Here is a 55920-nt window from a genome sequence, read left to right on the forward strand (position 1 = left end):
GCGCGTACGTCGGTACGGGACGGGCGGCGGCCGGCCAGCCGCAGGGGCAGCGCGACGTTCTGGGCGGCCGTCAGCGAAGGGACCAGGTTGAACGACTGGAAGACGAAGCCGATCCGGTCCCGGCGCAGCAGGGTCAGCCGTCGCTCACTCAGACCGGTCAGCTCCGTACCGCCCACCTCGACGGTCCCGGACGTCGGCCGGTCGAGTCCGGCCGCGCAGTGCAGGAGCGTCGATTTGCCGGAGCCGGACGGTCCCATGACGGCGGTGAAGGTGCCGGGGCGGACGGCGAGGTCGACGCCACGGAGGGCGTCGACGTCTCCGTGGACGCGTCGCACGGAGCGGAGCCGCACGGCGTCGGCGGCATCGGTGGAGTCGGTCGCAGGGGCGGAAGTCATGATTTCGATCGAACCGTGTCAGGGCTCGCCGGACACGACCACCAGAACCCGTCTCCGGGGTAGGGCCAGGCATACCCCGGAGCCCGGCCCTGCCTACCCTGACCTCATGGAACCGGTGATCGACCAGGCATTCGCGGCAGCGCTCTACTCGGACGGCGACGCCGGCCTCGACACCGGTGCCTCCCTTCTCGCCGCCGACCCGACGGCGGATGCGGAACTGTTCCGGCGCGGCGAGGAGTTCGTCCGGCGCGCCTGGGAGCGAGGCTGGCAGCCCGCCGACGTCGTGCGGATCGTCCGCCGCGAACTCGACGAGACGCGGGCCGGGCTCGCCGCCGACCTGATCACCACGGAGACCGGACGGTACGAGCAGCTGCCGTCCCGCTGGCGGTCGCAGCTCGCCGAGCTTCCCGCGCCGCCGCCCCGGAACCGGCCCGACCGGTTCACGTACGCCTCCGCCCTGCTCGGTCTCTACCGGCTGCTGCTCCGGCTCCCCGCGATCGAGCCGGTCGGCCCGCCGCCCGGCGCCCCCGGCCTGCGGCTCCGTCTGCCGCCTGCGCACGACGAACCCCGCATGCTGACCCGGATCCGCGCCCTGCTCGCGAAGGCGGAGGCGACCGGGTTCCCGGAGGAGGCGGAGGCCCTGACCACCAAGGCGCAGGAGCTGATGGCTCGGCACTCCATCGACGAGGCCCTTCTCGCCGCCCGTACGCACAGCAAGGAGGCGCCGGGCGCCTGCCGGATCGGGGTCGATGCCCCGTACGAGACGGCGAAGGCGATCCTGCTCGACGCCGTCGCCTCGGCCAACCGCTGCCGCGCGGTGTGGAACAGCGACCTCGGCTTCTCGACGGTCGTCGGCTTCGAACCGGACCTGGAGGCCGTGGAACTGCTCCACACCTCCCTGTTGGTCCAGGGCACGGCGGCGATGGCGAAGGCCGAGGCGGGACAGCGGGCCGGCGGACGCAAGCGGACCAAGACGTTCCGTCAGTCCTTCTTGATGGCGTACGTCCAGCGGCTGGGCGCTCGGCTCGCGGCCGACACCGCCCGGGTGACCGCGGCCTCGGTCTCGGAGGAGGGGGCTGCCGCCGGCGATCTGCTCCCGGTCCTCGCGGCGCGGGACGTGGCGGTCACGGACGCCGCGGACCGGATGTTCCCGGAGACGACGAGCACCCGGGTGCGCGGAGTGTCGGACGGCGAGGGCTGGGCGCACGGTACGGCTGCCGCCGACCGGGCCCGGATGGGCGAGCGGAGGCCGGGCATCGACGGTCCCGGTAGCGGAAACGCGCGAACGTGACACGTCGTAGCCGGGTGCCCCGTCCGTGACCGGGGGCGGCGCACCTGCCCCTGGGTGACGTCCGGAAGGGCAGATGACCGAAAAGTTCCGATGATGGGCATTCCGGCTAGGCTCGGGGCATGAGCTGGCTCCGGGCGCTGAAGGAGACCGCCCGCTCGGGGTTGAAGATCGAGCGGCGGCGCCTCGAACCGCTCATCGCGATCCGCGGCGCGGCCGGGCTCGCCCTGGTCATCGGGGTCGGCCTCGCCTTCTTCGGGCCGGTGGTCGCCGCCAGTTCCGCGTTCGGCGCGTTCCAGGCGGCCATCGCCACGTTCCAGCGCAGCTGGCGCCCCAGGCCGGTCCTCGCCCTGGTCTCCGGCGTGAGTCTCGCCGTATCGACGTTCCTCGGTTATCTCACCGGTTCCCATGTCCTGCTGTTCATGGCCCTGCTGGTGCTCTGGACGTTCGTGGCCGGGCTGGCCTGGGCGGCGGGGCCGACGGCCGGCATCATCGCGTCGTCCAACGTCGCGATCATGCTGGTCACTATCACCCTCCCCACCTCCGTCGCCGAGGCCGCCCTGCACGGCACGGTGATCGCGTTCGGCGGTGTGGTCCAGGCGACGCTGATCGTCCTCTTCCCGGTACGCAGATGGGGCGCCCAGCGCGACGCCCTCGCCGACGCGCTGGCGGCCGAGGCCGACTACGCCCGCAGGCTGCGCCACGACCCGGTGGCCGAGTTCGACCCGGTCCCGTTGATGACGGCCCGCAGCGCCGCCGCCGTCACCCCGCGCCAGGCCCGTCGCCGCCCGGCCGAACTGCGCGGCTCCCGCGGCGTGGCCGAACGGATCAGACCGGTGCTCGCCTCACTCGCCGACCCGGGGATGGGCGTCCCGGACGAAGGTCCCGAACGGGACCGGGTACGCGAACTCCTGGCCGCCGCCGGATCCGTACTGGACGCGGCGGCCCGCGCGATCCGCCACGGCGACCCGGTGCGGCTCGCCGCCCCCGCCGTCGCGACCCTGAAGACCCCTGACACGAGCGAGCTTCTGGGCGGCCCGGCCCGCCGGGCCGCCGACCGTCTCGGCGTGCTGCTCGCCGATGTCATCGAGACCGCCGAGGGCGAGGGCACGAAGGAGGAGCAGGCCGAGGCCGCCGAGACCGCCGGTGTGATCGCCCCGCACCGCCGCCGACCCACCCTGCTGCGACTGGTCCCCGTCGTCCTGGGGTCGATGCGTGCCGAGATCCGCCCCGGCTCGCCGATCCTCCGGCACGCCGTCCGGGTCGCCGTCGTCGTCGCCGTCGGCTATCTCCTCGGCGTCGCGCTGCCGTTCGGGCACGGCTACTGGGCGCCGATGGCCGCCGTCATGGTGATGCGGCCCGAGTTCTCCCAGACGTACGCACGTTCCGTGGCCCGGTTCGGCGGCACCGTCGTCGGGGTCTTCCTCGCCACGGTCATCGTCCAGGCCGCCCATCCCGGCGTGGGTCTCTCCGCCGTCCTCGCCGTCGTCTGCGCCCTGCTGATGTACCTGCTGATGCGCACCGGCTACGCGGTCGCCCAGGCCTGCATCTCCGCGTACGTCGTCTTCCTGCTCGGCATGGCCGGCGACGACTGGTCGCAGACCGTACTCGAACGCGTCGTCCTCACCCTCGTCGGCGGGCTGCTCGCGATGGCCTCGTACGCCGTCTACCCGGCCTGGGAGACCCCACGGCTCCGCAACCGGCTGGGCGACTGGCTGGCCTGCGACGGGCGGTACGCCGCCTCCGTCGTCGACCAGTACGCGGACCCGGTGGAACGGGGCCGCGACGACGTCCGGGCCGCGCTCCTCGCCACCCGCATGGCCCGCATCGCCTGGCAGGAGGCGGTCGCGACCGCCCAGCACGAACCGGTGCGCAACCGTGGTCTGTCCCGCGCCGCCGCCGATGCCACCCAGCACGTGCTCGCCCAGTTCAGTCGCGCCGCCATGTTGATGGAGGCTCACCTTCCGGAGGGCGGCGCCACACCCGTACCCGCCGCCGCGCAGTTCGCCGACGCGCTGCGCCGCGCCACCGAGAGGGGCGCGAAGGACGTGCGGGAGCGCCGCGTACCGCGCTGGGGCGCGGTCCGTGAGGCGCTCGCACAGTGGGACGAGGAGGACCGCCTGCGCGGGCAGGCGGCCGACCCGGTCGTGCGGAACGGGGCCGGTCTGCTGCTGGAAACCCTGGAGGAGTTCTCCCGGGGCCTGGACGGCTCCACGGCCGGCTCGGCCGGAGCCGGCAGTGCCGGACGGAACTGAGCGACGGACCGTCCGGCACTGCCCCGTACGCAGTCCTGCTTCGGGGCTCGGCCCTGTCCCGGTGACGGGCACTCAGGGGGTGGGCAGGCCCGGCAGCCCCGACGGCAGCGCACCCGGATCGGTCTTGGCCAGGGTGTCCTTGCCGCCGGCGTCCCACGACACGGTGATCGTCTTGCCGTTGTTGGACTCGATGGATCCCATGGTGCGGTCGGTGTCGCCGTCGGTGCACTTCAGCGCCAGCATCACCTTGCCCATGTCCTTCACCTCGCCCGAGCAGACATGGGCGTCCGCGACGAGCGCCGCCTTCCCGGATGCGACGGACAGGGCGACGGCCTTGCCGTCGGTCATCCCGGCCCAGGTGCCCTCCAGCGCCGAGGCATCGGCCGCGGAACCGCTGTCGCCACTGTCCCCGGAGTCGCTGCCACCACCGGTCGTCGACGACTGCTCGTCGGTGGCGCCCTTGCCCGAATCGCTCTTCCCGCTGTCACTGCCGCAACCGGTCAGAGTGACTGCGGCGACCAGACCCGCGACGACGACGGCGCCTGTGCGTACAAGATTCTGCACGTGAATTTCCCCCTTGTTGACGAAAGACCGCGCAAAACTACCAGGGAGCGGGGAGCGGCTCACGGGGCAGCCCATGGGGCGACTTTCGGGCAACTGCGCTGCGCGGGAGCCAAATAGACGATCCGTTCGTCTATCTCCTGTGAGGGCGGGCAGGCGGGGGAAGGTAAAGCTGTAATCAAAGGACCACCCCGCGTGCACGTGCATCTGCTCATGCATTGGCATATGAACACAGCTATGATCCGAGACAGTTGACACTTGCACCTTGCAACTCGGGGAGCGTCCTGTGCACCACGTGTACAACGGCATGGCGGCCACAGAGCTTCGCGGAGTCGTCTGGCAGAAGAGCAGGCACAGCAACTCCCAAGGATCTTGCGTGGAGTTCGCAAAACTGCCCGACGGGGATGTGGCGATGCGGAATTCACGCCATCCCGACGGGCCCGCCCTGGTCTATACGCCGGCCGAGATAGAGGCGTTGCTGCTCGGCGTGAAGGACGGGGAGTTCGACCACCTGATAGCGGGACACTGACCGTCGCACCCGCGCGATCGGTCCTGCGCCTCGCGCACGAGCCCGTGACTCGTAGGCGTCATGCGTCGCCGGACAGCCGGAACAGCGCCCAGACCACCTTGCCGCGCGGTGCCGGCACCCCCGCCGACAGGTTCTCCGCGCCCGGCGCGGGGGACAGGTGCCAGCCCCAGCTGTCGCTGAACGACTCCACCAGGAACAGTCCCCGGCCCGACTCCGCGGAGTCCGCGGCCTCGGCGGCGACAGGGCTCTCCTCGCTGGGGTCGCGCACCGCGCACACCAGTCGCGAGGTCCAGCGCATCAAGTGCAGCCGTACGGGCGGGTCCTGGGGGTCTCTCGGGGCGTCCGCCGGCAGCGCGTGCCGCAAGGCATTGGTGACGAGTTCGGAGACGACGAGCGCGACATCGTCGAAGCGGTCGCTCAGTTCCCACCGGTTCAGCGTCGCCCTGGTGAACTGCCTGGCCCCGCCCACGGCTTCGTACCGGGCGGGAAGGGTGCAGGTGGCTGATCCGGAGACGGCTGAGGGATCGATGGGGGGAAGCCCCTGCCGTAACGGCTCGAGCATCGTCGATCCATTCGTCCCCATGCGAAGCACTCCCGGGATTCGCGGCTGTAGCGGTACTGCGGTGGTACAGCGGCACAACACGAACGAGCACGCAGGTGCGCGGGGTCCATGGTTCCGAATGCGCTGGGCAGATGCAAGGGCAGATGCACGTGCACGCGCCTGACCTGTCCGATCCCGTGCCGGTTCTTGCTCATTTCTTCCTACGGGCAGTTTCATGGCTTTCTGGAAGTCTTCTCATTTCCGTAATCGAATGAGTACGGGCTGAAGCGTTTTGATGGCAGAATCCGGCTCTTGGGGTTCAGGGGGAGCCCCGATGCCCAGGAAGCGATGGGGAGGGTTGGACCAGTGGCGGCAGGCGAGTCGAGTGGATCTGTGGTGCGGCGCATCCTGCTGGGCTCACAGCTCAGGCGGCTGCGCGACTCACGCGGCATCACCCGCGAGGCGGCCGGCTACTCCATCCGGGCTTCCGAATCGAAGATCAGCCGCATGGAGTTGGGACGGGTGAGCTTCAAGGCCAGGGACGTCGAGGACCTGCTCACGCTCTACGGCGTCACGGACGAGGCGGAGCGCGACTCCCTGCTCGGCCTCGCGCGCGAGGCCAATGTGGCGGGCTGGTGGCACAGTTACGGAGATGTGCTGCCGGGCTGGTTCCAGACCTACATCGGTCTGGAGGGGGCGGCCTCGCTCATCCGGATCTACGAAGTCCAGTTCGTCCACGGCCTGTTGCAGACCGAGGCCTACGCCCATGCCGTCGTCTCCCGCGGCATGCGCGGCGGCCCCGCCGCCGAGATCGACCGCCGGGTCGCGCTCCGGCTGGAGCGGCAGAAGGTCCTCGTCTCCGAACGGGCGCCGCGCTTCCACGCCGTACTGGACGAGGCCGCGCTGCGCCGCCCGTACGGCGAACGCGAAGTGATGCGGGCGCAATTGCGGCATCTGATCGAAATGTCGGAGCAGCCGAACATCACGCTCCAGGTGATGCCCTTCAGTTTTGGCGGGCATGCGGGCGAGAGCGGCTCCTTTACGATGCTGAGTTTCCCGGAATCCGATCTGTCGGACATTGTCTATTTGGAGCAGCTGACAAGTGCGCTCTATCTGGACAAGCGCGAGGAAGTCGCTCAGTACGAAAAAGCTATGGCGCGGCTCCATCAGGACAGTCCGGGTCCCGAAGAGAGCCGTGATCTGCTCCGCGGCCTCCTCCAACTGACCTGATACATCAGTACGATGACGTCTCAACAGGAGTCTGCACCTGCAGTAAGGGATCGCATGTCCTTCTTCAATGAGCTGGCCAACCAGTACATCGACGGTGAGTGGCGGACCGGTTCCGGCTCCTGGGACATCATCGATTTCAATCCGTACAACGGCGAAAAGCTCGCCGCGATCACCGTCGCCACCGCACAGGAGGTCGACGAGGCCTATCGCGCCGCCGAGCGCGCCCAGCGGATCTGGGCCGACACCAATCCGTACGAACGCCGCCTCGTCCTCGAACGCGCCCTGCGCATCACCGATGAACTCACCGAGGACATCATCGGCGCGATCGTCGACGAGCTGGGCGGCACCCGGCTCAAGGCGGAGTACGAGATCCGCTGCGCCAAGGACTTCCTGCGCGAGGCGATCCAGCAGGCGCTGCGCCCCGAGGGCCGGATCCTGCCGTCTCCGGTGGCCGGCAAGGAGAACCGCGTCTACCGCCTGCCGGTCGGCGTCATAGGGGTGATCAGCCCCTTCAACTTCCCCTTCCTGGTGGCGATGAAGTCGGTCGCCCCGGCCCTGGCGCTGGGCAACGCGGTCGTCATCAAGCCCAACCAGAACGCTCCGGTGGTCGGCGGCGGACTGATCGCCAAGATCTTCGAGGAGGCCGGGCTGCCCGCCGGGCTGCTCAACGTCCTGGTCACCGACATCGCCGAGATCGGCGACGCGCTCATAGCGCACCCCGTACCCAAGGTGATCTCCTTCGCCGGCTCGGACCGGGTCGGCCGTCATGTCGGCGCGACCGCCGGCGGACTCTTCAAGCGTGCCGTCCTCGAACTCAGCGGCAACAGCGCTCTGGTGGTGCTGGACGACGCGGACATCGACTACGCGGTCGACGCGGCGGTCTTCAGCCGCTTCGTCTACCAGGGGCAGGTCTGCATGGCCGCCAACCGCATCCTGGTGGACCGCTCGGTCGCGCCGGAGTTCACCGAGAAGTTCATCGCCAAGGTGGCCGCGCTCAGGACCGGCGACCCGCGGGACCCGGCCACCCAGATCGGCCCCGTCATCAACACCTTCCAGGCCGACGCGCTGACCGCCCTGGTCGACCAGGCGATCGCGGAAGGCGCCACGGCGCTCGTGCGGGGCCGTACCCACGGCAACCTCGTCGAGCCCACCGTCCTCGCCGGGCTGCCGGACGACTCCCCGCTGCTGGCCCAGGAGATCTTCGGCCCGGTGGCGCTGCTGATGACGTTCGACGGCGAGGAGGACGCCGTACGGATCGCCAACGACTCCCCGTACGGGCTGAGCGGCGCCGTGCACACGGCCGACGCCGAACGCGGGGTGCGGTTCGCGAAGCGCATCGTCACCGGGATGTTCCACGTGAACGACTCCACCATCCAGGACGACCCGCTGGTGGCCTTCGGTGGCGAGAAGTTCTCCGGAACCGGGCGGCTGAACGGCGATGCCACCGTGGAGGCGTTCACCACCCAGAAGTGGATCTCGATCCAGCACGGCCGGACCGAATTCTCGCTCTGATGCCCGCCTGTTGAGGACCGAAGCTGTCCGCAAGGGTCCGTAGCTTGGTCGGTGTCAGGAAGGCACCGGGCGCAAGCCCGAACGGTTCCGGAAGGCGGACACCATGGTCACTCACGTTCCCGCAGAGGCCCGCGGCGACGAGCGCGGCGCGCTCCTCTCCTTCGTCGAGGCACAGCGCGGCGCGATCCGGCGCTCGCTGATCGGGCTGACCGAGGAGCAGGCGGCGAGCCGGCCCAGCGCCAGTGGACTCTCCCTCTCCGGGCTGCTCAAGCATGTCGCCGAGACCGAGCTGAACTGGTTGTGTCTCGCCCAGCAGCGCCCCAATGAGAAGGCCCGCACCGAGGAGACGTGGGCGGACAGCTTCCGGCTGGTCGGGGACGAGACCGTCCCGCAGATGCTGGAGTTCTGGGCGAAGGTGGCGGCGGAGACCGAGGAGTTCATCCACTCGGTGGAGAGCATGAACGACACGTTCCCGCTGCCCGAGGCGCCCTGGTTCCCGGCGGACGAGAAGTGCTCGATGCGCTGGCTGCTGGTCCATCTCGTCGAGGAGATCGCCCGGCACGCCGGGCATGCCGACATCATCCGGGAGTCCCTGGACGGCCGTACCGCGTTCGAGCTGGTCGCGCAGGAGGCGGGCTACCCTAGTCAAAGTTGAATAGGAAGGGTGAGTGGATGTCCGCGATCCGGCTGCTGGTCCTCGGAGCCGTGCGGCAGCACGGCCGGGCGCACGGCTATCAGGTCCGCAACGACCTGGAGTACTGGGGCGCCCACGAGTGGTCCAACGCCAAGCCGGGCTCGATCTATCACGCCCTGAAGCAGATGGCGAAGCAAGGGCTGCTGGTCGCCCATGAGACCGCTCCGAGCATTGCGGGCGGCCCGCCCCGCACCGAGTACGAGATCACCGAGCGGGGCACGGAGGAGTACCTCGCGCTGCTGCGTGCGGCGCTGACCGCGTACGACCAGAAGATGGACGTGCTGTCGGCAGGCATCGGCTTCATCGTCGACCTGGAGCGGTCGGAGGCGGTCACGCTGCTGAAGGAGCGGGTGGCGGGGCTGGCGGCCTGGCGGGCCTCGGTCACCGAGTACTACACGCCGGAGGACGGGCCCGAGTCGCTGGGCCACATCGGCGAGATCATGAACATGTGGGTCCACTCGGCGGACGCCGGGGCCGAGTGGACGCGAGGGCTGATCGCGCGGATCGAGGGAGGCGCGTACACCTTCTCGGGGGAGGGCGATCCGTTCGTCGGCGTACTCACCGAGGGCGAGGAGAACCCGTACGCGACCGGTGTCCAGGATCCCGGGGACAACGACTAATCAAGTTTGACGAATGAGAGAGCTGCAGTTATCTTCTCCGTCTAGTCAAGTTTGACTAGGTGCGTGACGACGGCGAGAGGGTGTGGCGATTTGACCGACGCGATCGTTCTCGAAGATGTGCACAAGAGGTACGGGGGCAAGCGCGCCCTGGACGGCCTCGATCTCAGCGTCGGCCGGGGCACGGTGCATGCCGTGCTCGGCCCCAACGGCGCCGGCAAGACCACGGCCGTACGCATCCTGTCGACGCTGCTGCGGCACGACGGGGGCCGGGCCGAGGTGGCGGGGTTCGACGTACGGAGCCGGGCCGGCGAGGTCCGGCGACGGATCGGGCTGCTCGGGCAGAACGCGGCGGTCGACGAGGAGCTCGGCGGCCGGCAGAACCTGGAGATGTTCGGCCGGCTGCACCACCTGGGCGCACGCCGTGCGGGCGTACGGGCCGACGAGCTGCTGGCCCGCTTCGGGCTCGCGGACACCGGCCGCAAGGCGGTCAGGGAGTACAGCGGCGGTATGCGACGGCGGCTCGATCTGGCCGCCTCACTGATCACCGACCCCGAGGTGCTCTTCCTGGACGAGCCGACGACCGGACTCGACCCGCGCGGGCGGGCCGAGGTGTGGGCGGCGGTGCGTTCACTGGTCGGCGGCGGCACGACCGTACTGCTGACCACGCAGTATCTGGAGGAGGCCGATCAGCTTGCGGACCGGATCTCGGTGATCGACGCCGGGCGGGTGGCCGCGGCGGGCACGGCCGATGAGCTGAAGGCGCTGGTGGGCGGGGACCGGATCGATGTCGTCGTCCGCGACGCGGCACAACTGGGCGCCGCGGCGGGGCTGCTGACCGGCGGAGTGGTCGTGGATGCGGACCGGCGGCTGATCGGGGCGCCCGCGGGGGACCGGATGGCGACGCTGACCCGGACCGTACGGGCCCTGGAGGAGGCAGGCATCGAGGCGGAGGACATCGCGGTGCGCCGCCCGACCCTGGACGAGGTGTTCCTGTCCCTCACCGACAGGAAGGCGGACGACGCGGAGGTGGCGGCATGAGTGTCGTCGGTACCGGAACGGCTGGTACGAGCGCGGTGGGCGCGACGACGATCGGCTGGGCCGTGGCCGATTCATGGACGATGACCCGGCGCGAACTCGCGCACTGGGCCCGGCAGCCGGTGCAGATCGTCGTCGGCCTGGTCTTCCCCGTGATGCTGCTGCTGATGTTCAACTACCTGGTCGGCGGCGGGCAGGGCATCGACGGCGACAACACCGAGTTCCTGGTGCCAGGCATGCTCGCGCTGACCATGGCGTTCGGTCTGGAGTCGACCATGCTCGCGGTCACCCAGGACCTCACCAAGGGAGTCATCGACCGGTTCCGTTCCATGCCGATGGTGTCCGGTTCGGTGCTGGTCGGCCGGAGCGTGGCGGACATGCTCCAGTCGGTGGCCGCGCTCGCCGTGATGATCGGGGTCGGGTACGCGGTCGGCTGGCGCCGGCACGACGGGGTGGCCGCGGCGCTGGGGGCGGTCGGGCTGCTTCTGCTGCTGCGGTTCGCGATGCTGTGGATCGGCATCCAGCTGGCGATGGTGGCCGGGAAGCCGGAGATGGTGCAGGCGGTGCAGATCCTGGTCTGGCCGGTCGGCTTTCTCTCCAACGTCTTCGCCACACCGGAGTCGATGCCGGGCTGGCTGGGTGCGGTCGTCGAATGGAACCCGATGTCGGCGACGGCCACGGCGGTGCGCGACCTGTTCGGCAACCCGGGCGGGGCGGGGGGATCCTGGGCGGCGGAGCATGCCGGACTGCTCGCGGTGGTCTGGCCGGTGGCCCTGATCGCCGTCTTCTTTCCGCTTGCGGTGCGGCGGTTCGCCCGGCTGAGCCACTGACCCGAATCCGATCCCGACCCGGCCGCCCCCGCCGCCGGCTTGCTCCCCGGTCAGTGATGGAAGGCCGTCGCGGCCTTTCGGTCATGACTCAACGGGTGCCGCTGGCTGCGCAGTTCGGGCAGCAGCAGGCGGAGGTCCTCCAGGAGCAGTTCCGCGAGGTCCGAGGAGAAGCCGTTGCGGCACACCACCCGGAGCACCGACAGATCCTGCCGGTTGGCGGGGAAGGTGTACGCGGGCACCAGCCAGCCGTGCTCGCGCAGCCGCCGCGACACGTCGAAGACGTCGTACGCCTGCACCTCGGGGGCGGTCGTCAGGGCGAAGACGGGCAACTCCTCACCCCTGGTGAGGAGGTGGAAGTCGCCCAGCTCCTCGATCTGGGTGGCGAGCCCGCTCGCCACATCGCGGGACGCCTGCTGAACGGCGCGGTAGCCGTCCCGGCCCAGCCGCAGGAAGGTGTAGTACTGCGCCACCACCTGCGCACCGGGCCGGGAGAAGTTCAGTGCGAAGGTCGGCATGTCGCCGCCCAGGTAGTTGACCCGGAAGACGAGCTCCTCGGGGAGATCCGAGGGCGAGCGCCACAGGATCCAGCCGACGCCCGGGTAGACCAGTCCGTATTTGTGCCCGGAGGTGTTGATGGACGACACCCGGGGAAGCCGGAAGTCCCACACCAGGTCCTCGTCCAGGAACGGTGCCACCATCCCTCCGGACGCGCCGTCGACATGGACGGGGATGTTGAGGCCGGTGTGCTCCTGGAGATTGTCCAGGGCTGCGCAGAGGTCGGCGATGGGCTCGTACGAGCCGTCGAAGGTGGAGCCGAGGATCCCGACCACGCCGATGGTGTTCTCGTCGCAGAGCTCTGCGGCGGCCTGCGGGTCGAGATGGAATCGGCCGCCCTCCATCGGGACCTGCCGGGCCTCGACCTCCCAGAAATTGCAGAACTTCTCCCAGCAGACCTGCACATTGATGCCCATGACCAGATTGGGCTTGGCGGTCGCCGGGTAGCGGTCGGCGTTCCTGGTCGCCCAGCGGCGTTTGAGCGCCAGGCCGGCGAGCATGCAGGCCTCGCTGGAGCCGGTGGTCGAACAGCCCACCGTCGTCGCGGGGTCGGGGGCGTTCCACAGGTCGGCGAGCATCGCCACACAGCGGCGTTCCAGCTCGGCGGTACGCGGGTACTCGTCCTTGTCGATCATGTTCTTGTCCCGGCACTCGCCCATCAGCACCCCGGCCTCGGGCTCCATCCAGGTGGTGACGAAGGTGGCGAGATTGAGCCGGGAGTTTCCGTCGAGCATCAGCTCGTCATGGACCAGGCCGTACGCGGTCGAGGGCGGCAGCGGTCCGTCGGGCAGCCGGTGCCGCGGCGGCGCGGACGTCATCCCGACCGTCGGATCCGCCTCCCCGAAGAACGGGTTCAAGGCGCGCCTGCGCCGCTCTTTGGACGGTTCCTTGTCGCGATTCGAACCTTTGTGGAGAGGCATCGGCGGACAGCCCTTCTCAGGTGACGGTGGCCTGCTCGGGTCAGCTCCCGGCCGCGAGGCCGGACTTGATGGCGCGGGTGAACTTCACGACCCGCTCGGCCTGCACCCGGGCCGCGGTCAGGGTCTGCTCACCGACCGGGATGTCGCCCTGCCCGGCGACGTGCGAGGTGCCGTAGGGATTGCCGTCGACGAACTTCGTCGGGTCCGTGTAACCGGGGGCGACGAGGATGCCGCCGAAGTGATGGATCGAGTTGTAGAGCGCCAGCAGCGTGGTCTCCTGACCGCCGTGCGGGGTGCTGGTGGAGGTGAAGCCGCTGTAGACCTTGTCCGCGAGATGACCCGCCTGCCAGAGGGCGCCCAGCCGGTCCAGGAACTCCTTGAGCTGGGCGGCGACATTGCCGAACCGGGTCGGCGACCCGAAGATCACGGCATCCGCCCAGACCACGTCGTCCTTCGAGGCCTCGGCGATGCCCGCGGTCGCCTTCGCGTTGGCGGCCCAGGCCGGGTTGGAGTCGATGGCCGCCTGCGACGCGAGCTCGACCGTCTTGCGCAGCCGTACTTCCGCGCCTGCCTTCCCGGCGTACTCCGCGATGGCCTCCGCGATGGTCGCGACGGTGCCGGTGGCGGAGTAGTAGATGACGGCGACGTTGACAGGCGTGGGCATGGCGGGAACCTCCGACGGGCAGACCTGGACATGGTCATACGGATGGGACGATACGGACAACTACCGCAACCGGCGCGTCGGACAGGCGTGGTGCGGGTCCGGTTCACCTCAGTGGTGTGCCGTCCCCGTGGAGCTGCATCTGCGGCCGCCCGGTCACCAGGAGCCAGCCCGGCAGCGAGGCGACGCACAGCAGCGGCAGTACGGCCGCGTCGCCGGCCAGCGCCGCCGCCGTGAACAGGCTCAACCAGCCCTGCCGGGTGACCGCCAGCAGAACCCCCAGCACCGCGCACGCCACCGCCGGCGCCGGCGGCACCGCGTCGACCGTGGCATGGGCGCACATCCCGAGCGCGACGCCGATGAACACCGCAGGGAAGATCCGGCCGCCCCGGAAGCCACAGGTCGCGGCGGTCACCAGGGCGACCGCCTTCACCACCGCCATGACGGCGAACTGCCCGGCCGACCACCCGTTCGGATCGGCGCTGAGCGCCTTCACCTCGTCCAGCCCCTTGAAGAGCGTGAGATGCCCGCCGAGCGCGCCGAGCAGGCCGAGCACCAGGCCGCCGCAGGTCAGCATCAGGACCGGATGACGCAGGGCGTGGAACGCGCGGTGCACGTACGGGAACGCGTACACCGCCGCGAGTCCGAGCAGCGCCGCGGCCGACGTGATCACGACCGAGGAGAGCAGATCGCCCCAGTCCGGGCCGGAGTACGGCGGCAGCGACAGGTCGAAGCTGGGGTGGGCCAGCAGCGTCATGGTGAGCGCCCCCGCGGCACCCGCCGCGAGCGGGCCGAAGAGCCGGTCCCAGAGCGCGCCCGGCGCGCCCCCGCCGGCCGCGAGCGACTCGGAGAGGATCAGGGCCGCTGCGACCGGGGTGCCGAAGAGCGCGCCGATGGTGCCGGCCGAGGCGAGTGCGATCCACAGGGCGGCCGGAGTCCGTGGGGCGATCCGGCGGCCCAGCCAGAAGGTGAGCGCGATATTGGCGGCGGTGATCGGGTTCTCGGGCCCGAGGCTGACCCCGCCGGCCAGCGCCAGGACCGTCACGACCAGCAGCCCGGGGATGACGTCCGGCGGCATGGGCGGATCGACCAGCCCGGTGGTGGCCGGGTCGGGTCCCGCGTGACCGTGCACGGTACGGATGACCAGGCCGATCGCGAGGCCGGTGGCAGTGAGCATCACGATCATCCACAGCGAGGAGTACCTGCCGATGGAGAGCGCCTGGGGAAGCGTCTCCCAGAGCACGTCCTGGAGCTGCTCCGCGAGGAGACTGATTCTGAGCAGGATGAGCGCCGAGGCCACGCCCACGACCAGGGCGGGCGCGAGGAGGAGCAGCAGTCTGTGTGCGGGGGCGGACTCGGCGAGCGCGGGGGAGTCGGAGACCATCGGCTCACCTTAGCGACGCAAAAGCCGCATAATGCGCCAATCGGATCCAAGCGTGAGGGCAATTCGGGCTTGCACCTCACGTCACGTCAGGGCTCAGGCTCGGACACGTACCGACGTACAGAGCGAAGAGAAGAAGGGGGGCGGGAACCGTGGATCACTCCGTGGGACAGGTAGCCGGTTTCGCCGGAGTCACGGTGCGCACACTGCACCACTACGACGGCATCGGACTGCTCTCGCCCAGCGGGCGCAGCCACGCGGGCCACCGGCGCTACGACGACGGTGACCTCGACCGGCTGCAACAGATCCTGTTCTACCGGGAGCTCGGCTTCCCGCTCGAAGAGATCGCGGTGCTGCTCGACGACCCGGACGCGGATCCGCAGGACCACCTGCGCCGCCAGCACGCTCTGCTGTCCGGCCGGATCGCCGAGCTCCAGAAGATGGCCGCCGCCGTCGAAACAGCCATGGAGGCACGGAAGATGGGCATCAATCTCACGCCCGAGGAGAAGTTCGAGGTCTTCGGGGCCAAGGACCCGGAGGAGCACGCGGAGGAGGCCGAGCGCCGCTGGGGCGGAACGGCCACGTACGCGGAGTCGCAGCGCCGGGTGGCCCGCTACACCAAGGACGACTGGAAGCGGATGCAGGCCGAGGTCGCCGCATGGGGCGAGGCCTACAGCGCCGTGATGGAGGCGGGCGAGCCGGCCGGGTCTGAGGCCGCGATGGAGCGGGCCGAGGCGCACCGGCTCCACATCTCCACATGGTTCTACGAATGCACCTACGAGATCCACCGCGGGCTCGGCGAGATGTACGTGTGCGACCCGCAGTTCCGCGCGTACTACGAATCGATGCGGCCCGGCCTGGCCGAGCACCTTCGGGACGCGATCGACGCCAACGCGCAGCGCCGGGCGTAACTCCTCGTACGGGGGCCGAAGGCGCCTCGGCCCCCGTCGGGCGGTCAGGTCTTGCTGATCACGGCCGCCGTGCCGTACGCACAGACCTCCGTGCCCACATCGGCCGCCTCCGTCACATCGAACCGCATCATCAGCACCGCATTGGCGCCGCGGGCCATGGCCTGCTCGACGAGCCGCTCCATGGCCTGGTTACGGGTGGCGACGAGGGTCTTGGTCAATCCCTTCAGCTCGCCGCCGATCATCGACTTCAGTCCGGCGCCGATCTGGCTGCCGAGGTGACGGGAGCGCACCGTCAGGCCGAACACCTCGCCGATCACCTGGGTCACCTGGTAGCCGGGGACGTCATTGGTGGTGACGATCAGAACCTCGGACTGCGTCTGACCGCCGCCGTAATCTTCAATGCCCATCGTGTGGCACCTCCTGGGGACAGCTTTGTCCCGGTTCACCCCCTGTGCATCCTCGCGTGGGCCACTGGAACCCGGAGGCGCCTTGTGGCGTTGATAGCTTTGGGCGGCCACGCAGCCACCATCGACCGATCCTGGAGCCCGGACCCTTGAATACGCTTGCGCTCGGACCGAGCTGGCTGGACCCGGACCATCTCATCGGGCAGTTCGGGCTGCTCGGTGTGCTGGTCATCGTCTTCGCCGAGTCCGGGCTGCTGATCGGTTTCTTCCTGCCCGGTGACTCGCTGCTGTTCACCACGGGCCTGCTGGTGACGACGGACAAACTGCACACCCCGCTGTGGCTGGTCTGCGTCCTCGTGGCGCTGGCGGCGATCATCGGCGACCAGGTGGGCTATCTCTTCGGCCGCAAGGTCGGCCCGTCACTCTTCAAGCGGCCGGACTCCCGCCTCTTCAAGCAGGAGAACGTCGAGAAGGCCCACGAATTCTTCGAGAAGTACGGTCCGAAGTCGCTGATCCTGGCCCGCTTCGTGCCCGTCGTGCGTACGTTCACGCCGATCATCGCCGGTGTGAGCCGGATGAACTACCGCTCGTTCATCACGTTCAACATCATCGGCGGCGTGCTCTGGGGTGCCGGCGTCACACTGCTCGGTGCCGGACTCGGCCAGATCGAGTTCGTCCGCAAGAACATCGAGGCGATGCTCGTCCTGATCGTGCTGATCTCGGTGGTGCCGATCGCGATCGAGTTCCTGCGCGCCCGCAGCAAGGCGAAGAAGGAAGCGGCCACGCAGGGCGAGGGCCGGGACCCGATCGCCGGAGGCGGCAACCCGGCCCCGGGCCAGCGCGGCCGCCACGCCAAGCGCTGACCCGCCTCCGTACCGGCAGAGGCGTCAGAAGCCGCGCGTCCGCTTGGCCGCGCGGCGGTTCGCCCCGCCGACCGCTCCCGGCACCCGCATGAACAGCCGGGAGATCTCGCTCCCCAGATTCACCCCGATCGCGATGGCCAGTGCCGTCGCCACCGCGGTCGACAGCGAGGCGAGCCCCCGGTCCAGCTCGTTCTGCGCGACGCCAAGCAGACCGAAGTACGTGGCCGAACCAGGCAGCAATGGACCGATCGCCGCCGTGATGAACGGCAACGACGAGGTGTACCGGTACCGCGAGAACAGCTGCCCGAAGAGTCCCACCAGACCCGCCGCCACCGCCGTCGCCGCCACCGGCGAGATACCGGCGGTCCGGGCCATCGCCCCGTAGATCACCCAGGCCACACCGCCGTTGAGGGTCACCGCGAGCACCGTGGACCGTTCCTGCTGGAGCAGGATCGCGAAGGCGAAGCAGAGCGCCATCGACGCCAGGATCTGCACCACCGGCCGGTCGTGGGCCACGAACCGCGCCTCCGGATTGAGCTGGGCGCCCAGCTGCACCCCCAGATAAAGGATCAGCAGCACACCGGTGACGATGGCGATGAAGAAGTACATGACTTCGAGGAGCCGGGCCGCCGCGGTGATGTAGTAGCCGGTCAGACCGTCCTGGACGCCCGCCACCAGAGCCCGCCCGGGCAGCAGCGCGAACAGCCCACCGGTGATGACGGCGGACGGCCGGATGCCCGTCGAGTGGGTCAGGGTCAGTGCGACCCCTATCGCGGCCGGAGGCATCGCCGCCACCACGAACTGGTAGAACTCCGGCATCCCGCGCCCCGCGAACAGCCAGGCGAGCCGGTCGCCGAGCATCGCGCCGGCCGCCGCCACCACGAAGACCAGCGCGTTGCCGCCGACCAGCACCGACGCCGCACCGGCCAGCCCGCCGCCGGCCAGCGTCAGCACCCAGCCGGGGTACGGATGCCGGTTGCGCCGGATCTCGGCGAGCCGCCGGTACGCCTCCTCCAGGGAGACCTCGACGTCCTCGGTGGTGATGTCGTCGACGAGCCGGAAGACGGCCGCCAGCCGGGTGTAGTCGGTGCCGCGGCGGCGTACGGTGCGGCTCGCCGTCACCGGATCGTCGACCAGTGACGGCTGGTGCGAGATCGACAGCAGGGTGAAGGTGACCGTCGGCTCGCAGCGGTCGAGACCGTAACTGCGGGTCACCGCGAACATCGCGGCCTCGACGTCCTCCGCGCCCTCGCCGCCCGCGAGCAGCAACTCCCCGATACGCAACGTCAGGTCGAGCACGCGTGGTACCGCCGGCCCCGCTTCGTCCGGCCTCTGCGCCGGCTCCGGCGCCGGCCGCTCGGCGACGGGCATCCGCAGCATCGTGCGCATCCGGTCCTGCCAGGGGGCCTCCTTGGTCAGCTGGACCATCGGAATGCCGTGCGCCGGGGTAAAGGCGGGTGGCGCCTGCTTGGCGCCGTGGGTGCGCGGCGGGGCGAACGCGGAACCGATCGTGTCCGAGCCGCTGCCCGAACCCGAACCCGAACCCGATCCGGAGCCGGAAGCGGAACCGGCACCGGGGGGCTCGGGTGTCAGACCGGTCGGAATGGCGAACTCCGAGGTGGGATGGTCGTCCTCCGACGGACTCGGGGACTTCCCCACCCCCTCCGGCGGGACGAAGGCGCTGCGCGCCTCGTCGGACTGGGGCTTCTGGTCCTCGGGACCGCCCTGTTCCGCCACCACTCGACCTCGCTCCTTCTTGGCTGCGCGTCTTCGGTTGCGCTTGTGCCCAGTATGGCCACGGACATGGGCGCAGACGCGAAACGGGCGGCACACCTGTGAAAGGTGTGCCGCCCGTTCCTTACGCGGAACCGTGATCGGACCTTGCGCGGGACCCTACGGACCGTGCGCAGTACCGCATACGGAATCGGCGTCGAGCCGGTCCGACGGCTGCGGGGACCGCAGGCGTCAGTGCGCGCCGCCCTGCGCCTCGAGGCGCTTGTAGGAGGCCTCGATCTCGGCCTCCGCCTCGGCGCGGCCGACCCAGTCGGCGCCCTCGACGGACTTGCCGGGCTCCAGGTCCTTGTAGACCTCGAAGAAGTGCTGGATCTCCAGGCGGTCGAACTCCGACACGTGGTGGATGTCGCGCAGGTGCTCCACCCGGGGGTCGGAGGCCGGGACGCACAGCAGCTTGTCGTCGCCGCCGGCCTCGTCCGTCATGCGGAACATGCCGATGGCGCGGCACTTGATGAGGCAGCCGGGGAAGGTCGGCTCGTCCAGGATGACCAGCGCGTCCAGCGGGTCACCGTCCTCGCCGAGGGTGTTCTCGACGAAGCCGTAGTCCGCCGGGTAGCTGGTCGAGGTGAAGAGTCGACGGTCCAGGCGGATCCGACCGGTCTCGTGGTCCACCTCGTACTTGTTCCGCGAACCCTTCGGGATCTCGATGGTGACGTCGAACTCCACGGGTGGCTCCTCCATGATCAACACATACGACTGGTGATTAAGTGTCCCCCACGGAGATGTGTGCTCGCGAAAGGGGCTGGTCAACGGTGGCCGAGCCGGTGAAAAGACCGTCGATCAATCCGTTGAAAGCGTTCCGCGGGCCGACCGGAGCGGCCCGCCCGAACAGGTTGCACGGACTGAGTAACTGGCAGTTCACGGCAGGCTCCGCCGTCCTCGGCCTGGCGCTCGCAGCCGGCGCCGTCCTCGCCGCCGGCCCCTGGGACTCGGGTCAGCGTAAGGCCGAGCAGGAGTGGGCGGCCGCCAGGAGCCGTACAGGTGGTGCACATCACGAGGCCACCGCACCGTCCGGACCGGCCCCGGCCCCCAGTGCCCCGGCGGTCCTCACGGGTCTGAACACCGGGGTCGACAAGTCCGCCCCGGACGCCCCGGACACCCCGGACGGAGCAACGGCCGACCTCCGGGACACCCTCACCCCGTTGCTGAACGCCTCCGCGCTCGGCACGGTCCGTACCGCCGTCGTCATCGACACCGGCACCGGCAAGCGGCTGTACGGGAAGGGCGCCGACACAGCCATGACGCCCGCCTCCACCGTCAAGATCGCCACCACCGTCGCCGCGCTCTCCGCCCTCGGCCCCGGACACCGCATCGCCACGACGGTCCAGGCGTCACCGGACTCCCGCAGCCTCACCCTCGTGGGCGGCGGAGACCCCACGCTCGACAAGGCCGCGCTGCGCGAGCTGGCCGCCGACACCGTGCACGCGCTGCGCGACCGCGGCATCGACACCGTCCGGCTCGCGTACGACACGTCCCGGTACTCCGGACCCGCGCTGCACCCGATCGGCCCCAACGAGAACATCGCCCCGGTCAGCGCCCTGATGGTGGACGAGGGGCGGCTGGACGGTACGGACAGCGGGCCCGCCCCGCGCAGTGGCGACCCGGCCGGTGACGCCGCCCGCGCCTTCGCCGGACTGCTGAACGACGCGGACATCGGCACCGGCTCCGGCCCGGTGTCCGGCCGCCCGGCCGCAAAATCCCGGCCCGTCGCCGAGCACCTCTCCGCCCCGCTGTCCGCCCTCGTCGAACGTGCCCTGACCAACAGCGACAACGACATCGCCGAGGCGCTGGCCCGGCAGACCGCCCTGGCCGCAGGTGAACCCGCCGACTTCGACGGCGCCCGACGGGCCGTCACCGCGCAGCTGAAGAAGCTGCATCTGCCGCTGAACGGCGCAAAGTTCGCCGACGGCAGCGGACTGAACCGGCAGGACAAGGTCACCGCCGGGCTGCTCGCCGGGCTGCTGGCCCGCGCCGCCGACCCGGACCACCCCGAACTGCGCCCCGTCCTCACCGGCCTCCCGGTGGCAGGCTTCAGCGGCACCCTCAGCAAGCGGTACACCGAGACATCACGCGGCACCGGCCTGATCCGCGCCAAGACCGGCACCCTCACCGGGGTGAACACCCTCGCCGGGACCGTCGTCGACGGGCAGGGGCGACTGCTCGCCTTCGCCTTCCTGGCATCCGGTACGACCTCGCCGTCCGAGGCCCAGTCCTCGCTCGACGCCCTTGCCGCGAGCCTCGCCGCCCGCACCCGGTGAGCCGGTCAAGAGCTCACCGCGGAGCGACCCGAGCACGTACGGTTGACGCATGACGAGCATCGGTGGTGCCGAGATGGTCGACTGGAATCTGGCGGTTGCGACCGCGACCCGGCTTGTACGGCCGGGCCCCGACATCAGCCGCGAGGAGGCCCGCGAAGTCGTCGCGGAGCTCCGCCGGCATGCCAAGTCCGCGGAGGAACACGTCCGCTCCTTCACGCGGATGATCCCCGAGGGGACCGAACCGGAGGACACCCCGGTCCTGGTCGTCGACCGGGCGGGCTGGATCAGGGCGAACGTCGCGGGCTTCCGCGAACTGCTCCGCCCCCTCCTGGAGAAGATGCAGGACCGGCGCGGCAACAGCCCGGGCGGCGCCGTGCTCGGCGCGGTCGGCGGCAAGGTCACCGGTGTCGAACTGGGCATGCTGCTGTCGTTCCTGGCCTCCCGGGTGCTCGGTCAGTACGAGACCTTCGCCCCGGCCGGCCGCGACCTCCCGGCCTCGGCCAACGGCGGTGGCAGGCTGCTGCTCGTCGCCCCGAACATCGTCCACGTCGAGCGTGAACTGGAGGTCGACCCGCACGACTTCCGGCTCTGGGTCGCACTCCACGAGGAGACCCACCGCACCCAGTTCACCGGTGTGCCGTGGCTCCGCGACCACCTGCAGGGTGAGATCCAGTCATTCCTCGACGAGACCGACGTCGACCCGATGACCGTGCTGGAGCGGCTCCGCGAGGCCGCCCAGTCGCTCGCCGGCGGCCGGCCCGAGGGCGAGGACGGCGAGGACGGCGGCCGCAGCCTCGTGGAGATCGTCCAGACTCCTGCACAGCGCGAGATCCTCGGCCGGCTCACCGCCGTGATGTCCCTGCTCGAAGGGCACGCCGACTATGTGATGGACGGCGTCGGCCCCGAGGTCGTGTCCTCCGTCGGCGAGATCCGGGAGAAGTTCCAGCAGCGCCGGGCGCGCGGCGCCTCGCGGCTCGACCAGGCGCTCCGCAAGCTCCTCGGCCTCGACGCCAAACTGCGCCAGTACCGGGACGGCGAACGGTTCGTACGCGCCGTGGTCGACGAGGTCGGCATGGACGGCTTCAACCGGGTCTGGACGTCCCCGAACACCCTTCCCACCAAGGCCGAGATCGCCGCTCCGGCCGACTGGATCGCGAGGGTGCACCGTAAGGCAGAGTCGTGATCATGAGGCGGCCGACGGGGGAAGACGACGGAAGTACGCGCCGGTAATCACCCATCCGAGGGACCGTAGGGGCATGGAAAGGCGTGCAATGCTCGATGGACGGCCCGGCTCTGTCACCATCGACGCACTCTGAGTGACGGCACTCGTCCGTGCCGACGCTCCGAAGCACCCCCCAAAAACTTCACGAAGGGCACCGGACATGGGTCCCCATCCTGCGGTCGCGGCGATACGCCTGGCGGTCCGCCGCGTACTCCACGACGTACTCAACGAATTCGCCGAACGCACCGATCACAACGAACACATCGCACATACCGAGCGCGCCTCGCGCCCCGAGTTCGCCGAAGCCGGCACGGGCAGGTGCGGCGCCGCCCTTCCCGACCGTCCCGCGCTCCCCGAACGGCCCGACACCCCGCTGGTGCTGGTCGCCTGTTCCGGTGGCGCCGACTCCATGGCGCTCGCCTCCGCCCTCGCCTTCGAGGCCCGCAAGCTGGCCGTCCGGGCCGGCGGCATCACCGTCGACCACAACCTCCAGGACGGGTCCGACGTCCGCGCCGCCGAGGTCGTCGCCCGGCTCAGGGACATGCACCTCGACCCGGTCGAGGCCGTCGCCGTGCACGTCGGCAGCGAGGGCGGTCCCGAGGCCGCCGCCCGTGACGCCCGCTACGCCGCCCTGGACGCGGCGGCCGAGCGGCACGGCGCCGCCGCGGTGCTGCTCGGCCACACCCGCGACGACCAGGCGGAGACGGTCCTGCTCGGCCTCGCCCGCGGCTCCGGTATCCGCTCGCTCTCCGGCATGGCCGCCGCATCGGGCCCGGCCGGCCGCTACCGCCGCCCCTTCCTCCAGCTCGACCGGCAGACCGCCCGCAAGGCCTGCCTCGTCCAGTCCCTGCCCGTCTGGGACGACCCGCACAACATCGACCCCGCCTACACCCGCTCCCGGCTGCGTCACGAGGGCCTGCCCGCCCTGGAGAAGGCCCTCGGCAAAGGCGTCGTCGGGGCCCTGGCCCGTACCGCGCAGCTCTCCCGCGACGACGCCGACGCCCTGGACACCTGGGCCGCCGAGGCCGACTCCGCCGTACGCGACGACGCCGGGCAGCTGGAGTGCGCCAAGCTGTACGCGCTGCCGCCCGCCGTCCGCCGTCGGGTGCTGCGCCGTGCGGCCGTGGAGGCGGGTGCTCCGGCCGGCTCGCTGTTCGCCCGGCACATCGAAGAAGTCGACCGGTTGATCACCGGCTGGCGCGGCCAGCAGGCCATCAACCTCCCCGGCCGAGTCGAAGCCCGGCGCCAGGGTGGCAGACTGGTGATTCGGCAGAGCTGACGCACAAGCGGCTGACATGCAGGCGAGCGGCCGCGCAGGTTCGGGACACCACCCCGGACCGGGCAGGCAGAGAAAGAGACGCGGGTGAACGAGAAGGACATGGGCACCGACCTTCAGGCGGTGCTCCTCACCAAGGAAGAGATCGACGCGAAGCTCGTCGAGCTGGCCGCGAAGATCGACGCGGAGTACGCGGGCAAGGACCTGCTCATCGTCGGCGTCCTCAAGGGCGCGGTGATGGTGATGGCCGATCTGGCGCGCGCACTGTCCACCCCCGTCACCATGGACTGGATGGCTGTCTCGTCGTACGGCGCGGGCACCCAGTCGTCCGGTGTCGTCCGGATCCTCAAGGACCTGGACACCGACATCAAGGGCAAGCACGTCCTGATCGTCGAGGACATCATCGACTCGGGCCTGACGCTGTCCTGGCTGATGTCGAACCTGGGCTCGCGTGAGCCCGCCAGCCTGGAGATCTGCACCCTGCTGCGCAAGCCGGACGCCGCGAAGGTCGCGCTCGACTGCAAGTGGGTCGGCTTCGACATCCCCAACGAGTTCGTCGTCGGTTACGGCCTGGACTACGCGGAGAAGTACCGCAACCTGCCCTTCGTCGGGACGCTCGCCCCGCACGTCTACGGCGGCTGACCGGCCGCTACCCCTCCCTCGCGGGTCCGCATCCGACGCGGGCCGGCTGCCGGGGAACCCTTGACCGCCGCGCGGCGTTGAAGCCTTCGAAGGCACGTTTGACAGACGTCCCCGGCGGTCACGGGTGACAATGCTGGGGTACCGTCCGAAGAACAGTCTTTTCTCACAGCAGCATTCAGCAGCATTTACCTACGGGCAGGAGGGACGGGGCGACTTCGCTCCGTATGGATGGACGTGAAGCGATACTTCCGTGGGCCGGTCATGTGGATCGTGCTGGCCGTCCTCGCCGTGGTCGTGTTGATGCAGGTCGTCGGCTCGTCTGGCGGCTACAAGACGGTGGACACCGGCAAGGTGATCCAGGCGATCAGCAAGGACCAGGTGGAGCAGGCCAAGCTGACCACCGGTGACGAACAGATCCTCAAGATTGAGCTGAAGGACGGCCAGAAACTCTCGGGCGAGTCCGGCAGCAAGTTCCAGGCGAGCTACATCGGTGACCAGGGTGTCCAGCTTGCCGACACGCTGCAGAAGAAGTTCGAGAGCGGTGACATCGAGAAGGGTTACACCGTCTCGCCGTCGAAGCAGTCGCCGTTCATCTCGATCCTTCTCTCGCTGCTGCCCTTCGTCCTGATCGTGGTCGTCTTCCTGTTCCTGATGAATCAGATGCAGGGTGGCGGCTCCAAGGTCATGCAGTTCGGCAAGTCCAAGGCCAAGCTGATCACCAAGGACACCCCGAAGACGACGTTCGCCGATGTGGCGGGGTCCGACGAGGCGGTCGAGGAACTCCACGAGATCAAGGAGTTCCTCCAGGAGCCGGCGAAGTTCCAGGCCGTCGGGGCCAAGATCCCCAAGGGCGTCCTGCTGTACGGGCCTCCCGGTACGGGCAAGACGCTGCTCGCACGCGCCGTCGCGGGCGAGGCGGGCGTCCCGTTCTACTCGATCTCCGGTTCCGACTTCGTCGAGATGTTCGTCGGTGTCGGCGCCTCCCGGGTCCGTGACCTGTTCGAGCAGGCCAAGGCGAACGCCCCGGCGATCGTCTTCGTCGACGAGATCGACGCCGTCGGGCGGCACCGCGGTGCGGGTCTCGGCGGTGGTCACGACGAGCGCGAGCAGACCCTGAACCAGCTGCTCGTCGAGATGGACGGATTCGACGTGAAGGGCGGCGTGATCCTGATCGCCGCCACGAACCGGCCGGACATCCTCGACCCGGCGCTGCTGCGTCCGGGCCGCTTCGACCGGCAGATCGCGGTCGACCGGCCGGACATGCAGGGCCGTCTCGAGATCCTCAAGGTGCACCAGAAGGGCAAGCCGGTCGCCCCGGACGTCGATCTCGGCGCCGTGGCCCGTCGTACGCCCGGCTTCACCGGTGCCGACCTGTCGAACGTGCTGAACGAAGCTGCGCTCCTCACGGCGCGCAGCAACCTGAAGCTGATCGACAACGAGATGCTGGACGAGGCGATCGACCGCGTCGTGGCCGGCCCGCAGAAGCGGACCCGGATCATGTCCGACAAGGAGAAGAAGATCACCGCGTACCACGAGGGCGGACACGCCCTGGTCGCGGCGGCTTCGCCGAACTCGGACCCGGTGCACAAGATCACGATCCTCTCCCGCGGCCGCGCCCTCGGTTACACGATGGTGCTGCCCGAGGAGGACAAGTACTCCACGACGCGCAACGAGATGCTCGACCAGCTCGCCTACATGCTGGGCGGGCGCGCGGCCGAGGAGCTGGTCTTCCACGACCCGACCACCGGCGCTGCGAACGACATCGAGAAGGCCAGTGCCACGGCCCGCGCGATGGTCACGCAGTACGGCATGACGGAGCGGCTCGGCGCGATCAAGTTCGGCGGCGACAACACCGAGCCCTTCCTGGGCCGGGAGATGGGCCACCAGCGCGACTACTCGGAAGAGGTCGCGGCGCTCGTCGACGAAGAGGTCAAGAAGCTCATCGAGACCGCGCACAACGAGGCCTGGGAGATCCTCGTCGAGAACCGCGACGTTCTCGACAACCTGGTCCTCCAGCTGCTGGAGAAGGAGACCCTCGGCAAGGAGCAGATCGCCGAGATCTTCGCCGGAATCGTGAAGCGTCCGGCCCGTCCGGCGTGGACCGGCTCCGCACGGCGTACGCCGTCGACGCGGCCTCCGGTGCTCTCGCCGAAGGAACTCGCTCTCACCAACGGTGTCACCACGGCCAACGGCTCGGCGCCGACGGACACCGCCCCGGCCGCCGAGGCGGTCCCGGAGGAGCGTCCGGAGAGCTAGTACGGACCCGGTGTGGCCCCCGTCACGGGGGTCCACCGACCCGGAATGGATGCCGTGCCCCCCAGGTTTTAGCCTGTGGGGCACGGCTTTTTGGTATGCCCGCGTGATGCGCGCAGGTGACAGCTGAAGGAACGAGGCACAGATGACCGACCCGGTGACGCTGGACGGCCAGGGTTCGATCGGTGAGTTCGACGAGAAGCGGGCCGAGGCCGCGGTGCGCGAGCTTCTCGTCGCTGTCGGGGAGGACCCGGACCGGGAGGGTCTGCGGGAGACGCCGGGACGGGTGGCCCGGGCGTACAAGGAGATATTCGCAGGCCTGCACCAGGCGCCCGAGGACGTCCTGACGACCACGTTCGACCTCGGCCACGACGAGATGGTGCTGGTGAAGGACATCGAGGTGTTCTCGACCTGTGAGCACCACCTGGTGCCGTTCCGGGGCGTCGCGCACGTCGGGTACATCCCGGCGACCACCGGAAAGATCACCGGCCTGTCGAAGCTGGCCCGGCTCGTCGACGTCTACGCCCGGCGCCCGCAGGTCCAGGAGCGGCTCACCACGCAGATCGCCGACTCGCTGATGAGGATTCTGGAGCCGCGCGGAGCCATCGTCGTGGTCGAGTGCGAGCACATGTGCATGTCGATGCGTGGGATCCGCAAGCCGGGCGCGAAGACGCTGACGTCGGCGGTACGCGGCCAGCTCCGTGACCCCGCGACGCGCGCGGAGGCGATGAGCCTGATCATGGCGCGCTGAGGGCGGTCGCGGTGCCGGTGCCGCCGTGGGTGGTGCCGGTGTCCCGGACGGGCACTGCGCGTCAGGCGGAAGCGGCGCTCTTGTCGTCGTCCTTGTCGTCCGGGAGCTTGCAGACACGTTCCAGGAACAGGGCGGCGGCAATCACCCCGATGCCGGCCAGCACCGCGAAGCCGGCGTAGATCGCCTGGTCGCGGCGGGCAGGCACATCGAGCGAGCCGAGCAGGAAGACCCCCACGCCGCCGTACAGGCCGGCGACCAGCGAGACGACCAGGGCGCTGGCCTGGCCGAACACCACGGCGCGGGCCGCCATCAGCGGCTCGACGCCCTTCGCGCCCGGGCGGCGCTCACGCTGGGCGCGCAGCCGGGAGCGGATGGAGAGCGCTGTCGCGAGCAGGATGACGGCGATCACCGCGAGCACGACGGGCGCGGCGAGAGGCACGCTCGGCAGCGTGTCGAGCGAGTCCCAGAGGCGGGCACCGCCCCAGGACAGCACGCCTGCCGCGACGAAGATTCCGGCCAGTACCCCGAGCCGTAGTTGCCTCACCGCGAGAGCCGCCCTTCGCCGCCGGTCGACCGACCGTCGGTCTCTGTGTCCATGCGTCTGTTCTGTGCCGTTGCCGGCCTGCCCTGAGCCTAACGACTACTCGGGCAGGCGGAGTTCCAGATCGGGCCGGGGACGTATGCCCTCGTGTCCGACACCGTTGAGCAGGTCGGCGACCGGGCCGCGGCCGGGCAGCTGGGCCTCGGGGTCGATGTCGTGCCACGGGGCGAGGACGAAGGCGCGCTCATGGGCCCGGGGGTGGGGGAGGGTGAGGACCGGGTCGTCGGAGACGACGTCCGCGTACGCCACGATGTCCACGTCGATGGTGCGCGCGCCCCAGCGCTCCTCACGGACGCGCTCGAAGGCCTCCTCGATGGCCTGGCCGCGCTCCAGGAGGGAGGACGGGGGAAGCGTCGTCTTCACGACGATCACCGCGTTGAAGTACAGCGGCTGGGAGCCGGGGGCGACGCCCCAGGGCTCCGTCTCGTACACCGGGGAGACTGCCTTGACCCGGAGACCGGGGGTGTCCTCCAGCGCGTCGATGGCGCCCTGCAGGGTCTCCAGCCGGTTGCCGAGGTTGGAGCCGAGGGAGAGCACGGCGCGTTTGGGGTTCGAAAGGGTGATGTCCGCGGCGTCCACCTGCTCGACCACGGAGGCGGGGACCGGCTGTACGGTCGGGTCGCTCTGCCCCTCGGTAGAAAATGCAGTCATGCTCGGCTCCGGGTGATGGTGATGGTCACATCGTCGAAGGGAACGGTGATCGGCGCATCCGGCTTGTGCACGACGACCTCCACCTCCTCGACACCTTCGTGCCCCAGGCACTTCTGGGCGATGCGTTCCGCGAGTGTTTCGATCAGATCGACCGGGTCTCCCTGCACGATTTCGACGACTTCCTCCGCGACCACGCCGTAGTGCACGGTCTTCGTCAGGTCGTCGGCGGCTGCCGCGGGGCGGGTGTCGAGGCTGAGAACCAGGTCCACGATGAAGGTCTGGCCCTCTTCCCGCTCCCGGGGAAACACACCATGGTTCCCACGGGCCCTGAGGCCGCGCAGCGCGACACGATCCACGCGAATCACTCCTGCTGTCGTTGGTCGTAGAGGCACGGGGCCGTATGCGGGTGGCGAGGTGCCCTCATTCGAATCTACCTGCGAGCACCGACAGTGCTCGCCCGCGGGGCCATGGACAGGGCCGTGCTGGGCCGGTAGCCGCCTCCCCTACCCGCGGTCCCGGATTCCATTCCCCTCGGGAGGCATATCCGCTCAGGAGGGCGTGTCCTCGTCATCGTCGTCATCGGAGTCGGCCAGCACCGGCGACCCGTGGTGGGACCAGAGCTTCCAGCCGTCCCCGGTGCGGCGGAAGACATTGGTGGCGACGACGAGTTGGCCCACCAGCGGCCCGAGCTCGCCGCCGTCCTCCGCCGGGCCGCCGCTGAGGATGTTCTCGGTGCAGGTCACCAGGGCCGTGTCACCGGTCATCGAGACCCCGACATCGGTCAGGAAGAACTGGATGTACTCGGTGTTCGCCATGATCAGCGCATAGCTGCGCAGCACCTCGCCGCGGCCGCTGAGCACCGGCCAGCCGGGGTGGACGCAGGAGATGGTGAGGTCCTCGCCGGGCAGCCAGAGCCCGGAGAGCTCGTCGAGATCGCCGCGTTCCATCGCCTCGTAGAAGGCGGTGTTGGCCTGCTCGACCGCCGCGATGTCGGCGGCGACCTCCGCCTGGTCGTCGTGGCGCTCGCTCACGCGGCTCCCTCGACGGCGCGGGCGACCCGTACGGCGTCGGCGGTGGCCCGGACCTCGTGGACCCTGACCGCCCAGGCGCCCGCCTGGGCGGACAAGGCGGAGATCGCGGCGGTGGCCGCGTCGCGTTCGCGGGCGGGCGGCGGGGCGGCGCCCTCACGGGCCAGCACATGGCCGAGGAACCGCTTGCGGGAGGCGGCGACCAGCAGCGGACGGCCGAGAGCGCGCAGCTCGTCGAGGTGAGCGACGAGGGCGAGGTCGTGGGCGGCGTCCTTCGCGAAGCCGAGGCCCGGGTCGACCACGATCCGTTCGGGGGCGACACCGCCCGCGACGACGGCGTCCATCCGCATCCGCAGCTCCGCGACGACCTCGGCGACGACGTCCTCGTACACCGCGCGGCTGTTCATGGACTCGCTGAAGCCGCGCCAGTGCATGACGACGAACGGCGCGCCGGACGCGGCGACGACCGGGATCATGTCCGGGTCGGCGAGCCCGCCGCTCACATCGTTGACGAGGGCCGCACCGGCGGCGACGGCCTGTTCGGCGACGCGGGCCCGCATGGTGTCCACGGAGATCGTGACACCCTCCCGGGCCAGCTCCCGGACGACCGGGACCACGCGCCGCAGCTCCTCGGACTCGTCCACCCGGCTGGCGCCGGGGCGGGTCGACTCGCCGCCGACATCGACCAGGTCGGCACCCTCGGCGACCAGGTCGAGGCCGTGCTTGATCGCAGCCGTGGTGTCGAACCAGCGGCCCCCGTCGGAGAAGGAGTCCGGCGTCACATTGACGACACCCATGACCGCGCAGCGGTCCCACTCCGGCAGGCCTCGGACCGTGCCTCGTCCACGCAACGTACTCATGCGACCAGCGTAGGCCCGTACCGAGCAGTGTTATGCCGTGCGGGCACCGTGCTCCTGGCCGGCGACCGGTGCGTGGGCGCAGGGGAGGGGCCGGGCGGGCGTGAAGCGGCGGGCGAACGGACGGGGCAGGCCGACGTTGACGAAGCCCTCGGCCTGCATTGCCGCGAACGAGATCCGGGGCAGGTCGCGGCTGGTGCGGTAGACGACGAAGCGGGGCTCCCAGCGGGGCCGGAACTTGGCGTTGAACTTGTACAGCGACTCGATCTGGAACCAGCGCGACAGGAAGATCAGCAGGCCGCGCCAGCCCCGGAGCACCGGGCCCGCACCCAGTCGTTCGCCGCGGGCGAGCGCCGAGCGGAACATCGCGAAGTTCAGCGATATGCGCTCGATGCCGAGCCGGGGCGCGTCCTGGAGGGAGGCGACGATCAGCAGCTCGTTCATGCCGGGGTCGGCGGAGCGGTCCCGGCGCATGAGCTCCAGGGACATGCCGTCCGTACCCCACGGGACGAAGTGGATCACGGCCTTCAGGTCGCCGTACGGGGAGTCGGCGGTGTGCTCGTCGGCCTTGTGGGCGGTGGCGATGACGCAGTCGCCGTCGGCCGGGTCTCCGATCCGGCCGAGCGCCATGGAGAAGCCGCGCTCGGTGTCCGTGCCGCGCCAGTCGGCGGCGGCCCGCCGGATGCGGGCCAGCTCGGTCTCGCCGATGTCGCGGACGCGCCGGACGCGGGTCTCGTAGCCGGCCCGCTCAATGCGCTTCACCATCTGGCGTACGTTGCGCATCGCGCGCCCGGCGAGCGAGAAATCCGCGACTTCCACCACCGCCTCGTCGCCGAGCTCCAGCGCGTCGAGCCCGGTCTCACGGGTCCAGACCTCGCCGCCGGTCTCGCTGCAGCCCATCACCGCGGGTGTCCAGGAGTGCGCCTTGGCCTCGTCCATGAACCGCTCGATGGCGCCCGGCCAGGCCTCCACGTCCCCGATCGGGTCGCCGCTGGCCAGCATCACGCCGGACACGACGCGGTAGCAGACGGCGGCCTTGCCGCTGGGGGAGAAGACGACGCCCTTGTCGCGGCGGAGTGCGAAGTGGCCGAGCGAATCACGGCCGCCGTGCTTGTCGAGGAGGGCGCGCAGCCGGAGCTCGTCCTCCTCGGTGAGGCGGGCGGCCGGATGTTCGGGGCGGAACGCGAGGTAGATGGTGGTGACGGCGGTCAGCAGACCGAGTGCGCCGAGCGAGTACGCCACGGTCCAGGAGGTCACCCCCGCGTACTCGACGGGGCCCTCGAAGCCGACCATTCCGTACAGGACGTGCTGGAGCCGGTCGGCGATGGAGGGGTTCCCGACGACCCGGCCGGGGTGGACGGAGACGATGACCAGCCCCAGACCGAGCGAACCCGCCCCGAGGAGAACGAAGTTGGCCAGCGCCCTCCAACGGCTCCGCGGGTCGGGGAGCGCGGTGAACTCATTCCGGTGTCGGACCAGCAGGTAGCACAGCGCCAGTGAGACGACGGTGCCGATGATCGAGTGGCGGTAGGTGAACTGCGCTGCCGCACCGGCCGGGAGGAGGGCCACGGCGGCGCGCCAGGCCCGCCGCTTGCGCCGCTTGAGGCCGTGTGCGAGGAGCAGCAGCAGTACTCCCGCGCTCAGCGACAGTGCGGCGGCGAAGGGTCCGAGGGCCCCGGGGAGCACTTCGGCGAGCGTGTGCATCCGGCTGTGCCTGAAGCGCGGGAACACGCCTGCGGCGACGTCGATCAGGCCGACGAACGTGCAGGCGGTGCCGACGAGCGCCGGAACGGCCTCCGGGCGCGGTCCGCGTAGGAGCTTGCGAACAGCACGCGGAACCGAACCTGATTTATCCCCATCTAGCGTGACAGACATCGCTTCCCGTGGCTCCGCGAGAGATTCCTGAGTCCGTCGGCCGAAGCGCCCCGGACGATGTGCGACCTCTAGGACGAGGCTTCCGGGCGGCGGGTTCACCCGCATCCCGGAAATTTCCTGACAAGAAAGCTCACCCACTATGGGGCTCACCAGTAAGGCAGTTCTGGCCCTGGCCATCGGGCCGGCTGTCGTTCTGTTCGCCGCCACGGTCTGTCTCTGGCCGAGGCTCGCCCGCCGCAGCGTGTCCGCGGTGTCCGGCCGGGTCGGCCTGTTGCTGGCCACTCAGGTGATGGTCTTCGCCTCGGTTGGCCTGCTGGCAAACAACTCCTTTCAGTTCTACGGCTCCTGGGCCGACTTTTTCGGCCGGCAGCAGGAACCGGGCGTGGTGACGGACGGTGCCACCGGGGCGTCGGCATCGAAGAACATCGTCCGGGTCGGGATGGAACGGCCCGATGTCCCGGGCGAATCGCGGACCACAGCCGTAGGCCGGATCGACAAGGTCGTCGTCGCAGGACGGCGGTCGGGAATCGAGAGCCCGGCGTATGTGTATCTGCCGCCGGAGTACTTCCAGTCCGAGTACGCCCGCCGGACGTTCCCCGCGGTCGTCGTCCTCACCGGCTACCCGGGTACCTCGGAGAACCTCCTGAAGGGTCTTCAGTACCCGCGGACAGCGCTCGATCGGGTGAGATCCGGCCGGGCGCAGCCGATGATTCTGGTGATGCTGAGGCCAACGGTCGCGCCGCCGAGGGACACCGAGTGCGTGAACATAAAGGGTGGTCCCCAGACCGAGACGTTCTTCGCGAAGGACCTGCCGCAGGCGGTCTCGGACGCGTACCGCATCGGGAAGCGGGCGCGGAACTGGGGCATCATCGGCAACTCGACCGGCGGCTACTGCGCGCTGAAGATCGGCCTGCACCACCCGGACAGGTTCTCGGCCAGCGCCGGTCTGTCCGCGTACTACAGGGCGGCCGAGGACCCGACGACCGGCGATCTCTTCCATGGGAGCCGGCGGGCCCGCGAGCGCGCCGATCTGCTGTGGAGCCTGGATCATCTGCCGCAGCCCGACTCGTCCTTCCTGGTGACCACGTCGCGGCAGGGCGAGGGGAACTACCGGGGTACACGGCACTTCATGGCGAAGGTGAGGGCGCCCGCGCAGGTGTCGTCGATCGTGCTGGACAGCGGCGGGCACAACTTCAACACGTGGCGGCGGGAGATCCCTTCGGTGCTGGAGTGGATGAGCAGTCGGCTGAGCGAGGACTGAGCGCTCGTCGCCGGACCGGCGGGTGCCGGTCTCAGCGAGAGCCGGTCCTGGCAATGGTCGCCACGGTTTCCACGGCCACCTCGGCGCGGGGCACGTCCTGGGCGTCCGCGTCGATCGAGCGGCGCAGCGCTTCATGGAGGCGAGCCGGGGTGAGCACCCCGAGGAACCGGCCGGTGCTCTCCCTGTCGATGACCGCTATCCAGCCCGCGTCGTGCTGGAGCATGGTGGCGAACGCCTGCTTGAGCGGGGCGCCGACGGGGAGCCAGGCCTCCATGCGGCGGGCGTGTTCACGGACCGTGCCCTTGGCCTCGGTGGGGGCGGTGTCCGCCGGGATCCAGCCGTGCAGCTTGTCGTCGCGGTCCAGGACGACGGCCCAGCGCGCCCCTTCCGCGCGCAGCCGCTCGGTCGCGCGGGACAGCGGGTCGTCCAGATGCACGACGGGAGGCTGGTCGAGGTCGCCCTCCTCGATGGGGGTGACGGAGAGCCGCTTGAGACCGCGGTCCGCACCGACGAAGTCCGCGACGTACGGGGTGGCGGGTGCGCCGAGTACGGTCGCCGGGGAGTCGAACTGCTCGATGGAGCCCTGCCCGTAGACGGCGATTCGGTCGCCGAGCCGGACGGCTTCCTCGATGTCGTGAGTGACGAAAAGCACGGTTTTGCGGACCTGCGCCTGGAGTCTGAGGAATTCGTTCTGCAGGCGTTCACGGACGACCGGGTCGACCGCACCGAAAGGTTCATCCATCAGCAGTACCGGCGGATCCGCCGCCAGTGCCCTTGCCACTCCGACGCGTTGGCGCTGACCGCCGGAGAGCTGGTCCGGATATCGGTCACCGTAAACGGACGGATCGAGTCCCACCAGGTCGAGAAGTTCGGCGGCGCGCTCCCGGCCCCTTCCCCGTTTCCAGCCGAGGAGATGGGGAACGGTCGCCGTGTTCTCCAGCACCGTCTTGTGCGGGAAGAGACCGACCTGCTGGATCACATAGCCGATACGGCGGCGCAGTCGGACGGGGTCGATGGCGGATATGTCGTCCCCGTCGAGGAATATCCGGCCCTCGGTCGGTTCGATCAGCCGGTTCACCATCTTCATGGTGGTGGTCTTGCCGCAGCCCGACGGCCCCACGAGCGTGACCAGTTCACCCTCGGCCACTTCGAAGGAGAGATCGTCGACGGCGGTCGTGCCGTCCGCGTACCGCTTGGTGACGTGCTCGAATCGGATCATGGTTCCCCATTGTGGCGCGTGTTCTGTGAAGGACATGTTGCTGGAATACAACGGCCTCGGCGATTGTCAGTGGTCGAGGATAGGGTCGCCAGACATCGGTCCGACACGGCAAACGGGAGATGGGGGGTACGGATGACCGGACAGAACTGCCTGGTGGCGAACGACTGGATCTGCGGGGAGTATCTCCGTTCCCGCAGCCAGGAGTTGACCGATGCGACCGTCCAGCACATCTGGATCACCGCGGTATCGGTGGTGATCGGACTCCTGGTGGCATTTCCACTGGCACTGCTCGCACGCCGCGGCCGACGGGTGGCGGGACCGGTGCTCGGGCTGACGACGGTGCTCTACACCGTGCCTTCGCTGGCGATGTTCTCGCTGCTGCTGCCACTGTTCGGACTTTCCGCCGCGCTGGTCGTCACCGGCCTTGTGCTCTATTCGCTGACCATTCTCGTACGGAACATCCTGGCCGGGCTCGAAGCGGTGCCGCAGGAGGCGAAGGATGCCGCGAAGGGCATGGGGTACGGGCCGGGGAGGCTGCTGTGGGAGGTCGAACTCCCGCTGGCGTTGCCCGCGTTGATGGCCGGGGTCCGGATCGCCACGGTCTCCACGATCGCGCTGACGACCGTCGGCTCGATCGTCGGCAGAGGCGGCCTCGGCAACCTCATCGAGGATGCCCTGCCGAGCTTCTTCAAGGCGCAGGTGCTCACCGCGTCGGTGCTCTGCGTCCTGCTCGCGGTGGTCGCCGACCTGCTGCTGCTCGGGGTGCAGCGGCTGCTGACGCCCTGGACCCGGATACCGAGGACCCGCGACGCCGTGGGTACGGGCGCTACGGCGGAGGCGGTCTGACGCATGGGAGTTCTCGGAGAGGCCTGGACCTGGCTGACCACCGGCACCAACTGGTCGGGGGACAGCGGGGCGGGCCACCGGCTCGGCGAGCATCTGTACGTCAGCGGGGTGTCTCTCGCGCTGGCCTGCCTGATCGCGTTGCCGTTGGCCCTGTATCTGGGGCACATCGGGAAGGGCGGCGCGCTGGCCGTCAACGTCTCCAATGTGGGGCGGGCGATCCCGGTCTTCGCGGTGCTGGCCCTGTTCATGGTGTCGCCGCTGCGCAACGCCGGATATGTGCCGACGGTCATCGCGCTGGTGCTGTTCGCCGTGCCGCCGCTGCTGACCAACGCCTATGTCGGGATGACGGAGGTGGACCGGTCGGTGGTGGAGGCGGCGCGGGGCATGGGGATGTCCGGCGGCCAGCTCTTCGTACGGGTCGAGCTCCCGCTGGCCTATCCGATGATCATGACCGGTCTGCGCTCGGCGGCGGTCCAGGTCGTCGCCACGGCCACGATCGCCGCGATGGTCGGCCAGGGCGGTCTCGGCCGGATCATCACCGCCGGATTCAACACGTACAACACACCGCAGGTGGTCGCGGGCGCGCTGCTCGTCGCCGTGCTCGCCCTGCTCGTCGAGGCGGTGCTGGTGGGGCTGGACCGGGCCCTGTCACCGCTCCGCCGCCGGCGGACCGCCTGATCCCATTCATGTGCCCAACACACCTTGCAAACAGCCCTTTTGCTGTGGACGGAGAACAACATGAGCAAGACCTCGCGCATAGCGGGCGCGGTCATCGGCATGGTCGTGCTGGCCGGCTCGGTCGCAGCCTGCGGCGGCGACAGCCTGGAGAAGGACAAGGGCGGTTCCGCCGCGTCCGGTGATTCCGGGAAGAAGGGCTCGCTCGTCGTCGGCGCCGCCGCCTTCACCGAGTCCAAGGTGGTCGCCGAGCTGTACGCGCAGATTCTCGGCGACGCCGGATACAGCACCTCGGTCACCACGGTGAAGAACCGGGAACTGTACGAGCCGTCCCTGGAGAAGGGCGAGATCGACGTCGTACCGGAATACGCCGCGACGATCGCCGAATTCCTCAACGCCAAGGTGAACGGGGCGAAGGCGGCCGAGGAGAAGCCGGTTGCCTCCGGTGACGCGGCGGCCACCGTCGCCGCGCTGGAGAAGCTCGCCACCCCGCGCGGATTGAAGGTGCTTCCGGCCGGTGACGCCGTCGACCAGAACGCCTTCGCGGTGACCAAGGAATTCGCCGACAAGAACAAGCTGAAGACTCTTTCGGACCTCGGCGCCTCCAAGCTGAAGGTGAAGATCGCGGCGGGCGACGAGTGCGAGGTGCGGCCGTTCTGCGCACCGGGGCTGAAGAAGACGTACGGCATTGATGTCACCGGTATCGACCCCAAGGGAGTCGGCACCCCGCAGGCCAAGCAGGCTGTGAAGGACGGCAAGGACCAGCTGGTCCTCACCACCACCACGGACGCGGTGCTGGACAGCTACGACCTGGTGTTCCTGGAAGACGACAAGAAGCTCCAGAACGCGGACAACGTCCTTCCGGTTCTCAATGCCAAGGACGCCGGCGCACCGGACATTGCCGATGCGCTCGGCAAGCTCACCAAGGTGCTCACCACGGAGGACCTCGCGGAACTGAACCGCAAGGTCGACGCCGAGCGCGCCAAGCCCGCCGATGTGGCCAAGGACTATCTGCAGTCGAAAGGCCTGATCAAGAAGTAGCGGATGACGACTTAGGAGGCCGCCGGTAAGCCCCTCAGGTAACTGCCGGGGAACAGATTGCCGGGCGGCCTCCCAAGTGACCCCTACGCACGGTAAATTTCAGGCCATGCCACGTGGACGTCATCGCCATTCGCCACCTCTCCACAGAATCCTGCCTCCTTCGGTCGTCGCCGGAGCGGCAGTCCTCTGTGCGGCGGGCGCCTGGCTTCTCGCCGAACCCCTGGTCCTGCGCGGACTGGTCGCCGCCGCTGCGGCCGCCGCCGTCACCGGGGCGTATCTGATGCGCGCCTGGGACCGGGAAGCGGGCCGCCGCGTCGCGGATCTGACGCGCGCCCGTGCCAGCGACGAATGGAAGACCGAGGAGCGCATAGCGGAGCTCGAGGCCGACCTCGACGAGTCGCGGACGCTGCGCGTCCGGCTCGAGACGAAGCTGCGCCGCAAGCGCGTGGAGCTCGCCGGTCTGCGCGGTGAGCACGCCGCACTGCTGCGCCGGTACGCCAACGCCGAGACCGAGCGGGCCAGCGCGCTGGAGGGCCGCAGGCAGCTCGCGATCGAAGCGGCCGCCACGCCCCGGGAGCTGCCCACCGCACGTTCCACGCCGACGCCGGCCGCGTATCTGCGCGCCGCCCAGGCCCTGCAGGACCTCAGTCGCAACGCCGCGCTCCAGGAGGCCCGCCGCACCGCCGAGCGGGCCAGGAAGCGCGATCTCGAGGAGCGCGCCCGGGAGGCCGAGGAGCCGCAGGGGAAGCACGCGGCGACCGCGGCACCGGGCACCGAGCAGCGCCGCCCGCAGGCCGCCCTGCCCCCGGCCCGCCGCCCGTCGACGGTGCTCCCGGCGCCGCGCGCGGTCCCGGCCGCCAGCGCGGTCGTTCCGTACGCCGCGTCCCGCCGTCATCCGGTGCCGCAGGGAAGCTTCGACTTCTTCGGTACGCAGAAGGCGCACGCCGCGATCGAGTCCGTGCAGAACGAGGACCTTGCGGACGTGGTCGGCGAGGAGGCACTGGCCGCACACCGCACGGGCACGGCCGCGAACCGCACCGTCGGCAAGGTCATCGACCTGACGGCGCACGACGAGACCGAACAGCTGGACGTCGCCGGACTGCGCAGCGCGATCTCGTAGCGGGCCGGCGGCAGCGGGCCCGGGGCCCTGCCGGCTACTTGTCGATGTCGCCGACCACGAAGAACAGCGAACCCAGGATCGCCACCATGTCGGCGACGAGTGTCCCCGGCAGCAGCTCGGTGAGCGCCTGGATGTTGTTGTACGAGGCGGAGCGGAGCTTCAGCCGGTACGGGGTCTTCTCGCCCTTGGACACCAGGTAGTAGCCGTTGATGCCGAGCGGGTTCTCGGTCCAGGCGTAGGTGTGGCCCTCGGGGGCCTTGAGCACCTTGGGGAGCCGCTGGTTGATCGGACCGGGCGCCAGATCGGCCATCCGGTCCAGGCAGGCGTCCGCCAGGTCCAGTGCGTTGTGGGACTGCTCCAGCAGACATTCGAAGCGGGCCAGGCAGTCGCCCTCGGTACGGGTGACGACCTTGAGGGTGTCCTGCAGCTCCCCGTACGCGAGATACGGCTCGTCGCGCCGCAGATCGAAGTCCACCCCGGAGGCGCGGGCGATCGGACCGGACACCCCGTACGCGTGCACGGTCTCGGCGGACAGCACGCCGACACCGCGGGTCCGGCCCCGGAAGATCTCGTTGCCGAGCACCAGCCTGTCGTACACGTCCATCCGCGAGCGGACGGACGCGACGGCGTCCCGCGCGCGGCCCAGCCAGCCGGCCGGGAGGTCCTCCTTGAGACCGCCGACCCGGTTGAACATGTAGTGCATCCGGCCGCCGGAGACCTCCTCCATCACGGCCTGGAGCTCTTCGCGTTCCCGGAAGGCGTGGAACACCGGAGTGATACCGCCCAGTTCCAGCGGGTACGAGCCGAGGAACATCAGATGGTTCAGCACCCGGTTCAGCTCGGCGAGCAGGGTCCGCGTCCAGACCGCGCGCTCCGGGACCTCCATGCCGAGCATCCGCTCGACGGCCATCACGACGCCCAGCTCGTTGGAGAACGCCGACAGCCAGTCGTGGCGGTTGGCGAGCATCACGATCTGCCGGTAGTCGCGGGCCTCGAAGAGCTTCTCCGCGCCGCGGTGCATGTACCCGATGACCGGCTCGGCGTGCTGGATCCGCTCGCCGTCGAGGACGATCCGCAGACGGAGCACGCCGTGGGTCGAGGGGTGCTGGGGCCCGATGTTGAGCACCATGTCGGTGCTCTCCGCCGCGCCGCCGATGCCGACTGTCGTCTCCGTCATACGGCCAGTATTCCCTGAGCGCCGGGGGCGGTGCGGGGTGGGGCGCCTGCGGCGGGCCCGTTCCCCTGCGCGCCCGTTCCCGCCCCGGACCCCGGTACTCGACGCCGGACGGGCCGCGGGACGCCCTCAATCGCCGGTCGGGCCGGACGCGACCGCCGGATACGGCCGCCGTGTCACCCGTTGCATCAGCCAGCCGAAGTCGCCGAGCCCGCCCCGCGCGGTCAGCTCAGCCGCCTCACCCGCCGACGCGAGCGCGCGCACGTATCCCGCCGGATCGCTGGACGCGAGGGCGAGCGACGGCCGCTCCCCGCTGATACCCAGCCCCCGCAGTGCCTCCCGCTGATCAACCACCTCGGGCTCGCCGCCCACGGTCCCGGCCGCCGCGCACGCGTCCAGCGCCACATGCGAGGTGAGATCGCAGCTGCCGTCCGGCACCGGCCGCACCTCGCGCCCCGCCCGGAAGCCGGTCAGTGTGCCGAACGGCGGCCGCGCCTGCCGTACGTGGGCGTAGTCGACAGCCACCGCGAGACCCGCGGACAGGGTGGAGACCGCCCGCGCCCACGCCTCGTCGCGCGGCCGGCCGATCTCCGCACGGCTGCCCGGTCCGGCCGACGGCCACCAGCGCCGCAGCCAGGCGGCGTCCTCCCCGGTCACGGGTTCACCCAGCCGCTCGGCGCCGTCCGCCGTCCTGACGAGGACATACCGGTCGATGCCGTCCGTGTCGGTCTCCGCGACCGGCGTCGGGACGTTGTCCAGCCACTCGTTGGCGAACAGCAGCCCCCGCGCACCCGGCGGCGGCTCGGCGCACCACGCGATCCGGGGGTCCAGGCCGGCCGGCCGCCCGGCGATCTCCACGGCGTACGCCCGTACCGAGAGTCCCGTCGGGGCGATCCCGGGCAGCGCCGCAAGCACACCCGTCACCAGCTCTCCCCGCCCGGCCCCCAGATCCACCAGATCGACCGCGTCCGTCCCCAGTTCCCGCGCCGTCCTGACCAGCAGCCGGGCCACCGCGGCGGCGAACAGCGGGGACGCGTGCACGGACGTACGGAAGTGCCCGGCCGGCCCTTCGAGGCTCCGGTAGAACCCCTCGTCCCCGTACAAAGCGGTCTCGGCCGCCTCCTGCCACCCACGCCACTCATCCGTCACGGGGCCAAGTCTCCACCTTGGGGAGTACGGTCCCAGGAACCGGATCGACCCTCCGGCTGACCCGCCCACCTGCCGCCTGTCCCTACGCTGGGTTACGTGCAGCGCCTCTACGACTTCATCCGCAGGCACCCGACGGGCGTCGACATCTTCTGGGCTGTCGTCCTCCTCGGGCTCTCCGGCGTGTCCATCGTGGGTGACCAGGGCCGAGGCACACCACGGCTGGCTGCCGTACCGGTCGTCATCGGTCTCTGCCTGGTCGTCGCGCTGCGCCGCAGGGCGCCGGAGAAGATGCTGCTGCTCGCCGTCGCGGCGGGCGTCGTGCAGCTGATGCTCGACGTCAGGCCGAGCGTCGCGAACTTCGCCATGCTGGTGATCACCTTCACGGTGGCCACGGTCGGCGAGCGATGGGCCTCACGGGTCGCACTGGTCTGCAGCCTGTGCGCGGCCGGTCTCTCGCAGCTGCGCTGGCCCAGCGAGACCCGGGGCGGCTGGGTCCAGGAGGTCTTCGTCGTCGTCGTCATGACCGTGCCGTTCGTCCTCGCCTGGGTGCTCGGCGACTCGATGCGGACCCGGCGGGCATACTTCAGTCAGCTGGAGGAGCGGGCCGCCCGGCTGGAGCGGGAGCGTGAGGCGCAGTCGAAGGTCGCCGTGGCCGCCGAGCGGGCCCGTATCGCCCGCGAACTGCACGATGTCGTCGCGCACAACGTCTCGGTGATGGTGGTGCAGGCCGACGGGGCGGCGTACGTGATGGACGCGGCGCCCGACCAGGCCCGGCAGGCCCTGGAGACCATCTCCAGCACCGGCAGGCAGGCCCTCGCCGAGATGCGCCGGCTGCTCGGCGTGCTGCGCACCGGCGACAGCCAGGAGAGCGGGGAGTACGTCCCGCAGCCCGACGTCGAGCAGATCGAGGACCTTATCGAGCAGGTCCGCCGGACCGGTCTGGCGGTGGACTTCAAGATCGAGGGCACGCCGCGCCCGCTGCCCACCGGCGTCGAGCTGACGGCGTACCGCATCGTCCAGGAAGCACTGACCAACACCCGCAAGCACGGTGGCCCGGACGCCGGGGCCAGCGTGCGGCTGGTCTACTTCGACGACGGGCTCGGACTGCTCGTCGAGGACGACGGCCGGGGCGCGGCGCACGAACTGTACGAGGACGGCGGCGCCGACGGCGCAGGTCACGGGATGATCGGTATGCGCGAGCGGGTCGGCATGGTCGGCGGCACGCTGGACGCCGGGCCGCGGCCCGGCGGCGGGTTCCGGATCAGCGCACTGCTGCCGCTCAAACCCGCCCACTAGCCCACTGCCCGTTGCTGGACAGGAACAGGAGACAAGGACCCTCATGGCGATCCGCGTGATGCTCGTCGACGACCAGGTGCTGTTGCGCACCGGCTTCCGGATGGTGCTCGCGGCGCAGCCGGACATGGAGGTCGTCGCCGAGGCCGGCGACGGCGCGGAGGCGATCGAGAACCTTCGCTCCACCGCTGTCGACGTGGTGCTGATGGACGTACGCATGCCGAGGCTGGACGGTGTCGAGGCGACCCGGCGCATCTGCGCCCGGCCCGATGCGCCCAAGGTGCTCATCCTGACCACGTTCGACCTGGACGAATACGCCTTCTCCGGTCTGAAGGCCGGGGCCAGCGGTTTCATGCTCAAGGACGTGCCGCCGGCCGAGCTGCTCGGCGCGATCCGTTCGGTGCACAGCGGCGACGCGGTCGTCGCCCCGTCCACCACGCGGCGGCTGCTCGACCGCTTCTCGCCCCTGCTGCCGAGCAGCACCGACGAACCCAAGCACAAGGACATCGGCAAGCTCACCGAACGCGAACGCGAAGTGATGCTGCTGGTCGCGCAGGGCATGTCGAACGGCGAGATCGCGGCGCGGCTGGTGCTCTCCGAGGCGACGGTCAAGACGCACGTCGGCCGCATCCTCACCAAGCTGAACCTGCGCGACCGGGTGCAGGTCGTCGTGCTCGCGTACGAGACGGGGCTGGTACGGGCCGGCGGAGGCGGGGCGGGCTGACAACGGCGGGCGCGCCCGGTCACCTCACCGCAGCACGCCCTCCAGGAAGTCGCTGCCGAGCCGGGCCACCACCGTCAGGTCCAGCTGGTGCAGTACGTACCGGCCACGCCGCCGCGTGGTGACCAGCCCGGCCTTCTTCAGTACCGAAAGATGCCGGGAGACCTCGGGCGCCGTGATGCTGTGCGAGTCGGCGAGCTCACCGGTCGTGTACGGAGAACGGGCGAGGTTGCGGCACAGCCGCATCCGCATGGGGTGGGCCAGCGCCTCCATCCGCAGCTGGAGCATCTCGACCGAGGCGGGAGAGGGCAGCTCGGGGCGGCGCACCGGATAGTGGATCACCGGGCGCCAGCCCGGTGCGTGCAGCACCATCAGATGCGGCCAGCCGAAGCTGGTCGGGATGAGCGTGAGCCCGGCGCCGACGGCCGGGTCGGTCGCGGTGGTCGAGCCCTCCGTCATCTTGTCGGCGCTGATCCTGCACGCGCCCTCGTCGAGCGAGAGTGCGGCGGACACGGCGCCCAACGCCTCACCGGCCCCCTTGCGGCGCAGCAGATCCGTCTTGTGCCGGGCGTCGGCGACCAGCTGGACCTGGACCCGGCGCCAGGTGTCCGCGAAGAACGCCTCGTCGCAGTCCTCGAAGAGACGCCGGACCCAGCGGCGTACGGGGACGGGGTCGGCCAGCAACTGCCGGGTGAACTCCACCTGCCGGGGGCCGCGCGCCGCCGCCATGTCCAGTGCGCGGGCGCGCATCAGAGGGTCGCTGAGCGGGGAGGGTGCGCCGGTCCCGTACAGGCTGGCGCAGGTGAACTCCAGGGCGGAGGCGACGAACCGTTCGTCGTCCAGCCGGTCGAGGATGTCCAGGTCCTCGGCGAGTGTCGCCCCGGTCCGGCCGTCACCGCCGCGCACCCCGGCGAACGGCATGAAGACGTCGGAGAACGTGTTGCGCCACAAGAAGTCGGCCTCGTGCAGCCGGTCGGCCAGGTCGGGCTCCAGCGAGGCGGCGGTCGCCGTCGCCCAGCCGTGAAGTCCGGGATGGTGCCCGGGCTCGGAGAGCGCATGCAGAGCCAGCCCCAGCTCGGCGAGGGGCGAGGTCTCGAAGACGATGCGCTCGGGCGGCAGTCCCGCGATGTCGATGTTCACACTCACCCCTCCATAGTGAGGGGTGCGGCGAAAACGTCAGGTGCCGTTTGACGGCGGTCGTCAATCGTCGCGCGGGACCGCCGGGACCGGCCCACGCTGAGTTCATGGACGCCATTCAGCAGCACATGATCGACAGCTATCGCGCAGCCCAGCACGGGGAACTGCCGCCGCCGCTGCCCGGCCGGCACGACTGGGCGGTGGTACGGGACGTACGCGACCGGCGCCGCTTCGACGCGGTGATGGCGGGCCTCCCGGCACGCCGCCGCTGGCGCACGGCGCTACGAGAACTGTTCACCCACGGCCACCACTCCACCCCGCCGGACAACTCGACCCCGCGGGACAACTCCAGCTGCTCCGGCGCTTGAGGACGGAGCGGCCGCCGGGCGGCTCCCGGTGCCTCCGCTAACCCAGCCGCTTCACGAATTCCCCCACCGCCACCCGCACATCCCGCGCGGTCCACTCCAGCCCCGCCTCCGACACCGTGACCTCCGTGTAGGACACCCCGGGCGGTCCCGCCGCAGCCGGGTGCCACCTGCGGAAGAGCGCCACGCCCGTCTCCTCCGCCTGCCGTACCGCCGCCTCGGTCAGGGCCTCCGCCCCGTACGGCAGCCATACCTGGAACTGGTGCGTGTGCGGCGGCTCCGGATGCACCCGGAACCACGGAACAGCGGACTCCGTGAAGCCCTCGGCCAGGGCGCCGGCCACCACCTTCGCCTGCGCCACGTAGGACGACAGCTTCGGCAGCTCCCGGTCCAGGCCGACCAGCGCGGAGAGCGCGGCCGGGAACTGCTGGAAGAGCTGGCCGCCGTACCGGTGGCGCCAGGTGCGGGCCTCCGCGATCAGGGACTCCGGACCGGCGAGCGCGGCCCCGGACAGTCCGCCGAGCGTCTTGTAGAACGACACGTACACGCTGTCCGCGAGCGCTGCGATCTCCGGCAGCCCGCGCCCGAAGCGGGGGGCGCACTCCCACAGTCGCGCGCCGTCGAAGTGCACCACTGCATCGCGTTCGCGAGCGGCCGCCACCACGGCCTCCAGCTCCTCCCACTCCGGCAGTACGAAACCGGCGTCGCGCAACGGCAGCTCCAGCATCAGCGTGCCGAAAGGTTCGGCGAAGTCGCGGATCTCCTGCGCGGTGGGCAGCCGTGGCTCGGACGTCGGGTGGACGGTACGCAGCCCGCTCACCGACTCCAGAGCACCGCGCTCGTGCACCTCCGGGTGGGCGAGCGGGTGCAGTGCCACGGTCGGGCTGCCGGTGCGCCCCGCCCAGCAGCGCAGCGCGACCTGCTGAGCCATCGTTCCGGTCGGGAAGAAGGCCGCGGCCTCCATGCCGAGCAGTTCGGCGATGCGCTCCTCGAGTACGGCGACGATCCCGTCGCCGTAGATGTCCGCGGGCCGGTCCAGATCGGCCACGGAACCGGCGTACGCGCCCAGATCGGCCAGTTGCTCGCCGAGGGTGCGGTCGACGGGCGGCCGCGAAAGGATCCGTTCTGCCCGGCGCCAGGCGGCGATCCGCCGGAACCGTTCTGCCGTTTCGCGGTCCGGCTCCCCGTCCTGTATCCCGTCCCCGACCTCGTCCCGGATCTCGTCCTGCGCCTGCGCTCGTGCCTGCTCATGCCTGTCTGCCATGGGACGATCATCACGCAGAAGGCGGCCCCTGCCCACACGGTTTCGCGGTCCCCGCCCCGGCGGTCATCCACGCATTCGTCCACAGGCTGTGGACGGCCAGGAGTCTGCGCGAAACGCTGGCGTAGCATGCAGAGAAATCGTCCGGTACCCCCCGCGGACTGGAACGGAAGGCCATCGCCGCGTGAACGCAACAGCACCCAAGGAGCCCCTCGACGCGAGGGACCGCCCCGCCCGCCTCACCGTGGGCGTCGTGGGCGCGGGCAGGGTCGGCCCTGCCCTTGCCGCGTCCCTGCAGCTCGCCGGTCACCGCCCGGTCGCCGTGTCGGGTGTTTCCGACGCGTCGGTGCGCCGAGCCGCCGCGCTCCTGCCCGACGTGCCCCTCGTACCGCCCGCCGAGGTGCTCGCGCGTGCCGAGCTGGTCCTGCTGACCGTGCCCGACGACGCCCTGCCCGGTCTCGTCGAGGGCCTCGCCGAGACCGGTGCGGTCCGCCCGGGGCAGCTGATCGTCCATACGTCGGGGCGGTACGGGACACGGGTCCTGGACCCTGCCCTGCGGGCCGGTGCGCTGCCGCTCGCCCTGCACCCTGCGATGACGTTCACCGGCACGAGCGTCGACGTCCAGCGCCTGGCCGGCTGTTCCTTCGGCGTCACCGCGCCCGACGAGCTGCGGCTCGCCGCAGAGGCGCTCGTCATCGAGATGGGTGGCGAGCCCGAATGGATCGCGGAGGAGTCCCGTCCGCTCTACCACGCGGCGCTCGCCCTCGGCGCGAACCACCTGGTCACGCTGGTCGCCCAGTCGATGGAGCTGCTGCGCACGGCAGGGGTCGAGGCTCCCGACCGGATGCTCGGCCCGCTCCTCGGCGCCGCTCTCGACAACGCTCTGCGTTCCGGTGACGGCGCGCTGACCGGCCCGGTCGCCCGCGGCGACGCGGGCACGGTCGCCGCGCACATCGGCGAGCTGCGCAAGCACGCCCCGCAGACCGTGGCCGGATACCTCGCGATGGCCCGCGCCACCGCCGACCGGGCGCTGGCGCACGGCCTGCTCAAGCCGGAGCTGGCGGAGGACCTGCTCGGCGTCCTGGCCGACGGGGCCACGGGTGCGGGCACCACGGGCAGCACCGGACCGGGAGACACCCGATGACCGAAACGTCCACCGCTCTGGTCCGTACGGCAGCCGAGCTCGACGCGTCCGGCGGGCGCAAGGGGCCGCGGGCCGTCGTCATGACCATGGGCGCCTTGCACGAGGGTCACGCGAGCCTGATCCGGGCCGCCCGCGCCGCCGCGGGCCCGGACGGCCAGGTCGTCGTCACCGTCTTCGTCAACCCGCTCCAGTTCGGGGAGGCCGCGGACCTCGACCGCTACCCCCGTACCCTCGACGCCGACCTCGCCGTCGCCGGCGCGGCCGGTGCCGACGTGGTCTTCGCACCGTCCGTCGACGAGGTCTACCCCGGCGGCGAGCCGCAGGTCAGGGTCGCCGCGGGCCCGATGGGCGAGCGGCTGGAAGGGGCGTTTCGTCCCGGCCACTTCGACGGGATGCTGACCGTCGTCGCCAAGTTCCTGCACCTCACCCGCCCCGACGTCGCGTTCTACGGACAGAAGGACGCCCAGCAGCTGGCGCTGATCCGCCGCATGGTGCGCGATCTGAACTTCCCGGTGGAGATCGTCGGCGTGGAGACGGCCCGTGAGCCGGACGGCCTCGCGCTCTCCAGCCGCAACCGGTTCCTCGACGCCCAGGAGCGCCACACCGCCCTGGCCCTGTCCCGGGCCCTGTTCGCGGCCCGCGACAGGCTCGCCGCCCAGCAGGCGCTGCACGCCCGCGCGCAGACCACCCCGGCGACGACGGGCCGGGCCGCAGCGCTCACCCGGCTCGGCGAGGCCCGCGCGGCCGCCGACACCCAGGCGGTGGCCCGGGCCAGGCCGGACGACGGGCCCGCGGCGGTGCGTGCCGCCGCGCACATGATCCTCGACGACGCGGCCGCCGAACAGCCCCCGCTCGCCCTGGACTATCTGGCGCTCGTGGACCCGGCGGACTTCACCGAGATCCCCGACGACCGGACCACCGGTGACGCGATCCTCGCCGTCGCCGCCCGGGTGGGCGCCACCCGCCTCATCGACAACATCCCGCTTACCTTCGGAGCCGACACGTGACCGGAATACGGCTGACCGCCCCCGCCCCCGGCTGGGCCATCGACGCGGATGTCGTGGTGGTCGGCTCCGGCGTCGCCGGCCTCACCACCGCGCTGCGCTGCGCGGCCGCGGGCCTCGCCACCGTCGTCGTCACCAAGGCCCGGCTCGACGACGGCTCCACCCGCTGGGCGCAGGGCGGTATCGCGGCAGCACTCGGCGAGGGCGACACCCCGGAACAGCATCTGGCCGACACGCTGGTCGCGGGCGCGGGCCTGTGCGACGAGTCGGCGGTACGGACCCTGGTCACCGAGGGCCCCGACGCCGTACGCCGCCTGATCGAGACCGGCGCGCACTTCGACACCACCGACACCGGCGACATCGCGCTCACCCGTGAAGGTGGCCACCACCGCCGCCGGATCGCGCACGCGGGCGGGGACGCGACGGGCGCCGAGATCTCCCGCGCCCTGGTCGAGGCGGTCCGCTCCGCAGCCCTCCACACCGTGGAGAACGCCCTGGTCCTGGACCTTCTGACGGACGCCGAAGGCCGGACCGCCGGCGTCACCCTGCATGTCATGGGCGAGGGCCAGCACGACGGTGTCGGCGCGGTCCACGCCCCCGCGGTGGTCCTCGCCACCGGCGGTATGGGCCAGGTCTTCTCCGCCACCACCAACCCGTCGGTCTCCACCGGTGACGGCGTCGCCCTCGCCCTGCGGGCCGGCGCGGAGGTCTCCGACCTCGAATTCGTCCAGTTCCACCCGACGGTGCTCTTCCTCGGCGCCGACTCCGAGGGGCAGCAGCCCCTCGTATCGGAAGCGGTACGGGGCGAGGGCGCCCATCTCGTCGACGCGTCCGGAACGCGGTTCATGGTCGGGCAGCACGAACTCGCGGAACTGGCGCCGCGCGACATCGTGGCCAAGGCCATCACCCGTCAGATGCAGCTGCACGGCACCGAGCACATGTACCTCGACGCCCGCCACTTCGGCGCCGAGATGTGGGAGAAGCGCTTCCCCACGATCCTGGCGGCCTGCCGGGCCCACGGCATCGACCCGATCACCGAACCGATCCCGGTCGCCCCCGCTGCGCACTATGCCTCCGGCGGCATCCGTACCGATCTGCGCGGCCGGACGACGGTCCCGGGGCTGTACGCGTGCGGCGAGGTCGCCTGCACGGGCGTGCACGGCGCGAACCGGCTGGCGTCCAACTCGCTCCTCGAGGGCCTGGTCTTCGCCGAACGCATCGCGGCGGACATCGTCGAGGACCGGTCGCGCACGACGGAGGCCCCAGCCCTTGTGACGAAGGCGACCCCGGTGGCGGACCGGGACACCGAACGGGACACCGACCGCCCCGCCCCCTCGCCGCTGCTCGCACCCGAGGCGCGGACCACGATCCAGCGAATCATGACCCGGGGCGCCGGAGTCCTGCGTTCCGCCGCCAGTCTCGTCACCGCCGCCGACGAACTCGAGGCCCTGCACAACAGTGCGGCCGCCGACGCCTGGGCAACGGCCGGGCCGAAGCGTGCGGAGCCCGGTGTCGAGGCGTGGGAGGCCACCAACCTGCTCCTCGTCTCGCGCGTCCTCGTCGCCGCCGCCCGGCAGCGCGAGGAGACCCGCGGCTGCCACTGGCGCGAGGACCGGCCCGAGCGGGACGACGAGACCTGGCGCCGCCACCTCGTCGTGCGGCTCACCCCGGACCGACGGCTCGTCCTCAGCCGGACTGAATCCGAGGCATTCCCGCCCGTACACCCGGCGGGGGCACCAGACTGCGCAGCAGCACCCACGACCCACCCCACCCCCGAGGAGCCGTAACCGTGAGCACGCCCGAAGAGAATCCGCGCCCCACACCCGTGGACGTACCGCTGATCCAGATCGGCGCGCCCGCACCGTCCGCGGGCGGCTGCGGGGACGCCTGCGGCTGCGGCGGGGACGACGACTACGAGCTGGACCCGCTGGAGTGCGGCCTCGACCCCGACCTCGCCCAGCTCCTCGCCGACGCGGGCCTCGACCCCGTTCAGGTCGAGGACATCGCGCACGTCGCCATCGAGGAGGACCTCGACCACGGCGTGGACGTCACGACCGTCGCGACGGTCTCCGAGGAGGCCATGGCCACCGGTGACTTCACCGCCCGTGAGGCCGGTGTCGTCGCAGGTCTGCGGGTCGCCGAGGCAGTCCTGTCCATCGTCTGTACGGCCGAGTTCGAGGTGGAGCGCCACGTCGAGGACGGCGACCGCGTCGTCCCCGGCCAGAAGCTGCTGACGGTCACCACCCGCACTCGCGACCTGCTCACCGGCGAGCGCAGCGCGCTCAACCTGCTCTGCAGGCTCTCCGGCATCGCGACCGCGACCCGCGCCTGGGCCGACGTGCTCGAGGGCACGAAGGCCAAGGTCCGCGACACCCGGAAGACCACTCCGGGACTGCGCGCCCTGGAGAAGTACGCGGTGCGCTGCGGCGGCGGCGTCAACCACCGGATGTCGCTCTCCGACGCCGCGCTGGTCAAGGACAACCATGTCATCGCGGCGGGCGGTGTCGCCGAGGCGTTCAAGCGGGTGCGGGACGAGTTCCCGGACGTACCGATCGAGGTCGAGGTCGACACCCTGGACCAGGTCCACGAGGTCCTGGCGGCGGGTGCCGACCTGATCCTGCTGGACAACTTCACCCCGGCCGAGACCGAGGAGGCCGTAGCGGTCGTCGGCGGCCGCGCGGCCCTGGAGTCGTCCGGCCGTCTCACTCTCGACAGCGCCCGTGCCTACGCCGACGCGGGCGTCGACTACCTCGCCGTCGGTGCGCTCACCCACTCCTCACCGATCCTCGACATCGGCCTGGACTTCCGCGACGGGGCCGGCGCCTGATGCTGCTCACCATCGACGTCGGCAACACCCATACCGTCCTGGGCCTGTTCGACGGTGAGGAGATCGTCGAGCACTGGCGGATCTCCACCGACGCCCGGCGTACCGCGGACGAGCTCGCGGTGCTGCTCAACGGCCTGATGGGCATGCACCCGCTGCTCGGCGAGGAGCTGGGCGACGGCATCGAGGGCATAGCGATCTGCGCCACCGTCCCGGCGGTGCTGCACGAGCTGCGCGAGGTCACCCGCCGCTACTACGGGGACGTTCCTGCCGTGCTCGTGGAACCCGGCATCAAGACGGGCGTGCCGATCCTGGTGGACAACCCGAAGGAGGTCGGCGCGGACCGCATCATCAACTCGGTCGCCGCCGTCGAGCTCTACGGCGGCCCGGCCATCGTCGTCGACTTCGGCACCGCCACCACTTTCGATGCGGTCTCGGCCCGCGGCGAGTACGCGGGCGGAGTCATCGCTCCCGGCATCGAGATCTCGGTCGAGGCACTCGGCGTCAAGGGCGCCCAGCTCCGCAAGATCGAGCTGGCGCGGCCGCGCAGCGTGATCGGCAAGAACACGGTCGAGGCCATGCAGGCGGGCATCGTGTACGGCTTCGCGGGTCAGGTCGACGGCGTCGTCGAACGCATGAAGAAGGAGCTGGCGGCCGACCCGGACGACGTCACCGTCATTGCGACCGGCGGCCTTGCTCCGATGGTGTTGGGCGAGTCCTCCGTGATCGACGAGCACGAGCCCTGGCTCACGCTCATCGGCCTGCGCCTGGTGTACGAGCGCAACGTGGCCCGGATGTAGGCGGAGCGCCAGGCACCTGCGGGAACGACGCGGCGGCGGGATGGCCGCCGCCGCGCCGCCGTCGGCCAGCTAAGCCGATTTTGTCCATTTAGCACGTATTGTCGCGCTATGCCCACGCCTTACGGATCACGCGGCGGTATGGCGTTCAGCGCGGACGAGCTGCGAGTGCTCCGACGCGCCCTCGCCAACGCCCTCCACCCCGCGCCCCTGCCCGACGACGATGTCCAGGACTGCCTGCGTCTTGCGGGTTCCGTCGACGAGGTGGCCGGCGAGGCAGGACGGCTCCGCGCGTTCCTCCTCGCCGACCTCGTCCGCTACCGAGACGCCCTTCCCGGCTCCGCCACCGGCTATCTGGAACTGCTCCAGGACGCCCTGGCCGCCGGTTACGACCCCCGCCCGGAGGATCTGGCCGCACTGCGCCTGCAGCGCTGCAGACCGGTCGCCGCAGCGCTCCTGGAGCGCTGCCAGGTGCTCGCCGAGCGGTCGGTGCGGGCCCGGCTCGCCGGCCGGGCCGTACCCGCGACGACCCCCGCTCCGCGCAGCCGGCTGCTGGCGCTGCCCGGCGGCCGGGCAGCAGCCGCCGAACCCGAGCGGCCGAAGACCCCGCCGGCCCCGGCCCGTCCGGTGCCACCGCCCGAGCGTCCCGCGCCGAAGCCCTCGGAGGTCTTCCCGCCCCGTCGCCCGGCCCCGCCGGCCCCGCCCGCGCAGCAGCGCGCCGCGGGATAGCCACGCCGCCCGGCGGAGGGGGCACACGGAAGTCCGCACCGGGCTCGCTACTCTGGACGCCATGGACTACGTATCCGCGCTCGTGCCCCCCGTGGTGATGGCCGCCTTCTTCATCGGTCTCGTCGTGACGATCGTCAAGAGCCAGGGCGGCCCCAACAAGGCCAAGGAGGACGCGGCCGTGGACTCGGCGATCAGTCGCGCCGAGGCGGTGCAGAAGACCCCGCGGACCGACGGGGCCTGACCGGTACCTCGCGTACTGCCACTGCACGGCACCGGATCGCATCGCACCGAGCGAAGGGCGTACGGCACAGTATGAGTCGTACGCCCTTTTGCTGTGTAAATAACCTGCCATTCCAGACATCTAGCACTATGGTGACGCTGTGCCCCGCCAATTGGGAGAGCTGGAAGACGCCGTGATGACGCGGGTCTGGCAATGGAACCGTCCGGTCACCGTGCGGGAAGTCCTTGAGGACCTTCAGCAGGAACGGTCCATCGCGTACACGACCGTCATGACGGTAATGGACAATCTCCATCAGAAGGGCTGGGTGCGCAGGGAAGTAGAGGGCCGCGCATATCGATATACGGCGGTCTCCACCCGCGCCGCCTACTCGGCCGCACTGATGAACGAAGCCTGGTCGCACAGTGACAACCCGGCCGCCGCTCTTGTCGCCTTCTTCGGCATGATGTCCGCCGAGCAGCGCGAAGCTCTCCGCGATGCGATGCGGATCGTATCCCCGGACGCCCCGGAGGTCGTTGATCACCCGGCTGATGACGCCGGCCCGGAGACCGAGCGATAGCGTCGGGGCATGTCCTCAGAGCTTCCGCATACAGATTTCCGTACCGAACCGTCGGTTATAAACGCAGCCATCACTGTCCGCCGTGCCAGGACGAGCGATGTGCCCTCGGTCCGTCGTCTCCTCGACGGGTACGTACGCGAAGGCATCCTGCTCGACAAAGCGACGGTGACGCTTTACGAGGACATCCAGGAGTTCTGGATCGCGGAACGCGACGCGGATGCCCGGGTCATCGGCTGCGGTGCACTCCATGTGATGTGGGAAGACCTCGCCGAAGTCCGTACTCTCGCGGTCGATCACAGCATCAAGGGTGTCGGAGTGGGGCATCAAGTGCTGGACAAGCTGTTGCAGACCGCTCGCTGGCTGGGTGTGCGCCGGGTTTTCTGTCTCACCTTCGAAGTCGACTTCTTCGCCAAGCACGGCTTCGTGGAGATCGGAGAGACGCCGGTCGACACAGATGTCTACAGCGAGCTGCTGCGTTCCTATGACGAGGGCGTAGCAGAGTTCCTCGGTCTCGAACGAGTGAAGCCGAACACCTTGGGCAACAGCCGGATGCTTCTGCACCTGTGACCGCCGGAAGAACCCGGAACCCTATGTCCGAATCGCGCATGTTTCCCGTGTTCTTGCACTCCTGAACCTCTCCCAGGGGTTTGTGTTTTCCGGAGAAAAGCGGTTTCCTTTCCGCGTACTGCATTTTCGATGAAAGGAAATCCGGTGGCACAGAAGGTTCAGGTCCTTCTTGTCGATGACCTCGACGGTGGCGAGGCGGACGAGACAGTGACGTTCGCTCTGGATGGCAAGACGTACGAGATTGACCTCACCACGACCAACGCGGACAAGCTCCGCGGTCTTCTTGAGCCGTACACCAAGGGTGGCCGACGCACCGGTGGCCGTGCCGCGACCGGCCGCGGCAAGGGTCGCGCCGTTCCCGGTGGCAACAAGGACACCGCTGAGATCCGTAAGTGGGCGCGCGAGAACGGTCACAATGTGAATGACCGCGGTCGTGTTCCGGCAGAGATCCGCGAGGCTTACGAGAAGGCCAACGGCTGAACTGTCGGCTGATCGGCCGTGCACCCCGTTGCCGGTCGTCCTGTTCCGGCACGCGTCAACCGGGCCCGGTGGCATTCCGTCGCCACCGCGTCCACGAGCCGTACGAGATCGGGAGCATCCCCACCCCTGCTCCCGAGGCCGGCGAGGGCCGGGAGCTCCTCCCCCTCGTGCCGCAGCTCGGGGGGCCGCAGCCATACGGCGGCCCCCGGCGAGCCGGCCGCCCAGCCGGGCGGTGCCGGCGCGATGATCCGCCCGCCCGTACCGACGGCGGTCAGCGTGAGCGCCACCCCGCCCCACTCCAGCCAGTCGAGCAGCCCCGGCAGCTCGTCGGCGCTCCCCGGGGCCACCAGTAGCCCCATGGTCTGCCCGGTCAGTGCCACCGGCCCGGTGCGTCCCACCCGCCGCAGCGCAGCGTGACCCGCGACCGCAGGCAGTTCCAGGACGTCGAACCGCAGCCCGGTCAGCAACCGGAGCGGAGCGGTGCCCGTCGTCGCCCAGCCGAGCTCGCGCTCGTACCACTGCGCATGGTCGCCATGGCCGTCGCGGTCGTCGGCGAGCGGCGAGCGCGGAGGCGGGACGGTGAGGGCCATGCCGGAAGAACTGCCGAGAGACCCCAAGAGTTACGCAGAGTCCTCGATTGCATGCGCAGCGTGTCCGGAATGGAGGGCGCACGAGCGCATTTTGGAGCGCAAGGATGTTCGCCCGTAGCGGAGGGAACCGGCGTGCGCCGCATGGACTGTCTGTAATTGCGGGTAAGACATCCCTAGTGGGGAGGGGCGACACGCAGGCCGAGACGTCTCACGTTCGCCGTCGGCGTACTGGCGATAGGGGTATCTGCCTGGCCTGCGGGAACATCGTCTCGCACCATCGGGTTGGAGCAGTTGTCGGCGTTCGGGGCAGGAGGCCAAGGACGGGTGTCGGCAGTTGGAATGAGCGGTCCCCGCTTGCGGGACTAAGCTGCGGAAGGACAGGGAGGGGACCGACCCCTTACTGCCTGACCGCTCTGAGGAGCGATTAACGATGTTCGAGAGGTTCACCGACCGCGCGCGGCGGGTTGTCGTCCTGGCTCAGGAAGAAGCCCGGATGCTCAACCACAACTACATCGGCACCGAGCACATCCTCCTGGGCCTTATCCACGAGGGTGAGGGTGTCGCCGCTAAGGCCCTGGAGAGCCTCGGGATTTCGCTCGAGGCGGTCCGCCAGCAGGTGGAGGAGATCATCGGTCAGGGCCAGCAGGCCCCGTCCGGGCACATCCCCTTCACTCCGCGAGCCAAGAAGGTCCTGGAGCTGTCGCTCCGCGAGGCTCTTCAGCTCGGCCACAACTACATCGGTACCGAGCACATCCTGCTCGGCCTGATCCGCGAGGGCGAGGGCGTCGCCGCCCAGGTCCTCGTCAAGCTGGGCGCCGACCTGAACCGCGTGCGGCAGCAGGTCATCCAGCTGCTCTCCGGGTACTCGGGAGGCAAGGAGGCGGCCACTGCGGGCGGCCCCGCGGAGGGCACGCCCTCCACGTCCCTGGTGCTCGACCAGTTCGGCCGGAACCTCACCCAGGCCGCTCGCGAATCCAAGCTCGACCCGGTCATCGGGCGCGAGAAGGAGATCGAGCGGGTCATGCAGGTGCTGTCCCGCCGTACCAAGAACAACCCGGTTCTCATCGGCGAGCCCGGCGTCGGCAAGACGGCGGTCGTCGAGGGCCTGGCGCAGGCCATCGTCAAGGGCGAGGTGCCCGAGACCCTCAAGGACAAGCACCTCTACACCCTCGACCTCGGCGCGCTGGTCGCCGGCTCCCGCTACCGCGGTGACTTCGAGGAGCGCCTGAAGAAGGTCCTCAAGGAGATCCGTACCCGCGGCGACATCATCCTGTTCATCGACGAGCTCCACACCCTGGTGGGTGCGGGCGCCGCCGAGGGCGCGATCGACGCG

The 55920-nt window shown here is 70.3% G+C and carries 57 protein-coding genes (2 of these 57 only partly in view); 36 read left to right on the top strand and 21 right to left on the bottom strand.

The features are described from left to right. Positions 1 to 395: the beginning of an ABC transporter ATP-binding protein gene (locus OHB49_RS23605; RefSeq protein WP_329162780.1), read on the bottom strand. The gene continues 421 nt to the left of window position 1, outside the view; the window shows 395 of its 816 coding nt (coding positions 1–395); it begins with the start codon at positions 393 to 395; its stop codon lies beyond the left edge, outside the window. 106 nt (positions 396 to 501) lie between these two features. Here OHB49_RS23605 and OHB49_RS23610 point away from each other — a divergent pair, with 106 nt between their 5' ends. Together OHB49_RS23610 and OHB49_RS23615 are read left to right on the top strand one after the other, a co-directional pair. Beyond that, positions 502 to 1686, top strand: a complete 1185-nt coding sequence (locus OHB49_RS23610) for a DUF2786 domain-containing protein (protein ID WP_329162782.1) — start codon at positions 502 to 504, stop codon at positions 1684 to 1686. 119 nt (positions 1687 to 1805) lie between these two features. Continuing rightward, positions 1806 to 3938, top strand: coding sequence for an FUSC family protein (locus OHB49_RS23615; RefSeq protein WP_329162785.1), 2133 nt, complete (start codon positions 1806 to 1808; stop codon positions 3936 to 3938). A gap of 72 nt (positions 3939 to 4010) precedes the next feature. Here the strand turns inward: OHB49_RS23615 and OHB49_RS23620 are convergent, their stop codons facing one another. After that, positions 4011 to 4502 (bottom strand): hypothetical protein, encoded by a 492-nt coding sequence (locus tag OHB49_RS23620; RefSeq protein WP_329162787.1) that lies wholly within the window; start codon positions 4500 to 4502, stop codon positions 4011 to 4013. A gap of 283 nt (positions 4503 to 4785) precedes the next feature. Between OHB49_RS23620 and OHB49_RS23625 the strand changes: the two genes are divergently transcribed. Beyond that, entirely contained in the window at positions 4786 to 5028 is a 243-nt protein-coding gene (locus OHB49_RS23625; protein WP_030925212.1) for a DUF397 domain-containing protein, read from the top strand. Between the two features lie 58 nt (positions 5029 to 5086). Here the strand turns inward: OHB49_RS23625 and OHB49_RS23630 are convergent, their stop codons facing one another. Beyond that, complete coding sequence (locus OHB49_RS23630; protein ID WP_329162789.1) at positions 5087 to 5611, bottom strand: ATP-binding protein; 525 nt, start codon at positions 5609 to 5611, stop codon at positions 5087 to 5089. A gap of 306 nt (positions 5612 to 5917) precedes the next feature. On the opposite strand from OHB49_RS23630, the gene OHB49_RS23635 reads away from it, so the two are divergent. The 6 genes from OHB49_RS23635 (at position 5918) to OHB49_RS23660 (ending at position 11490) form a co-directional block, all read left to right on the top strand. Beyond that, on the top strand, positions 5918 to 6799 hold the full coding sequence (locus OHB49_RS23635) for a helix-turn-helix domain-containing protein (RefSeq protein WP_329162792.1): 882 nt from the start codon (positions 5918 to 5920) through the stop codon (positions 6797 to 6799). 54 nt (positions 6800 to 6853) lie between these two features. After that, positions 6854 to 8311: an aldehyde dehydrogenase family protein gene (locus OHB49_RS23640; RefSeq protein ID WP_329162795.1), complete on the top strand. Its 1458-nt coding sequence runs from the start codon at positions 6854 to 6856 to the stop codon at positions 8309 to 8311. 103 nt (positions 8312 to 8414) lie between these two features. Continuing rightward, positions 8415 to 8966 carry a DinB family protein gene (locus tag OHB49_RS23645; protein ID WP_329162797.1) on the top strand — a complete coding sequence of 184 codons (552 nt, stop codon included), beginning with the start codon at positions 8415 to 8417 and terminating at the stop codon, positions 8964 to 8966. A 17-nt stretch (positions 8967 to 8983) separates the two neighbouring features. Next, complete coding sequence (locus OHB49_RS23650) at positions 8984 to 9625, top strand: PadR family transcriptional regulator (protein ID WP_329162799.1); 642 nt, start codon at positions 8984 to 8986, stop codon at positions 9623 to 9625. A 90-nt stretch (positions 9626 to 9715) separates the two neighbouring features. Next, the gene (locus tag OHB49_RS23655) at positions 9716 to 10663 is read left to right on the top strand and encodes an ATP-binding cassette domain-containing protein (RefSeq protein WP_329162801.1); all 948 of its coding nucleotides are present in this window, start codon (positions 9716 to 9718) and stop codon (positions 10661 to 10663) included. Then, entirely contained in the window at positions 10660 to 11490 is an 831-nt protein-coding gene (locus OHB49_RS23660; RefSeq protein WP_329162803.1) for an ABC transporter permease, read from the top strand. The genes OHB49_RS23655 and OHB49_RS23660 overlap by 4 nt, the downstream gene beginning before the upstream one ends. A gap of 50 nt (positions 11491 to 11540) precedes the next feature. Here OHB49_RS23660 and OHB49_RS23665 read toward each other — a convergent pair whose 3' ends face one another. From OHB49_RS23665 to OHB49_RS23675, 3 genes are all read right to left on the bottom strand, one after another. Next, positions 11541 to 12965, bottom strand: a complete 1425-nt coding sequence (locus OHB49_RS23665) for a glutamate decarboxylase (protein ID WP_329162805.1) — start codon at positions 12963 to 12965, stop codon at positions 11541 to 11543. Positions 12966 to 13005: 40 nt separating this feature from the next. Continuing rightward, complete coding sequence (wrbA, locus tag OHB49_RS23670; protein ID WP_329162807.1) at positions 13006 to 13629, bottom strand: NAD(P)H:quinone oxidoreductase; 624 nt, start codon at positions 13627 to 13629, stop codon at positions 13006 to 13008. A gap of 103 nt (positions 13630 to 13732) precedes the next feature. Then, a complete protein-coding gene (locus OHB49_RS23675) occupies positions 13733 to 15010 on the bottom strand; it encodes an ion channel protein (protein WP_329162809.1) in 1278 nt (425 codons plus the stop codon). Positions 15011 to 15159: 149 nt separating this feature from the next. Between OHB49_RS23675 and OHB49_RS23680 the strand changes: the two genes are divergently transcribed. Then, positions 15160 to 15918, top strand: a complete 759-nt coding sequence (locus OHB49_RS23680) for a MerR family transcriptional regulator (protein WP_329162811.1) — start codon at positions 15160 to 15162, stop codon at positions 15916 to 15918. Positions 15919 to 15962: 44 nt separating this feature from the next. Here OHB49_RS23680 and OHB49_RS23685 read toward each other — a convergent pair whose 3' ends face one another. Further along, positions 15963 to 16325, bottom strand: coding sequence for a YbjQ family protein (locus OHB49_RS23685; protein WP_030972297.1), 363 nt, complete (start codon positions 16323 to 16325; stop codon positions 15963 to 15965). Positions 16326 to 16471: 146 nt separating this feature from the next. Between OHB49_RS23685 and OHB49_RS23690 the strand changes: the two genes are divergently transcribed. Further along, entirely contained in the window at positions 16472 to 17185 is a 714-nt protein-coding gene (locus OHB49_RS23690; RefSeq protein WP_030972299.1) for a DedA family protein, read from the top strand. 24 nt (positions 17186 to 17209) lie between these two features. Here OHB49_RS23690 and OHB49_RS23695 read toward each other — a convergent pair whose 3' ends face one another. After that, complete coding sequence (locus tag OHB49_RS23695; RefSeq protein ID WP_329162815.1) at positions 17210 to 18925, bottom strand: threonine/serine ThrE exporter family protein; 1716 nt, start codon at positions 18923 to 18925, stop codon at positions 17210 to 17212. Between the two features lie 225 nt (positions 18926 to 19150). Next, positions 19151 to 19645: an inorganic diphosphatase gene (locus OHB49_RS23700; RefSeq protein ID WP_003968257.1), complete on the bottom strand. Its 495-nt coding sequence runs from the start codon at positions 19643 to 19645 to the stop codon at positions 19151 to 19153. An 86-nt stretch (positions 19646 to 19731) separates the two neighbouring features. Between OHB49_RS23700 and dacB the strand changes: the two genes are divergently transcribed. The 6 genes from dacB (at position 19732) to folE (ending at position 27381) form a co-directional block, all read left to right on the top strand. Next, positions 19732 to 21237 (top strand): D-alanyl-D-alanine carboxypeptidase/D-alanyl-D-alanine endopeptidase, encoded by a 1506-nt coding sequence (gene dacB / locus OHB49_RS23705; RefSeq protein ID WP_443079554.1) that lies wholly within the window; start codon positions 19732 to 19734, stop codon positions 21235 to 21237. 49 nt (positions 21238 to 21286) lie between these two features. Continuing rightward, positions 21287 to 22420 (top strand): zinc-dependent metalloprotease, encoded by a 1134-nt coding sequence (locus OHB49_RS23710; RefSeq protein ID WP_030972305.1) that lies wholly within the window; start codon positions 21287 to 21289, stop codon positions 22418 to 22420. 199 nt (positions 22421 to 22619) lie between these two features. Next, entirely contained in the window at positions 22620 to 23738 is a 1119-nt protein-coding gene (tilS, locus tag OHB49_RS23715) for a tRNA lysidine(34) synthetase TilS (RefSeq protein WP_030972306.1), read from the top strand. Between the two features lie 99 nt (positions 23739 to 23837). Continuing rightward, positions 23838 to 24377 carry a hypoxanthine phosphoribosyltransferase gene (gene hpt, locus OHB49_RS23720; RefSeq protein WP_030972308.1) on the top strand — a complete coding sequence of 180 codons (540 nt, stop codon included), beginning with the start codon at positions 23838 to 23840 and terminating at the stop codon, positions 24375 to 24377. 228 nt (positions 24378 to 24605) lie between these two features. Continuing rightward, the gene (gene ftsH / locus OHB49_RS23725) at positions 24606 to 26633 is read left to right on the top strand and encodes an ATP-dependent zinc metalloprotease FtsH (RefSeq protein ID WP_329162821.1); all 2028 of its coding nucleotides are present in this window, start codon (positions 24606 to 24608) and stop codon (positions 26631 to 26633) included. A 142-nt stretch (positions 26634 to 26775) separates the two neighbouring features. Beyond that, positions 26776 to 27381, top strand: coding sequence for a GTP cyclohydrolase I FolE (folE, locus tag OHB49_RS23730; RefSeq protein ID WP_030972312.1), 606 nt, complete (start codon positions 26776 to 26778; stop codon positions 27379 to 27381). Between the two features lie 61 nt (positions 27382 to 27442). On the opposite strand, the gene OHB49_RS23735 is transcribed toward folE, so the two are convergent. From OHB49_RS23735 to OHB49_RS23760, 6 genes are all read right to left on the bottom strand, one after another. Further along, positions 27443 to 27925: a DUF3180 domain-containing protein gene (locus OHB49_RS23735; RefSeq protein ID WP_313937936.1), complete on the bottom strand. Its 483-nt coding sequence runs from the start codon at positions 27923 to 27925 to the stop codon at positions 27443 to 27445. Between the two features lie 96 nt (positions 27926 to 28021). Then, positions 28022 to 28633 carry a 2-amino-4-hydroxy-6-hydroxymethyldihydropteridine diphosphokinase gene (gene folK, locus OHB49_RS23740; protein WP_030972316.1) on the bottom strand — a complete coding sequence of 204 codons (612 nt, stop codon included), beginning with the start codon at positions 28631 to 28633 and terminating at the stop codon, positions 28022 to 28024. Continuing rightward, on the bottom strand, positions 28630 to 28989 hold the full coding sequence (gene folB, locus OHB49_RS23745; protein ID WP_030972318.1) for a dihydroneopterin aldolase: 360 nt from the start codon (positions 28987 to 28989) through the stop codon (positions 28630 to 28632). Before folB ends, folK begins: the two co-directional genes overlap by 4 nt. 192 nt (positions 28990 to 29181) lie before the next feature. Beyond that, positions 29182 to 29664 carry a nuclear transport factor 2 family protein gene (locus tag OHB49_RS23750; RefSeq protein WP_030972320.1) on the bottom strand — a complete coding sequence of 161 codons (483 nt, stop codon included), beginning with the start codon at positions 29662 to 29664 and terminating at the stop codon, positions 29182 to 29184. Next, positions 29661 to 30521, bottom strand: coding sequence for a dihydropteroate synthase (gene folP, locus OHB49_RS23755; protein ID WP_078852723.1), 861 nt, complete (start codon positions 30519 to 30521; stop codon positions 29661 to 29663). Before folP ends, OHB49_RS23750 begins: the two co-directional genes overlap by 4 nt. A gap of 30 nt (positions 30522 to 30551) precedes the next feature. Further along, positions 30552 to 32393: a phosphatidylglycerol lysyltransferase domain-containing protein gene (locus tag OHB49_RS23760; protein ID WP_329162827.1), complete on the bottom strand. Its 1842-nt coding sequence runs from the start codon at positions 32391 to 32393 to the stop codon at positions 30552 to 30554. A 139-nt stretch (positions 32394 to 32532) separates the two neighbouring features. Between OHB49_RS23760 and OHB49_RS23765 the strand changes: the two genes are divergently transcribed. Next, on the top strand, positions 32533 to 33654 hold the full coding sequence (locus OHB49_RS23765) for an alpha/beta hydrolase (protein ID WP_329162829.1): 1122 nt from the start codon (positions 32533 to 32535) through the stop codon (positions 33652 to 33654). Between the two features lie 31 nt (positions 33655 to 33685). On the opposite strand, the gene OHB49_RS23770 is transcribed toward OHB49_RS23765, so the two are convergent. Then, a complete protein-coding gene (locus OHB49_RS23770) occupies positions 33686 to 34873 on the bottom strand; it encodes an ABC transporter ATP-binding protein (protein ID WP_329162831.1) in 1188 nt (395 codons plus the stop codon). Between the two features lie 132 nt (positions 34874 to 35005). Here OHB49_RS23770 and OHB49_RS23775 point away from each other — a divergent pair, with 132 nt between their 5' ends. From OHB49_RS23775 to OHB49_RS23790, 4 genes are all read left to right on the top strand, one after another. After that, positions 35006 to 35719, top strand: coding sequence for an ABC transporter permease (locus OHB49_RS23775; RefSeq protein ID WP_329162833.1), 714 nt, complete (start codon positions 35006 to 35008; stop codon positions 35717 to 35719). A gap of 3 nt (positions 35720 to 35722) precedes the next feature. Further along, positions 35723 to 36397, top strand: coding sequence for an ABC transporter permease (locus OHB49_RS23780; RefSeq protein ID WP_329162835.1), 675 nt, complete (start codon positions 35723 to 35725; stop codon positions 36395 to 36397). A gap of 60 nt (positions 36398 to 36457) precedes the next feature. Then, a complete protein-coding gene (locus OHB49_RS23785; RefSeq protein ID WP_329162838.1) occupies positions 36458 to 37435 on the top strand; it encodes an ABC transporter substrate-binding protein in 978 nt (325 codons plus the stop codon). A gap of 106 nt (positions 37436 to 37541) precedes the next feature. Next, positions 37542 to 38555, top strand: a complete 1014-nt coding sequence (locus tag OHB49_RS23790) for a hypothetical protein (RefSeq protein WP_329162840.1) — start codon at positions 37542 to 37544, stop codon at positions 38553 to 38555. Positions 38556 to 38589: 34 nt separating this feature from the next. On the opposite strand, the gene OHB49_RS23795 is transcribed toward OHB49_RS23790, so the two are convergent. Further along, positions 38590 to 39732: an NADH-quinone oxidoreductase subunit D gene (locus OHB49_RS23795; protein WP_030972338.1), complete on the bottom strand. Its 1143-nt coding sequence runs from the start codon at positions 39730 to 39732 to the stop codon at positions 38590 to 38592. A 126-nt stretch (positions 39733 to 39858) separates the two neighbouring features. Then, the gene (locus OHB49_RS23800) at positions 39859 to 40878 is read right to left on the bottom strand and encodes an SAM-dependent methyltransferase (protein ID WP_329162842.1); all 1020 of its coding nucleotides are present in this window, start codon (positions 40876 to 40878) and stop codon (positions 39859 to 39861) included. Between the two features lie 96 nt (positions 40879 to 40974). Between OHB49_RS23800 and OHB49_RS23805 the strand changes: the two genes are divergently transcribed. Then, complete coding sequence (locus OHB49_RS23805) at positions 40975 to 42174, top strand: sensor histidine kinase (protein WP_030972343.1); 1200 nt, start codon at positions 40975 to 40977, stop codon at positions 42172 to 42174. A 43-nt stretch (positions 42175 to 42217) separates the two neighbouring features. Next, entirely contained in the window at positions 42218 to 42895 is a 678-nt protein-coding gene (locus OHB49_RS23810) for a response regulator (RefSeq protein WP_030925297.1), read from the top strand. A 24-nt stretch (positions 42896 to 42919) separates the two neighbouring features. On the opposite strand, the gene OHB49_RS23815 is transcribed toward OHB49_RS23810, so the two are convergent. After that, complete coding sequence (locus OHB49_RS23815) at positions 42920 to 44032, bottom strand: DUF5937 family protein (protein ID WP_030972345.1); 1113 nt, start codon at positions 44030 to 44032, stop codon at positions 42920 to 42922. 104 nt (positions 44033 to 44136) lie between these two features. On the opposite strand from OHB49_RS23815, the gene OHB49_RS23820 reads away from it, so the two are divergent. Beyond that, positions 44137 to 44397 carry a hypothetical protein gene (locus OHB49_RS23820; RefSeq protein ID WP_329162844.1) on the top strand — a complete coding sequence of 87 codons (261 nt, stop codon included), beginning with the start codon at positions 44137 to 44139 and terminating at the stop codon, positions 44395 to 44397. Positions 44398 to 44434: 37 nt separating this feature from the next. Here OHB49_RS23820 and OHB49_RS23825 read toward each other — a convergent pair whose 3' ends face one another. Next, positions 44435 to 45658, bottom strand: coding sequence for a threonine aldolase family protein (locus OHB49_RS23825; RefSeq protein WP_329162846.1), 1224 nt, complete (start codon positions 45656 to 45658; stop codon positions 44435 to 44437). Between the two features lie 181 nt (positions 45659 to 45839). Here OHB49_RS23825 and OHB49_RS23830 point away from each other — a divergent pair, with 181 nt between their 5' ends. The 10 genes from OHB49_RS23830 (at position 45840) to OHB49_RS23875 (ending at position 53997) form a co-directional block, all read left to right on the top strand. Beyond that, positions 45840 to 46799, top strand: coding sequence for a Rossmann-like and DUF2520 domain-containing protein (locus OHB49_RS23830; protein WP_030972351.1), 960 nt, complete (start codon positions 45840 to 45842; stop codon positions 46797 to 46799). Further along, a complete protein-coding gene (panC, locus tag OHB49_RS23835; RefSeq protein ID WP_329162849.1) occupies positions 46796 to 47806 on the top strand; it encodes a pantoate--beta-alanine ligase in 1011 nt (336 codons plus the stop codon). Before OHB49_RS23830 ends, panC begins: the two co-directional genes overlap by 4 nt. After that, positions 47803 to 49590 (top strand): L-aspartate oxidase, encoded by a 1788-nt coding sequence (locus OHB49_RS23840; protein WP_329162851.1) that lies wholly within the window; start codon positions 47803 to 47805, stop codon positions 49588 to 49590. Before panC ends, OHB49_RS23840 begins: the two co-directional genes overlap by 4 nt. A gap of 2 nt (positions 49591 to 49592) precedes the next feature. Beyond that, positions 49593 to 50630, top strand: a complete 1038-nt coding sequence (gene nadC / locus OHB49_RS23845; protein WP_030972356.1) for a carboxylating nicotinate-nucleotide diphosphorylase — start codon at positions 49593 to 49595, stop codon at positions 50628 to 50630. Beyond that, the gene (locus OHB49_RS23850) at positions 50630 to 51427 is read left to right on the top strand and encodes a type III pantothenate kinase (RefSeq protein WP_030925312.1); all 798 of its coding nucleotides are present in this window, start codon (positions 50630 to 50632) and stop codon (positions 51425 to 51427) included. Before nadC ends, OHB49_RS23850 begins: the two co-directional genes overlap by 1 nt. Positions 51428 to 51565: 138 nt before the next feature. Continuing rightward, positions 51566 to 52153 carry a hypothetical protein gene (locus OHB49_RS23855; RefSeq protein ID WP_030972358.1) on the top strand — a complete coding sequence of 196 codons (588 nt, stop codon included), beginning with the start codon at positions 51566 to 51568 and terminating at the stop codon, positions 52151 to 52153. A gap of 61 nt (positions 52154 to 52214) precedes the next feature. Further along, positions 52215 to 52394 (top strand): hypothetical protein, encoded by a 180-nt coding sequence (locus tag OHB49_RS23860; RefSeq protein WP_329162854.1) that lies wholly within the window; start codon positions 52215 to 52217, stop codon positions 52392 to 52394. 139 nt (positions 52395 to 52533) lie between these two features. Then, entirely contained in the window at positions 52534 to 52950 is a 417-nt protein-coding gene (locus OHB49_RS23865) for a BlaI/MecI/CopY family transcriptional regulator (protein ID WP_329162856.1), read from the top strand. 9 nt (positions 52951 to 52959) lie between these two features. Next, a complete protein-coding gene (locus OHB49_RS23870; RefSeq protein WP_078852725.1) occupies positions 52960 to 53517 on the top strand; it encodes an amino-acid N-acetyltransferase in 558 nt (185 codons plus the stop codon). Between the two features lie 144 nt (positions 53518 to 53661). Beyond that, positions 53662 to 53997: a histone-like nucleoid-structuring protein Lsr2 gene (locus tag OHB49_RS23875; protein WP_030972365.1), complete on the top strand. Its 336-nt coding sequence runs from the start codon at positions 53662 to 53664 to the stop codon at positions 53995 to 53997. Here the strand turns inward: OHB49_RS23875 and OHB49_RS23880 are convergent. After that, on the bottom strand, positions 53976 to 54587 hold the full coding sequence (locus tag OHB49_RS23880) for an SCO3374 family protein (RefSeq protein ID WP_329162859.1): 612 nt from the start codon (positions 54585 to 54587) through the stop codon (positions 53976 to 53978). The genes OHB49_RS23875 and OHB49_RS23880 overlap by 22 nt on opposite strands. Before the next feature lie 430 nt (positions 54588 to 55017). Here OHB49_RS23880 and OHB49_RS23885 point away from each other — a divergent pair, with 430 nt between their 5' ends. Beyond that, a protein-coding gene (locus tag OHB49_RS23885) for an ATP-dependent Clp protease ATP-binding subunit (RefSeq protein ID WP_030925328.1) crosses the window boundary here: on the top strand, positions 55018 to 55920 show its 5' end (the start). The gene runs 1626 nt beyond the window's last position; only the first 903 of its 2529 coding nucleotides appear in the window; its start codon is at positions 55018 to 55020; the stop codon falls past the right edge of the window.

Source organism: Streptomyces sp. NBC_01717 (genome assembly GCF_036248255.1).
Taxonomy (GTDB): domain Bacteria; phylum Actinomycetota; class Actinomycetes; order Streptomycetales; family Streptomycetaceae; genus Streptomyces.

What these genes read in the sequence shown, in the direction of transcription:
- OHB49_RS23610 (WP_329162782.1), top strand. Translation starts at nt 502, where the DNA reads ATGGAACCGGTGATCGACCAGGCATTCGCGGCAGCGCTCTACTCGGAC.
- OHB49_RS23615 (WP_329162785.1), top strand. Translation starts at nt 1,806, where the DNA reads ATGAGCTGGCTCCGGGCGCTGAAGGAGACCGCCCGCTCGGGGTTGAAG.
- OHB49_RS23630 (WP_329162789.1), bottom strand. Translation starts at nt 5,611, where the DNA reads ATGGGGACGAATGGATCGACGATGCTCGAGCCGTTACGGCAGGGGCTT.
- OHB49_RS23635 (WP_329162792.1), top strand. Translation starts at nt 5,918, where the DNA reads ATGGGGAGGGTTGGACCAGTGGCGGCAGGCGAGTCGAGTGGATCTGTG.
- OHB49_RS23640 (WP_329162795.1), top strand. Translation starts at nt 6,854, where the DNA reads ATGTCCTTCTTCAATGAGCTGGCCAACCAGTACATCGACGGTGAGTGG.
- OHB49_RS23645 (WP_329162797.1), top strand. Translation starts at nt 8,415, where the DNA reads ATGGTCACTCACGTTCCCGCAGAGGCCCGCGGCGACGAGCGCGGCGCG.
- OHB49_RS23650 (WP_329162799.1), top strand. Translation starts at nt 8,984, where the DNA reads ATGTCCGCGATCCGGCTGCTGGTCCTCGGAGCCGTGCGGCAGCACGGC.
- OHB49_RS23660 (WP_329162803.1), top strand. Translation starts at nt 10,660, where the DNA reads ATGAGTGTCGTCGGTACCGGAACGGCTGGTACGAGCGCGGTGGGCGCG.
- OHB49_RS23665 (WP_329162805.1), bottom strand. Translation starts at nt 12,965, where the DNA reads ATGCCTCTCCACAAAGGTTCGAATCGCGACAAGGAACCGTCCAAAGAG.
- wrbA (WP_329162807.1), bottom strand. Translation starts at nt 13,629, where the DNA reads ATGCCCACGCCTGTCAACGTCGCCGTCATCTACTACTCCGCCACCGGC.
- OHB49_RS23675 (WP_329162809.1), bottom strand. Translation starts at nt 15,010, where the DNA reads ATGGTCTCCGACTCCCCCGCGCTCGCCGAGTCCGCCCCCGCACACAGA.
- OHB49_RS23685 (WP_030972297.1), bottom strand. Translation starts at nt 16,325, where the DNA reads ATGGGCATTGAAGATTACGGCGGCGGTCAGACGCAGTCCGAGGTTCTG.
- OHB49_RS23710 (WP_030972305.1), top strand. Translation starts at nt 21,287, where the DNA reads ATGACGAGCATCGGTGGTGCCGAGATGGTCGACTGGAATCTGGCGGTT.
- tilS (WP_030972306.1), top strand. Translation starts at nt 22,620, where the DNA reads ATGGGTCCCCATCCTGCGGTCGCGGCGATACGCCTGGCGGTCCGCCGC.
- hpt (WP_030972308.1), top strand. Translation starts at nt 23,838, where the DNA reads ATGGGCACCGACCTTCAGGCGGTGCTCCTCACCAAGGAAGAGATCGAC.
- ftsH (WP_329162821.1), top strand. Translation starts at nt 24,606, where the DNA reads ATGGACGTGAAGCGATACTTCCGTGGGCCGGTCATGTGGATCGTGCTG.
- folE (WP_030972312.1), top strand. Translation starts at nt 26,776, where the DNA reads ATGACCGACCCGGTGACGCTGGACGGCCAGGGTTCGATCGGTGAGTTC.
- folK (WP_030972316.1), bottom strand. Translation starts at nt 28,633, where the DNA reads ATGACTGCATTTTCTACCGAGGGGCAGAGCGACCCGACCGTACAGCCG.
- folP (WP_078852723.1), bottom strand. Translation starts at nt 30,521, where the DNA reads ATGAGTACGTTGCGTGGACGAGGCACGGTCCGAGGCCTGCCGGAGTGG.
- OHB49_RS23760 (WP_329162827.1), bottom strand. Translation starts at nt 32,393, where the DNA reads ATGTCTGTCACGCTAGATGGGGATAAATCAGGTTCGGTTCCGCGTGCT.
- OHB49_RS23765 (WP_329162829.1), top strand. Translation starts at nt 32,533, where the DNA reads ATGGGGCTCACCAGTAAGGCAGTTCTGGCCCTGGCCATCGGGCCGGCT.
- OHB49_RS23770 (WP_329162831.1), bottom strand. Translation starts at nt 34,873, where the DNA reads ATGATCCGATTCGAGCACGTCACCAAGCGGTACGCGGACGGCACGACC.
- OHB49_RS23775 (WP_329162833.1), top strand. Translation starts at nt 35,006, where the DNA reads ATGACCGGACAGAACTGCCTGGTGGCGAACGACTGGATCTGCGGGGAG.
- OHB49_RS23780 (WP_329162835.1), top strand. Translation starts at nt 35,723, where the DNA reads ATGGGAGTTCTCGGAGAGGCCTGGACCTGGCTGACCACCGGCACCAAC.
- OHB49_RS23785 (WP_329162838.1), top strand. Translation starts at nt 36,458, where the DNA reads ATGAGCAAGACCTCGCGCATAGCGGGCGCGGTCATCGGCATGGTCGTG.
- OHB49_RS23790 (WP_329162840.1), top strand. Translation starts at nt 37,542, where the DNA reads ATGCCACGTGGACGTCATCGCCATTCGCCACCTCTCCACAGAATCCTG.
- OHB49_RS23795 (WP_030972338.1), bottom strand. Translation starts at nt 39,732, where the DNA reads ATGACGGAGACGACAGTCGGCATCGGCGGCGCGGCGGAGAGCACCGAC.
- OHB49_RS23810 (WP_030925297.1), top strand. Translation starts at nt 42,218, where the DNA reads ATGGCGATCCGCGTGATGCTCGTCGACGACCAGGTGCTGTTGCGCACC.
- OHB49_RS23820 (WP_329162844.1), top strand. Translation starts at nt 44,137, where the DNA reads ATGGACGCCATTCAGCAGCACATGATCGACAGCTATCGCGCAGCCCAG.
- OHB49_RS23825 (WP_329162846.1), bottom strand. Translation starts at nt 45,658, where the DNA reads ATGGCAGACAGGCATGAGCAGGCACGAGCGCAGGCGCAGGACGAGATC.
- panC (WP_329162849.1), top strand. Translation starts at nt 46,796, where the DNA reads ATGACCGAAACGTCCACCGCTCTGGTCCGTACGGCAGCCGAGCTCGAC.
- OHB49_RS23850 (WP_030925312.1), top strand. Translation starts at nt 50,630, where the DNA reads ATGCTGCTCACCATCGACGTCGGCAACACCCATACCGTCCTGGGCCTG.
- OHB49_RS23855 (WP_030972358.1), top strand. Translation starts at nt 51,566, where the DNA reads ATGGCGTTCAGCGCGGACGAGCTGCGAGTGCTCCGACGCGCCCTCGCC.
- OHB49_RS23860 (WP_329162854.1), top strand. Translation starts at nt 52,215, where the DNA reads ATGGACTACGTATCCGCGCTCGTGCCCCCCGTGGTGATGGCCGCCTTC.
- OHB49_RS23870 (WP_078852725.1), top strand. Translation starts at nt 52,960, where the DNA reads ATGTCCTCAGAGCTTCCGCATACAGATTTCCGTACCGAACCGTCGGTT.
- OHB49_RS23880 (WP_329162859.1), bottom strand. Translation starts at nt 54,587, where the DNA reads ATGGCCCTCACCGTCCCGCCTCCGCGCTCGCCGCTCGCCGACGACCGC.